Origin of the sequence: Emticicia sp. 21SJ11W-3 (genome assembly GCF_024138715.1) — a bacterium.
Taxonomy (GTDB): domain Bacteria; phylum Bacteroidota; class Bacteroidia; order Cytophagales; family Spirosomataceae; genus Emticicia; species Emticicia fluvialis.
Map to the genome: position 1 here is coordinate 3,113,476 of NZ_CP092074.1, position 57,671 is coordinate 3,171,146.

At 43.6% G+C, this 57,671-nt stretch carries 51 protein-coding genes; 17 read left to right on the plus strand and 34 right to left on the minus strand.

Translation table 11 applies throughout. From position 1 onward, the window contains the following. Window positions 1–397: 397 nt before the first annotated feature. Together MB380_RS13155 and MB380_RS13160 are read left to right on the plus strand one after the other, a co-directional pair. The gene (locus tag MB380_RS13155) at window positions 398–793 is read left to right on the plus strand and encodes a response regulator (protein ID WP_253523537.1); all 396 of its coding nucleotides are present in this window, start codon (window positions 398–400) and stop codon (window positions 791–793) included. A 154-nt stretch (window positions 794–947) separates the two neighbouring features. Next, a complete protein-coding gene (locus tag MB380_RS13160; RefSeq protein WP_253523539.1) occupies window positions 948–4,739 on the plus strand; it encodes a PAS domain S-box protein in 3,792 nt (1,263 codons plus the stop codon). A gap of 191 nt (window positions 4,740–4,930) precedes the next feature. Here the strand turns inward: MB380_RS13160 and MB380_RS13165 are convergent, their stop codons facing one another. From MB380_RS13165 to MB380_RS13190, 6 genes are all read right to left on the minus strand, one after another. Beyond that, a complete protein-coding gene (locus tag MB380_RS13165; RefSeq protein WP_253523541.1) occupies window positions 4,931–6,094 on the minus strand; it encodes a DUF1080 domain-containing protein in 1,164 nt (387 codons plus the stop codon). 256 nt (window positions 6,095–6,350) lie between these two features. Further along, window positions 6,351–8,399, minus strand: coding sequence for a cell envelope integrity protein TolA (locus MB380_RS13170; protein ID WP_253523543.1), 2,049 nt, complete (start codon window positions 8,397–8,399; stop codon window positions 6,351–6,353). A 331-nt stretch (window positions 8,400–8,730) separates the two neighbouring features. Further along, window positions 8,731–9,186 carry a hypothetical protein gene (locus tag MB380_RS13175; protein ID WP_253523552.1) on the minus strand — a complete coding sequence of 152 codons (456 nt, stop codon included), beginning with the start codon at window positions 9,184–9,186 and terminating at the stop codon, window positions 8,731–8,733. Window positions 9,187–9,193: 7 nt separating this feature from the next. Further along, window positions 9,194–10,051, minus strand: a complete 858-nt coding sequence (locus MB380_RS13180) for a hypothetical protein (protein WP_253523560.1) — start codon at window positions 10,049–10,051, stop codon at window positions 9,194–9,196. Window positions 10,052–10,271: 220 nt separating this feature from the next. Further along, entirely contained in the window at window positions 10,272–11,267 is a 996-nt protein-coding gene (locus tag MB380_RS13185; RefSeq protein ID WP_253523562.1) for a hypothetical protein, read from the minus strand. 148 nt (window positions 11,268–11,415) lie between these two features. Then, the gene (locus tag MB380_RS13190; protein WP_253523564.1) at window positions 11,416–12,192 is read right to left on the minus strand and encodes a LuxR C-terminal-related transcriptional regulator; all 777 of its coding nucleotides are present in this window, start codon (window positions 12,190–12,192) and stop codon (window positions 11,416–11,418) included. A gap of 315 nt (window positions 12,193–12,507) precedes the next feature. On the opposite strand from MB380_RS13190, the gene MB380_RS13195 reads away from it, so the two are divergent. Next, entirely contained in the window at window positions 12,508–12,663 is a 156-nt protein-coding gene (locus tag MB380_RS13195) for a hypothetical protein (RefSeq protein ID WP_253523569.1), read from the plus strand. A 35-nt stretch (window positions 12,664–12,698) separates the two neighbouring features. On the opposite strand, the gene MB380_RS13200 is transcribed toward MB380_RS13195, so the two are convergent. After that, a complete protein-coding gene (locus MB380_RS13200) occupies window positions 12,699–13,178 on the minus strand; it encodes an SRPBCC domain-containing protein (protein ID WP_253523571.1) in 480 nt (159 codons plus the stop codon). Between the two features lie 278 nt (window positions 13,179–13,456). Here MB380_RS13200 and MB380_RS13205 point away from each other — a divergent pair, with 278 nt between their 5' ends. Further along, window positions 13,457–14,245 carry an arylamine N-acetyltransferase gene (locus MB380_RS13205; protein ID WP_253523579.1) on the plus strand — a complete coding sequence of 263 codons (789 nt, stop codon included), beginning with the start codon at window positions 13,457–13,459 and terminating at the stop codon, window positions 14,243–14,245. 26 nt (window positions 14,246–14,271) lie between these two features. Here the strand turns inward: MB380_RS13205 and MB380_RS13210 are convergent, their stop codons facing one another. The 8 genes from MB380_RS13210 to MB380_RS13245 all read right to left on the minus strand — a co-directional run bounded on the left by MB380_RS13210 (window position 14,272) and on the right by MB380_RS13245 (window position 22,785). Continuing rightward, window positions 14,272–15,246: a RimK family alpha-L-glutamate ligase gene (locus MB380_RS13210; protein WP_253523581.1), complete on the minus strand. Its 975-nt coding sequence runs from the start codon at window positions 15,244–15,246 to the stop codon at window positions 14,272–14,274. A 2-nt stretch (window positions 15,247–15,248) separates the two neighbouring features. Further along, on the minus strand, window positions 15,249–15,950 hold the full coding sequence (locus MB380_RS13215) for a hypothetical protein (RefSeq protein ID WP_253523583.1): 702 nt from the start codon (window positions 15,948–15,950) through the stop codon (window positions 15,249–15,251). 101 nt (window positions 15,951–16,051) lie between these two features. Further along, window positions 16,052–17,113 carry a hypothetical protein gene (locus MB380_RS13220; protein WP_253523585.1) on the minus strand — a complete coding sequence of 354 codons (1,062 nt, stop codon included), beginning with the start codon at window positions 17,111–17,113 and terminating at the stop codon, window positions 16,052–16,054. 256 nt (window positions 17,114–17,369) lie between these two features. Further along, on the minus strand, window positions 17,370–18,458 hold the full coding sequence (locus tag MB380_RS13225) for a hypothetical protein (protein WP_253523587.1): 1,089 nt from the start codon (window positions 18,456–18,458) through the stop codon (window positions 17,370–17,372). A gap of 314 nt (window positions 18,459–18,772) precedes the next feature. Beyond that, on the minus strand, window positions 18,773–19,009 hold the full coding sequence (locus MB380_RS13230; protein WP_253523596.1) for a hypothetical protein: 237 nt from the start codon (window positions 19,007–19,009) through the stop codon (window positions 18,773–18,775). Continuing rightward, window positions 18,984–19,220, minus strand: a complete 237-nt coding sequence (locus MB380_RS13235) for a hypothetical protein (protein ID WP_253523598.1) — start codon at window positions 19,218–19,220, stop codon at window positions 18,984–18,986. The genes MB380_RS13230 and MB380_RS13235 overlap by 26 nt, the downstream gene beginning before the upstream one ends. A gap of 36 nt (window positions 19,221–19,256) precedes the next feature. Then, window positions 19,257–22,220 (minus strand): hypothetical protein, encoded by a 2,964-nt coding sequence (locus MB380_RS13240; protein ID WP_253523600.1) that lies wholly within the window; start codon window positions 22,218–22,220, stop codon window positions 19,257–19,259. 373 nt (window positions 22,221–22,593) lie between these two features. Further along, on the minus strand, window positions 22,594–22,785 hold the full coding sequence (locus MB380_RS13245; RefSeq protein ID WP_253523602.1) for a hypothetical protein: 192 nt from the start codon (window positions 22,783–22,785) through the stop codon (window positions 22,594–22,596). A 179-nt stretch (window positions 22,786–22,964) separates the two neighbouring features. On the opposite strand from MB380_RS13245, the gene MB380_RS13250 reads away from it, so the two are divergent. Then, the gene (locus tag MB380_RS13250; RefSeq protein ID WP_253523604.1) at window positions 22,965–23,825 is read left to right on the plus strand and encodes a spherulation-specific family 4 protein; all 861 of its coding nucleotides are present in this window, start codon (window positions 22,965–22,967) and stop codon (window positions 23,823–23,825) included. A 6-nt stretch (window positions 23,826–23,831) separates the two neighbouring features. On the opposite strand, the gene MB380_RS13255 is transcribed toward MB380_RS13250, so the two are convergent. The 3 genes from MB380_RS13255 to ggt form a co-directional block, all read right to left on the minus strand. Continuing rightward, entirely contained in the window at window positions 23,832–24,269 is a 438-nt protein-coding gene (locus MB380_RS13255) for a helix-turn-helix transcriptional regulator (RefSeq protein WP_253523613.1), read from the minus strand. 5 nt (window positions 24,270–24,274) lie between these two features. Beyond that, window positions 24,275–24,829, minus strand: a complete 555-nt coding sequence (locus MB380_RS13260; RefSeq protein WP_253523615.1) for a hypothetical protein — start codon at window positions 24,827–24,829, stop codon at window positions 24,275–24,277. Between the two features lie 120 nt (window positions 24,830–24,949). Further along, the gene (gene ggt / locus MB380_RS13265) at window positions 24,950–26,707 is read right to left on the minus strand and encodes a gamma-glutamyltransferase (RefSeq protein ID WP_253523624.1); all 1,758 of its coding nucleotides are present in this window, start codon (window positions 26,705–26,707) and stop codon (window positions 24,950–24,952) included. Between the two features lie 446 nt (window positions 26,708–27,153). Here ggt and MB380_RS13270 point away from each other — a divergent pair, with 446 nt between their 5' ends. Then, a complete protein-coding gene (locus MB380_RS13270; protein WP_101726565.1) occupies window positions 27,154–27,393 on the plus strand; it encodes a hypothetical protein in 240 nt (79 codons plus the stop codon). A gap of 182 nt (window positions 27,394–27,575) precedes the next feature. Here MB380_RS13270 and MB380_RS13275 read toward each other — a convergent pair whose 3' ends face one another. Beyond that, a complete protein-coding gene (locus tag MB380_RS13275; protein WP_253523633.1) occupies window positions 27,576–29,519 on the minus strand; it encodes an ATP-binding protein in 1,944 nt (647 codons plus the stop codon). Window positions 29,520–29,645: 126 nt separating this feature from the next. Here MB380_RS13275 and MB380_RS13280 point away from each other — a divergent pair, with 126 nt between their 5' ends. Next, window positions 29,646–29,975, plus strand: coding sequence for a hypothetical protein (locus MB380_RS13280; protein ID WP_253523634.1), 330 nt, complete (start codon window positions 29,646–29,648; stop codon window positions 29,973–29,975). Between the two features lie 405 nt (window positions 29,976–30,380). Here MB380_RS13280 and MB380_RS13285 read toward each other — a convergent pair whose 3' ends face one another. The 6 genes from MB380_RS13285 to MB380_RS13310 form a co-directional block, all read right to left on the minus strand. Beyond that, window positions 30,381–30,917, minus strand: a complete 537-nt coding sequence (locus tag MB380_RS13285) for a hypothetical protein (protein WP_253523636.1) — start codon at window positions 30,915–30,917, stop codon at window positions 30,381–30,383. Further along, window positions 30,898–31,659 (minus strand): ImmA/IrrE family metallo-endopeptidase, encoded by a 762-nt coding sequence (locus MB380_RS13290; protein ID WP_253523645.1) that lies wholly within the window; start codon window positions 31,657–31,659, stop codon window positions 30,898–30,900. Before MB380_RS13290 ends, MB380_RS13285 begins: the two co-directional genes overlap by 20 nt. Further along, on the minus strand, window positions 31,637–31,999 hold the full coding sequence (locus MB380_RS13295) for a helix-turn-helix domain-containing protein (RefSeq protein WP_253523647.1): 363 nt from the start codon (window positions 31,997–31,999) through the stop codon (window positions 31,637–31,639). Before MB380_RS13295 ends, MB380_RS13290 begins: the two co-directional genes overlap by 23 nt. An 87-nt stretch (window positions 32,000–32,086) precedes the next feature. Next, entirely contained in the window at window positions 32,087–32,455 is a 369-nt protein-coding gene (locus MB380_RS13300) for a VOC family protein (protein WP_253523649.1), read from the minus strand. A 3-nt stretch (window positions 32,456–32,458) separates the two neighbouring features. Continuing rightward, window positions 32,459–33,082, minus strand: a complete 624-nt coding sequence (locus MB380_RS13305; RefSeq protein WP_253523658.1) for a hypothetical protein — start codon at window positions 33,080–33,082, stop codon at window positions 32,459–32,461. Window positions 33,083–33,284: 202 nt separating this feature from the next. Further along, complete coding sequence (locus MB380_RS13310) at window positions 33,285–37,685, minus strand: tape measure protein (protein ID WP_253523660.1); 4,401 nt, start codon at window positions 37,683–37,685, stop codon at window positions 33,285–33,287. 452 nt (window positions 37,686–38,137) lie between these two features. Between MB380_RS13310 and MB380_RS13315 the strand changes: the two genes are divergently transcribed. The 3 genes from MB380_RS13315 to MB380_RS13325 all read left to right on the plus strand — a co-directional run bounded on the left by MB380_RS13315 (window position 38,138) and on the right by MB380_RS13325 (window position 40,456). Further along, window positions 38,138–38,485 (plus strand): hypothetical protein, encoded by a 348-nt coding sequence (locus MB380_RS13315; protein WP_253523662.1) that lies wholly within the window; start codon window positions 38,138–38,140, stop codon window positions 38,483–38,485. A gap of 369 nt (window positions 38,486–38,854) precedes the next feature. Then, on the plus strand, window positions 38,855–39,094 hold the full coding sequence (locus MB380_RS13320; RefSeq protein ID WP_253523664.1) for a hypothetical protein: 240 nt from the start codon (window positions 38,855–38,857) through the stop codon (window positions 39,092–39,094). A 309-nt stretch (window positions 39,095–39,403) separates the two neighbouring features. After that, window positions 39,404–40,456, plus strand: coding sequence for a PKD domain-containing protein (locus MB380_RS13325; RefSeq protein ID WP_253523673.1), 1,053 nt, complete (start codon window positions 39,404–39,406; stop codon window positions 40,454–40,456). A gap of 115 nt (window positions 40,457–40,571) precedes the next feature. Here the strand turns inward: MB380_RS13325 and MB380_RS13330 are convergent, their stop codons facing one another. Both MB380_RS13330 and MB380_RS13335 read right to left on the minus strand, forming a co-directional pair. After that, entirely contained in the window at window positions 40,572–41,240 is a 669-nt protein-coding gene (locus tag MB380_RS13330) for a hypothetical protein (RefSeq protein ID WP_253523686.1), read from the minus strand. A gap of 536 nt (window positions 41,241–41,776) precedes the next feature. Then, window positions 41,777–42,520: a hypothetical protein gene (locus MB380_RS13335; protein WP_253523689.1), complete on the minus strand. Its 744-nt coding sequence runs from the start codon at window positions 42,518–42,520 to the stop codon at window positions 41,777–41,779. Between the two features lie 666 nt (window positions 42,521–43,186). Between MB380_RS13335 and MB380_RS13340 the strand changes: the two genes are divergently transcribed. Further along, window positions 43,187–43,990, plus strand: a complete 804-nt coding sequence (locus tag MB380_RS13340; RefSeq protein WP_253523692.1) for a CPBP family intramembrane glutamic endopeptidase — start codon at window positions 43,187–43,189, stop codon at window positions 43,988–43,990. A gap of 63 nt (window positions 43,991–44,053) precedes the next feature. Here the strand turns inward: MB380_RS13340 and MB380_RS13345 are convergent, their stop codons facing one another. Then, window positions 44,054–44,233: a hypothetical protein gene (locus MB380_RS13345; RefSeq protein WP_253523708.1), complete on the minus strand. Its 180-nt coding sequence runs from the start codon at window positions 44,231–44,233 to the stop codon at window positions 44,054–44,056. An 87-nt stretch (window positions 44,234–44,320) separates the two neighbouring features. Then, on the minus strand, window positions 44,321–44,962 hold the full coding sequence (locus tag MB380_RS13350) for a porin family protein (protein WP_253523711.1): 642 nt from the start codon (window positions 44,960–44,962) through the stop codon (window positions 44,321–44,323). A gap of 317 nt (window positions 44,963–45,279) precedes the next feature. Here MB380_RS13350 and MB380_RS13355 point away from each other — a divergent pair, with 317 nt between their 5' ends. Continuing rightward, on the plus strand, window positions 45,280–46,203 hold the full coding sequence (locus tag MB380_RS13355) for a zeta toxin family protein (protein ID WP_253523726.1): 924 nt from the start codon (window positions 45,280–45,282) through the stop codon (window positions 46,201–46,203). A 32-nt stretch (window positions 46,204–46,235) separates the two neighbouring features. Then, window positions 46,236–46,433, plus strand: coding sequence for a hypothetical protein (locus MB380_RS13360; RefSeq protein ID WP_253523729.1), 198 nt, complete (start codon window positions 46,236–46,238; stop codon window positions 46,431–46,433). 199 nt (window positions 46,434–46,632) lie between these two features. Here the strand turns inward: MB380_RS13360 and MB380_RS13365 are convergent, their stop codons facing one another. Then, window positions 46,633–47,079, minus strand: coding sequence for a helix-turn-helix domain-containing protein (locus MB380_RS13365; protein ID WP_310587328.1), 447 nt, complete (start codon window positions 47,077–47,079; stop codon window positions 46,633–46,635). Window positions 47,080–47,111: 32 nt separating this feature from the next. Here MB380_RS13365 and MB380_RS13370 point away from each other — a divergent pair, with 32 nt between their 5' ends. Next, window positions 47,112–47,492, plus strand: a complete 381-nt coding sequence (locus tag MB380_RS13370; RefSeq protein ID WP_253523732.1) for a DoxX family protein — start codon at window positions 47,112–47,114, stop codon at window positions 47,490–47,492. Between the two features lie 144 nt (window positions 47,493–47,636). Here the strand turns inward: MB380_RS13370 and MB380_RS13375 are convergent, their stop codons facing one another. Both MB380_RS13375 and MB380_RS13380 read right to left on the minus strand, forming a co-directional pair. Beyond that, a complete protein-coding gene (locus MB380_RS13375) occupies window positions 47,637–49,271 on the minus strand; it encodes a sulfatase (RefSeq protein ID WP_253523734.1) in 1,635 nt (544 codons plus the stop codon). 10 nt (window positions 49,272–49,281) lie between these two features. Further along, window positions 49,282–50,142: a ThuA domain-containing protein gene (locus tag MB380_RS13380; RefSeq protein ID WP_253523749.1), complete on the minus strand. Its 861-nt coding sequence runs from the start codon at window positions 50,140–50,142 to the stop codon at window positions 49,282–49,284. A gap of 299 nt (window positions 50,143–50,441) precedes the next feature. Here MB380_RS13380 and MB380_RS13385 point away from each other — a divergent pair, with 299 nt between their 5' ends. Continuing rightward, window positions 50,442–51,470, plus strand: a complete 1,029-nt coding sequence (locus MB380_RS13385; protein ID WP_253523752.1) for an ATP/GTP-binding protein — start codon at window positions 50,442–50,444, stop codon at window positions 51,468–51,470. A gap of 3 nt (window positions 51,471–51,473) precedes the next feature. Next, on the plus strand, window positions 51,474–51,800 hold the full coding sequence (locus MB380_RS13390) for a hypothetical protein (protein ID WP_253523755.1): 327 nt from the start codon (window positions 51,474–51,476) through the stop codon (window positions 51,798–51,800). A gap of 66 nt (window positions 51,801–51,866) precedes the next feature. Here the strand turns inward: MB380_RS13390 and MB380_RS13395 are convergent, their stop codons facing one another. Continuing rightward, entirely contained in the window at window positions 51,867–53,477 is a 1,611-nt protein-coding gene (locus MB380_RS13395) for an IS1634 family transposase (protein WP_253523758.1), read from the minus strand. Window positions 53,478–54,321: 844 nt separating this feature from the next. Next, window positions 54,322–54,729, minus strand: coding sequence for a DUF4375 domain-containing protein (locus MB380_RS13400; protein WP_253523788.1), 408 nt, complete (start codon window positions 54,727–54,729; stop codon window positions 54,322–54,324). Window positions 54,730–56,497: 1,768 nt separating this feature from the next. Here MB380_RS13400 and MB380_RS13405 point away from each other — a divergent pair. Then, on the plus strand, window positions 56,498–57,568 hold the full coding sequence (locus MB380_RS13405) for a hypothetical protein (RefSeq protein ID WP_253523791.1): 1,071 nt from the start codon (window positions 56,498–56,500) through the stop codon (window positions 57,566–57,568). The last annotated feature ends 103 nt before the right edge of the window (window positions 57,569–57,671 follow it).

Consider the following 57,671-nt stretch of genomic DNA (forward strand, 5'->3'; position numbering starts at 1 on the left):
GCTGCCTTGGCCGGTTTTTGCGATTGATACAAAAGATGCTTCATTATCAAAGAAATCAATAATTCAACACCCGTTTGTTTTATTGAATAGCCAATAGACTGATACAATTATTCATTAAGCCATAAAACTTTTTATGAAATGCTGTGCCCATACGCGGGCGTAGCCATACATTAGCTGATATTCAGGCGGGAATAGCCTGAAATACGTCAGCTTGTAAACTTTTATACGTGGTTTGTAAAAAAAAGGCACAATCTTTGCTTTTGTTTATACTTTTGCAGCCTTTCTTTGACAGAGACCATGCAACAAAAGCTATTGATTGAAAATTTATAAGGGTAAAAGCCTGCCTCAGGCTGGCGCCCAGGTTGTTAGTAAATTTGCCAAACCTAATAATTAAAGAATGAAGATCAAAAGGCTGCTATGTGTAGATGATGATAAAATAACATTGACACTGATAAAGCTGGTAGTAGAGAAGACGTTTTTTGCACAGGAAATATCCACCCGCATGAACGGCAAAGAGGCGTTAGAGTTCTATCATGATTTGCTGCACCATAACACAGCAGATCAGGCACCCGAGCTGATTTTTCTGGACCTGAATATGCCCATTATGAATGGCTGGGATTTTCTGGACGAGTTTTCGAACCGCTATTACCACATTTTTCCGAATACAAGGGTTGTTATTCTGTCTTCATCAACCGATCAGGCAGAAAGAGACAGAGCACGTAAATACCCCATGATAATTGATTACGTAACCAAGCCACTAACTATGGCTTCATTATCTAATCTTAACCTCTGACCAGCCTTGCTGCCGGTTAGTTTATCCACCTCTTTAACCAGACCATTAGCTGTGCTAAAATCATCAAGACGGTACCAACTGTACCAATCTGTGACCTTTTTGCGGATACGATGAAGCATGCGGGTGCAATTCGTAGATTCAACAACTGATTTACATGAACAACAAAACTTCTACATCTGAAAGCAGCTTTCCGGGGAAAAACAACCCCTCTTCCGGAGAAATCCCGGTTAATACCATAGATAATCTGGATTATAGAAATCTGCTTGAAAATTATATCGATGAAAACTACCTCATTGTTGACAGACAGCTGAAAATAGTTAAATATAACAAGGGTTTCAAAGATTTGTGTTTTGATTTTATGGGTCTTGAAGTCAAAACCGGCGAAAATATCCTGAACTACGTATTAGAAGGCCGCACCGAAACCATCAGAAAATATTACAACCGCGTATTTAATGGCGAACAATTAGATGTAGAATTGAACCTGCCCTCGTTCAAAAACAAATTTATCAGCTTTAATACCCGTTACAAACCTATCTATAATGACCAGCATCAGATAATTGGTGCATACGTTACCTCTCTCAACCTCAGCCGTTTAAAAAAAGCCGAACTAGACAAACACCAGAACGAAGTAATCTATCAGCACATGATAGACAACTCGCCCGATGCCTTCTTTCTCTGTACCCTCGAAGGTAAAATTATGGATGCTAATCCGGCTGCTTCAGACATCTTCGGCTATACCTATGACGAACTTAAAAGTATGCACCGCAACGACCTGCTACTTGAGTTTGAAGAACATGCCTCTCAATTTAAAGACGCCGACATGCACGGTGGCAAACTGAAAGGCGTAACAATTGGTATAAGAAAAAACGGCGAGGAGTTTCCGCTTGAGTTCTCTTCTGTGGTTTATACAGACCTGTTCGGCCTCACCAAAACCAGTACTTTTGTAAGCGATATTTCGGCCCGTAAAAATGCCGAAAAACTATTGGAACAAAGTGAACGCCGTTTCAGAGCCCTGGTTGAAAACGCCGGAGAGATTGTGATGCTTACCACCGAAAACGGCAAGGTAATTTACGCAAGCCCAGCTTTAGAACGGGTAACCGGCTACACCCCCGATGACATCAATAATGACCCCGGGCTGGCAGCTGCCACCATTTACCCGGATGACGTACCCCAGGTAACAGATACCTTTAGATTTATTATACAAAACCCTGGTATTGCTAAACCGGTTCAGTATAGGCTTCTACATAAAAATGGGCATTATATTTGGCTGAAAGGCATGATGGCCAATATGCTGCACGATGCCAACGTGGGTGCCATTGTTGCCAATTACAGAGACATCAGCATCAGGAAACAAACAGAAGAAAAACTGGCACGAACCGAAGGCAGGTTTAAAGCGCTGGTTGAAACCGGCGAAGACATCATCATACTGGTGCAACCAGACGGCCTGATTACCTACGTAAGCCCGGCCTTTGAGAAACACACCGGTTTTGTGTCAGAAGAAGTAATAGGTCATTTCAATCAGGAGTTTATGCACCCTGAGCAGGCCGCCGAAAGCCCCGGCCTGATTGCCGGGCTGATAGCCAAACCGGGCAGCACCGCAAGCCGTACCAACCGCCTGAAATGTAAAGACGGCAGCTATATTTGGGTTGAAGGCTACGTTACCAACCTGCTGCACGACCAGAACGTGCAGGCGCTGGTAGCCAATTTTCAGGATATTACCACACGCCTGGAAGCCGAAGAACGCCTGAGCAATTCGGAAAGAGACCTGAAAACCATCTTTGAAAACACAACAGAGGCCTTTTTGCTGATGGATACCCAACGCATAGTAAAGGCCTTTAACCATAACGCCATCAGGGTGGCACAATTAAACGGCGACAAAGAATTAGTAATTGGGGTAGACCTGCTTGACCTGGCCATAAATACCCGCTGCGATCTGGCCAAAGCCGCCATTAGCCGCTCTCTGGAAGGCGAAACCATTAAATATGATCGATGCTTTGAACGCCCCAACGGCGATAACCTCTGGTTTGAATACTCGCTGAGCCCCGTTTATGCAAACGGTGTAATTGTAGGCAGTTGCATGACCGCCCGCGAAATTACCGACCGCAAAAAAGCTGAGGAAGAAATATCTAAACGCGAAGCGCTGTTCAGGTCGGTTTTTGAAAACAGCCATGACCTGCTGCTGCTCTTTGACGCCGAAGGCAAAATTGAATTTATGAGCCCGTCTTTTCAGAAAGCCTTTGGGTTTCTGAAAAAACATGACAACATTGAACTTATACGAGAATACCTGCACCCGGACGACCGCCAGACAGCCCAGGATACCCTGGACAAAGCCCTTGCCAACCCCGAGCAACCCATTGATGTAATCCTGCGCAAACAAGCGGCAGTCGGCGGCTATAGTATTATTGAAGGCACTTTTACCAATATGCTGCATAAACCCGAGGTAAATGTAGTAGTGGCCAATTTTAAAGACATTACCGAGCAGTACCGGTTTAAAGAACAACAGGCGCTTTTTGTGTCAATCGTTAATTCGTCAGAAGACTCTATCCTCAGTATGGACCTCAACAAAACCATACTGACCTGGAACCCCAGCGCCGAAAAAATGTTTGGTTTTACCGCCGAAGAGGCCATCGGGCAGGTTACCACCATTATTATACCAGACGACCGCCTGCATGAAGAAACCGAAATTCTCGACCGCATCAGAAACGGTTTCCCGGTAAAACACTACGAAACCCTCAGAAAAAATAAATCCGGCGAGCTGCTCGAAATTTCACTTACCGTTTCGCCCATTAAAGACATCAACGGCAATATTACCGGCGCCTCAAAAATAGCCCGCGACATCTCAGACAGAAAGAAGTCTGAAATTCTGATACGGAACAGCGAAAAACGGTTCAGAAGCCTGCTGCAAAACAGTAGCGACGGATTGAGCCTGCTTTCAGCCGATGGCATTATGTTAGAAATCAGCCCGGCCGGCAAGCGCATCACCGAGTTTGAAGAACACGAAATACTGGGCATCAACCTGGCCACCCTGATACACCCCGAAGATATCGAGGTGGTGTCGCAGGCTTTTTTGGGTATTCTTGAAGACCCCTCGCTTACCAAAAGGGCTGAATACCGCAGCCTCACCAAAAGAGGTGCTTTCAGATGGCTGGAGGCCAGCTTCCAGAATCTGCTCAACGAACCGGCCGTGGGTGCCGTTGTGGTTAACTACCGCGACATAACCGACCGCAAGAATCAGGAAATAGAGCGAGAGCAGCTCATTAAAACCCTGAACCAGAACAACAATGACCTCCGGAATTTCTCTTACATTACCTCGCATAACCTGAAAGCGCCCTTGTCTAATCTGATGGGTTTCCTTGACCTGCTTACAGATATACCCATCGAAGACCCCACCCTCAGCACTATTCTGGATGGTTTCAAGACCTCAACCATACAGCTGAACAATACCGTCAACGACCTGGTGAAAATACTGGTAATCCGCGACACCTCAGATATTGAGCAGAAGGAAATCAGCTTTGAGCGTATTTTCAGGCAGGTGGCCAGCCAACTGGCCCCACAGGTGGAAGAGGCCAACGCCCAAATAGAACTGAAGTTTCAAAATGCTCCGACGGTTATATTTAACGAGACTTACCTGGAGAGCATCTTCATGAACCTGCTCACCAATGCCATCAAGTACAGGTCTTATGACCGCACCCTGAAAATTGAGGTAGCCACCTGCAAAACCGACGACGGCATTGTGCTAACCTTTGCCGACAACGGCATTGGCTTTGACGTAGAACGGCACAAAGCCAAAATATTTGGTTTGTACCAGCGTTTTCATGACCGCCCCAATAGCAAAGGCCTGGGGCTGTACCTGATCAAGTCGCAGATGGAAAGCCTGCAGGGTACCATCAGCGTAGAAAGCGCCGAAGGCATTGGCACCACCTTCACACTCCGGTTTCATGCCTGATAAAATTCTGTGTGGCGCCAACTTCCAGTTCGCCGCATTATACAAAGAAAATGGTTTAATACCCCATCGTTAGATGAGGAATTAAACCATTTTTGGTGTGTGGTATATTAAGCCTTGCCACTAAGTACACGATGGCCACACTATGTTTCACAATTTTCGTTAAAGGTTCACCATCATCACACCATGCCTGATTACTTACTGAACTCCACTCCTTCCATGTTTTCCAGCCGGGCTATAATTCCCCAGCCGTAAAAATCGTTGGCCACCGCTATCAGCAGTTCGTTTTCTCCGGCTTTCAGGTTCAGGCTCGCACGTGCATTTTGTACCGATATCCTGCCTGCCGGGTATTTCCGCATTGATGGCTGCAAAAACAGGTTTTTATCTACATAAGCCAGCGACCCGTTCAGAAACACCCACACCTCATCGCTGAAACCCAGTTGCAGCATATTCTTTTGCGCCTCTGCCGTTTTAATGATAGCTTTCAACCATACCACCCTTCGGTTCTCACTATTGCCGTACTTCCGCGTAATATTAACCAAACCCTGTCTTTCGGCCAGAATCGCCTCTTTAAAAACCTCCGGCCCGGGTATATCCATATTCGTAACCTCTTGTTTGGCTGGCAGTTCAAGCGGGGTGGTCATAGCCCAGTTTCTGATGTACTGCGCGTCGTGGTCGGTCAGGTCGTGGCCTTCCATTGGTGGCAGGTTCTCGGTTATATCGGGCTTTACCTGCATGTTCCATACCGTCATGCCGCCATCAAGCGCGAGCATACCGGTGGTTGCATTGCCTTCCAGTTTGGGTATATAAAGCGTCGGGCGGTTCATGTCATTCACATACACCTTCATCTGCTTACCAGAAACCACCATTTTCAGGTGATTGGCCTTGCCTGCCTCAAACATGGCCGGTGCCTGATAATCAGGGTACATATCCCACATATTTACGCCCTTCAGTATGGGGCAATACTGCACGCCATCGTTGGCCGTGGGTGTTTTCGGCCTTGCCCTGATGTACAGAATCTCTACATCGTTGCTCTGCGCATCGCCATGAAAATAAACCGTCGGCGACGACCCCAGCGACATAGGTGCTTCGGGTTCGAAATCAAATTCAATGGTGCCGTTTGTAAAAACCGCCTCTTTCAGCAACACCGCCCCCTGGTTACCCTGCACGATGCGCATGGCCGGGGTACCGTTCTTTTCAATAAACGTTACTTTCCCTTCTTTAAACTGCCATTTATCGGCACTCATGCGGATGTGATAGTCTGGCACCGCAGGAGCCGCAGGCTGACTAACATTTTTTTTCTTTTGGGCAACTGCCATTGTACACAGGCCCAACAGCAACAAAACTAGTTTTTTCATAATTGATTTGTTCGGGTTTTAATTTCCACAAATAAAGAAAAACCCATTGTTTTGGCCTTGTTCAAGTACGTATCAAGTTGGTTCAAGTTCTGATTGCGGCCGGTATGCCGGTGCGACGCATCCTGTCTGATAGCGTTGTAAGCCACAATGTACACTAGCTGTTCACAATGTTTCACAATAACGGCACCACACCCCCAAAGCCAATAAATTGCGAGATTCTCGCAAAATCTCGCAATTTTTACTTATCTGTCTGCGCTTAATATAACCGGCCCTGCCTGATTAACTTTACACTGAAATAGCTGGTTTTTTCTGGTGTTACCGTACCCGGAAAATTCACCTGCCCGCCAATGAAATAATCCGGCGAGTAACTGATGTCAATAATAAAAGCGCTATAAATATTCATAAACAGGTTGAAACTCATTACCGGTTTTTTGTCTGCTGCAAAGAACGACGGCCGCTCAAAATACACCGCAGGCCTGATGATGGTCTCGGCATCGTCAAGCAATGAGTAAAAGGCTATGCCCCCGCCATATTTCAGCACATCGTACTTCAGGGTGCCTTTGCGAACATCGTCGGTGGCAGTAGTACCCCCGTTGGCGGCGTCGGCATCATACGTAAACGAGCCGTCTTTGTGCAGCCAGCCACCTTCGGCAAACAGCTTCCATTTGCTATCATGTTTCAGGCCCATCATTAGCGAACTCGTGCCGCCGTAGTCGCTGTAAGCGCCACTCTTCCCGGGCGACAAAGCCGGAAAAGCCAGATTAAACAGCGGATTAATATGCCATGATACGCCCTTGTTGTTAAACAGCGTGGCCTTCAGCCCTACATGAAAAGTAGGCATGGCAAACTTCTGTATATAAGTTTTGTTCATTACATACGCGCTGGTATTGTTGGTGTACATGGGCAGGTCTTCAATGCCCAGCCCCAGTTGCACTTTGGCCGCAAAAAACCGCTCAATATAGCGGTCTTTCATCGTAGCCATCAGGCCTGCCGTTCCGGCTGCCATACCTGCAAACTGCGCGTTTTCTTCTTTATCTACTTTCTGCTGCTTTTCTACCCGCACTTTGCGTTCGGCAGTTTTTTTGGCTTCAAAAGCCTGTGTATAGCGTTCGTTGGCTATGCGGGCCTGGTCGGGGTCTTGTGCCAGGCTTTTGGCCTGGTTATAATAAGTCATGGCGCTTTCATAGTTACCGCTTTTCAGGGCATTATCACCATTCTGAATAGCCGCACTGTAACGGGCATACCGTGCTTCTTTTTCTTTTCTGATGCGCTCCTGCTCGGCCTCATAGCGTTTTTTTTCTTCCTCCTGCTGCTTCCGTAATGCCTCCTGCTGTTGTAGCTGCCGCTTTTCTTCTGCTTCAGTTTCACGCATCTTGGCATTAATGTAGTTATTATGGGCATCGGCGGCTTTCATCTGCTCCTGCTGCTGTTTGGTTATAGCCGGGCTACTTTGGCTTGTGGCAGCCTGTTGGGTGTTTGCATTGGCATCACAAACCGACCGCCCGTTATTAATATACACCGCATTTTTTACCTGTATCGATTTAATCTTGTCGGCATCCATCTTATGGTTAAACTCTACCGTACCACCTGCCGCTATGTCGTGCGTGTTACCAAAATGCACTTTCCCGTTTTTATCAAGCAGGTTAAAGTCAAACCGAACAGGGCTGTTATAAGACGACCTCACCTGAAAATACAAATGCACCTGATAGTTCAGTGCATAGCCCTGGTCTTTCAGGGTGCGGTACTCCAGCCCGGTGGCACAACTGCTGAACCCCTTCCATTCCGACCACTGCGGCGATACCCTTGTGGTAGTAGTTGTGGAAGGAGCTTCAGGGGCATCATCATCGACAAAGTCAAACCCTTGAAATACTACTTGCGCCAGCTCAGGTTTCTGGCCGCGCTTCACCGTAATTATGTATCCGTTAGACGTACTTTCATCATTTGCCGGTACATCATAAGTCCTGGCCGCCGTTAAAGATTTAGCTGCTCCACCGTTACTCCACACAACACCAATCCAAGCATTTTTTGGGCTTCTGATGAGACTAAAACCATTTTTGGTTTCATTGCATGAGTGATCATAAAAACTGACATCTGTAATGCGGAAACGTATATGCCTGTTATTTGTGTTTACAGCTTTAAAAATGATCTGATAGCTGTCTAAATCCGAACAAGGAGTATTTGATCCACTAATAAGTGCGCATGTCCACGTTACAGTAACTCCTTTATTACTATAAACAGTACCCTGAGCCAATAGCTCAAAACAAAAGCCTAGCACGAAAAGGAATAAAAAGCCACTTTTTTTCATGTTTTTTGAAAAGGGATATAAGGTAAAGGTTCAGTTTATAATCGTTCATTGTCAATTTTCAGCAGATGTAACGGTAGGTGGCAAAAGTGGTTGCTCAGGTAGATTTCGCCGGGCTTTCTGCACAGCATAGCCGGGAACCTCATTTTAGAAACAGGCAAAAACAAAATAAAGCCTGTGTTGGGTGTGGAAAGAGCCTGTAAAAGGGGGTCATAGCAATGGGCCTGCCAATGGTTCAACCATATAAAACGGCCATAGGTAACCGTTTTATATGGTTGCATAACAAGTGGTTGGCCCGTTTATTGTTTCTGAAAACAGCGCTTCACGAAAGGTGTTATTTCAGAATAGTGTACGTACCGCTGCCAGATATAGTAGCAGCCGATGAAGCGGTTGCAAACTCGGTTACGTTAACCAGTAAAATAAATGAGTTGTCTCCGGTTTTGGTCAGCGTACCGTTAATGCTGGCAATCTGGTTTCCGTTTTCTTTCAGCACCAGCACATAGGTATTGCAACCCGGGTTAGTGGCCCATCCGTTGGCTATGTTAAATGTACCGGTTGCGGCAGTAGGCATATTGTAAATAACAATATTGGCTGTTGACATAATGGCCACATCATAACCACCCTTACAGGTTTTTGAGGCTATGCCCTGGCACGCGCCCGAATACTTGATGTTGTTAAAAACAAATTCGCCTTTGGTTTCGGGTTCCACCTCTTTTTTGGTGGTGCATCCGGCAAAAGCCAGGCACACAACCATTACTGTAAGAACCGACCTGAGTAAAGATGGTATCATAGCTATTTTATTTGTTGATACTGATTGATAAACCAGCTATAATGGCGGGGTCGCCTTTGCTGACTTGTATTTCGGCAAAACCACCCAAACGCTTGGCAAAGTTGTATTTACCACCGGCGCGTGCAAGCACCCCTAAATTACCACCCGAAACCTCAAACTCTTTGTAGTTAGACGTAGTTGAAGCATAAGCGTAATATAACGCCACGCCTACATAGGCCGCCGCCTTCCGTTTATCAATTTTCAGGGCCTCGTTCAGGTAATACGCTCCACCCAGAATACCCGTAAAAGCAGAAGTTTTCAATTCAATACCCGACTCCTTGATGCTGTTATAACCAATAGCCACCCCATAAGACAAGGCTATATTATTGGCCATAAACCAGTCGTTCAAAGCCTGAATGGTAGGAATAGTTGCCTTGCCGATTGAGTTCAGCGCAACACCTGTGTAAGATACCCTGTCGGCATAGTTGGTAGGGCTTTTGGGTTGGGTCTTGTCTCGTGGAGTGTACTCAAACGGTGAGCCCTCTGCCGGGGTGCCGCCTGTTAAATCAATTTCCTGCACATCTGCCGGGGCTTCTTTCCTTGTTTGGGTGGTTGCCCTGGCTTTGGTAGGTGTAGTAGCGGCTTCAGCAGTAATAAACTCTCTTTTGCCGTTCTGGTAGGTTATCATAAACACATCTTTTTTAGCAATATTGTAAATGGGGCCGGTCAGGTTGTCCCAGTCATTATATTTAATAAAATCAACGGTTATTTCAACCACTTTGGCTTTAATTTCAGACTTGTCGTTTTTAATGATAATGTCTTGTGCAAATAATAGCGAGGGCAAAAAGGCAAGCGCAAAAGCAAGTGTTAGTAGATTTCTTTTCATAAGGGATACGTTATCTGTTTTAAAGGGATTGGTTTTATGTTATAAAAAGTTTGTGGGCATTAGGTAAGGTGGCATGGCACAGGTGTGCAGCAAGCCACTTCGGGCAATATAATTATACTGGCAAACTTAATTATTTACTAACTGGCAATAAATACCTAGCATTAGGTATTTTATTGCCAGTTTTAAAGCCTTGGCAGCTGAGAAACAGGCCGCAGGCCGCTTATTTAACAAAGCTGAACGACAACCCGCCTAATACGTCGGGGTCGCCGTTGGTTATGTGGGCTTCGGCAAACAAACCCAGCCGCCGGGTAATATTGATTTTTACGCCACCCCGGCCAAAAACACTCATGCTTGATGCCGACGTGGGGCGGTCTGAGAGGTCAGACGTGGTGTAGTCGTAACTATATTTTACAGCCGCGCCTACGTAAACAGCCGCCCGCTTTTTGTTAATTCTAAACGCTTTGTTCAGGTAATAAGCCGCCCCAAGAATACCCTGAAAACCCCAGGTTTTAATCTGATAGCCCATGTCGTCAGCCGTATTGTAGTTAGCCCCTGCACCATAGGTAATGGCAATAGACGGCGACAAAAACCAGTCGTTGATAATCATTACCGTCGGGAAGGTCATCTGGTTGATGGCATTGGCTGATACCCCCAGATACAGGCTGTTGTCGGCAAATTTGGTAAACCCTCTTTGTTTGGTTACTTCAACAGGTGCAAAGGCATACTTTGAGGCCTCAGGGTTTGATGCCCCCGCCCGGCTGGTGTCTGGCTCGGCCATCACGTCATGCGGGGCGTTGTCGGCTTCCTGTACTTTGTCTGCAGTCTCTGCATCGGCCGATTTGATAATCATCACCTCGGTTTTTCCGCGCAGCCAGGGGCTTTCTGCCGCTTCGGTTTTTTCCTGCATTTCGGTTTTTTCGGGCCATCGGGCGGGGGTTTCGTCTTTTATGCTGCCCTTGGCCTTTACTTCATTTCTGGCATTAATAAACTCTCTTTTACCGTTCTGATACACAATCATAAAAACCTTGCTGCGGGCCAGGTTATAAATAGGGCCTGAGAGGTTGTCCCAGTCGCGATACTTCACGTAATCGTCGGTTATCTCAATCACTTTTGCTTTGGTTTCGGTTTTGTTTTTCTTAATGATGAGGTCCTGGGCGGTTAGCAGCAACGGCGCGCCTGCCATTGCTAACAGCAAAATAATAGTACTTTTCTTCATGGGGAACTTCGGAGTAGTTTTTCCTGATTGCGGGCGTCAGCAAACACCCGGCTTTTGATTTAATTAACTCAATGCAACAGTTTAAATTCAGCAAACATAAATAATTGCCCGAAGGCAAAAAACACCTGTACACAGGTATTCTGAAACGCTATATCCAACCCTGGTTAATTACCTTGGTAACCAGTTCAACAGGTGTTTTTACTCGGGCTTTGTTCAGTATATTCTTGCGGTGGGTGTTTACGGTATGTAAACTCAAAAACAACACCCCGGCTATTTCTTTACTGCTTTTACCCTCCACTATCATTTTCAGAATCTCCTGTTCGCGCTCTGAAAACGGATTATTGCCCCCCGGTATCAGGGCATCGCTCTGGATATTATAATAAGACGGCTCTCCGTCCATCCCAATGAGCGAAAAACACGGCACACCCTCGTTTTTGATATGCGTAATGTCCGACTGCACATCCAATGTCCGGTAGAAATTACTCGTGTCATAATCTATCTGTATGGCCTGATGCAGCACCCGTACGTAGCGGTTATCTTTGGCACGCAGCCTGATGTCATACTGCACTTTATAATTCTTGATTTTGTCGTAAGGCAGTGTCAGAAAAAACTCGGTTATACGCTTTTCAAACTTCAGGAAATACGGCATATCGTCCGGGTGAATGATACTCATATAAAACTCCAGGCTCATTTCGTCGGGCGTATAGCCCAGCACATCAATAATGCCCTCGCTCCACAATTCTACCTCAACCTTAAAAATATTGAACACAAAATAGTGGTAATTGCCCGGCTGAAAGATATTCAGCAATTGCTTATGAAAGGCCACCTGTACCCTTAAATCGTTGAAATCAGTTGAATCCTGGTCTACAACGGTGCTCCATATTTTTCTGGCCTCCAGATAGTAATTCTCGCGAGGTTTCTCCATTATTATTAAGAATGAAAAATTTTAATCTTCTAATGCCCCGCATACAGCAAACATCAAACAAGATATTATGCCGGGCATACAAAGTTTTTTCTGAAAGATCATCACATCTGAGCACACCAAAAGGGGCCATTTCAAATGCAAATCTCAGGTTGGCTATCATTAAATACTGTTGTTTGAAACAGCAGATGAGAGAATGGCAATTTCTTCTCTCAGTAGGTCAGACTCAAAGTTTTGATTTAATCTAAAGCAGTTATCCTTTACTTTTTGTAATTAGCCGTAATTATAAGCAGAAATAGCCACATTGAAAAGCAGCCGATGCGTTTTTTCTTCAAACTCATCATTTTTGGTGATAAAACCTGCAAAAAACAGCCCGGCAGACCCGCCCGGCAGCATTGGGCGGCAAGAGGTATAGCAAAAAACCAGAAACCCCGCGCAGGTGCATGGCAGCGGTTTCTGGTAGGTAGAAAATGAAACATAACCGGCAGGATGTGTAACACCCGGCAGGCTCAGGGTCTGGCAGTTTTTTCTTTAATGGCGCTCTCAAGCACATTCGGGTTGCCTTTGCCGGTGTTGATGTAAGGCACAAGGCTATGCAGCAGGTATTGCCGCCAGCCGCCGTAGCAATCGGTGTAGCACTCGCTTTGCGGTGTTAGCCCCTCATGCGTAAAGCTGATAACGGTATGGTCGCCCTCAGCCGAAAGGCTAAACACCACCTTTGTGCCTGTCCATTCATTTTTTTGTTCCAGAAAACTCAGGTGGCTGTCGGTAATCAGCCATACTATTTTTTGGCCCGGCAGCAGCTCTGCCAGTTTTTGTTTTGAATAATGCACGTCTGCAAACCGAACCTCGAACTCATCACCCAACTGAGACGAGCTTCCGCTGAAATCGTCAGACCACCACTGGCGCACCTCATTGATAGCCTGAAAGGTTTCCTGCGGTGGCTTGTTTACCACCAGCCTGAACGCCATGTTATTGTTTTCCATCATAGCCAATTTTGTTAGTATGCTACAAAGTTAATACCCTTTTAAGCCAAAACAGGGGTGCAAAACAGACATAAATAAGGGCTGAACAAGACAAATCTCGTCTGTTTCCCGGCGCATTACCTTAGCCTGCCGGCTTATACCCGGCAGGTCTTCATATCATTTTAATACAGCATCTGCCGCTGTATTTCCGTTATGGTCATATAATGGCACGCTTATTTTTGCTTTGCTTTTACAAAAAACAGGCAGATACCCCGTGCCGCTATGGCTGAAAAATCGCACACATGAACGTAAAATCTTATCTGAAACGCATCAACTTCCAGGCGGCCCCTGCGGCCAGCCTATCCGTGCTCAGGCAACTACACCGGGCGCACGTGTTTCATGTTCCTTTCGAGAACCTCGACGTGCAACTGGGCGTACCCATCCGCCTGCACCTTCCTGCTATCTACAACAAAGTAGTAACAGGCCTCCGCGGCGGCTACTGCTACGAGCTGAACGCCCTCTTTAACGAGTTGCTGCAAAAACTGGGCTTTGATACACAGCTTATATCGGCGCGCATCGTGAATAACAAGCAGCCCGGCCCGCCATTTGACCACATGGCCCTTGTAGCCAATCTGGGTACCCGGTGGCTGCTGGACGTAGGCTATGGCGATTTGTTTCTGGAACCGCTGGAGTTAAAACCAGACGTGGTGCAGACCGACGGCACCAGTTACTTTATGATTCGCCGGGCTGAGGAGGCAGACTTCAGCCTCTGGATGTCGGCCACGGGTGTTAGTTATGAAGAAAAATTCAGGTTCAGCCTGCAAGCGGCACGGCTGGAAGAATTTGAAGCGCAGAACTTCTGGAAACAGACCTCGCCCGACTCTCATTTTGTAAAAAACCTGATTTGCACCCTGCCCCTGCCCAAAGGCCGCAAAACGCTCTTCAACCATCGGTTTTTGCAGCGTGCCGGAAACGAACGCAAAATGGAAGCATTTGACAACACCGCAGACCTGCTTCAATGCCTGAAAACCGAGTTTGGTATTGAAACTTGTGGCGCGAACTTGCAGTTCGCAGCTTTGCAGGCGTTGTAAAACCTCTCTGCCATTGACCCGCGGGTTTAAGACATGGTTCTTCTTTCTGGCGGAATAAAGGTTTTGGTGGCGGCTGGTTCGCGGCGGAAAGGTGCGAGCTGGTCGGGAGTCTGGCTCAGGAAATCAAACAAAGCCATTGAAATGGCGTAATTCATCTTGGTATCAAAAAAATTGTAGCCGGGGGTGTTGTTAATTTCAAGCATCACCCATTCGCCGGTGGGTGTTACCTTAAAATCAATGCCTGCAAAGAGCAGTTCTTCTTCGCGGCAGTAATCAATACATTTTTTCAGTAAGTCTGGTGGAATGTCTACCCTTTGGTATTGATTGCCCGACGTACTGTAACGGTAGTCTACATTGGGCGACTCTATCTTAAGCCCCAGCGGCTGGCTGCCCAGCAGATGCAGGCGTACATCATACCCCCTGATGTGCCGCTGAAACAGCGACGGCACGTGGTTAAGCTGATACAATTCTGCATAGAGTTTTTCGTCCAGTTCTACAGCTCTGGTTCTGATAGATGACGTACCCTTCGAAATCCAGTCGCCGTTGGGTTGCATTACCTGCTTTGCCCGGGTGCCAGACCCGAAAATGTACGTTTCGGGCGTTGCGAAACCGTAGGCCTGTAGCTTGGTTACGTGGTGCAGCTTGGTGTAGTTTGAATTACCCGCGCAAGGCCGGTTAACCACCACCTTGTCGCAGAATTCAAGATAATTATGCATCAGAAAAATAAAATTAACCATCCTCAGCACATGAGCTTTGTCGGCAGGCGTCTGATACAAACACCGCGCATAAATAGCGTGGTAGTTGGCAAAATCAAATTGGCGGTCGTCTATTTTCACCAGCAGGTCATCGGCGTCATAAGACACCTGCACATCTGCGGCGGTTTCAACGTCTGACAGGTTCAGAAAATGATACTTATCAGCATCTGCCTGTTTTTGTTCGGCCAGCACTTTTACAAAATGCTCAATGGCTTTTTCGTTATGATACCCTATTATTAAAAACATAATCAGATTATTTCCTTTAATGCCCCGGCCAATATTCCGGAACTGACGTGCGCAAAACTTTCACTGATATTCAATACACACAGGTTGCTGTCTGTTACCACGCAGCTTACGGTCAGTATGTCCAGCCCGCGTTGCCACATGGCTTTCCGGGTTTTTAAAATAAGCTCTTCGGCATGGCTGATAACCGGGCTGAAAACATCATTGTCAGGATAAACCCTATACCCCGTACGTGTAAGCAGCAGGTGAATCTGATACAGCGTTTTATCTGGCAGGGCCTGCGGCAGATTAAAAAGCGACGGGTGCAACTGCCAGCCCAGGCTTCTGAACAGAAACACCAGAAAATACCTGTTAGTAATGCTCAGGCTCATGTTCAGCACCCCGGCATTAATCAGTTTATCGGGGTAGTTTTGCAGGGCAGATATCACCGAGGCATCCATCTCGCAATACTCAAACGTATGGGTTTTGTTGCTGGCTACGGCATTGCCGATTTCGGGTACCGAGGGTGTGTTGATAAAAAAAATCCTGTCGAACCGGCTGATGTTCCAGTTAAAAAAACGGATGTCTGTGGTACCCAGGCTGTTGAGTTCTACCAGGCTGATATGCTCATGCCGGTGCACATCACAATAGTTAAGCCCCAGTTGCTCAAAGGCCTGCTTCACCTCTATGCCATCGGTGGCATTGCGCCGTATTAACAATACATTCATCTTTATTACCTCGGTTTTAGGTGTCAATAGCCCTTGTGTTGGTATGGGTTGACGTTTAAATAACCGGCCGGTACCCAAGCTGAGTACCGACCGGAAATACATTAAATTTTAAAAATACCGTCTATGGCATTTTTTGTGGCATCGGCCGCATCTTTAGCCGCGTTATCTGCCGAGTTCTTGGCCGAATCAGTGGCGTCTTTGGCTGCATCAGCCGCATCTTTGGCAGCTTTTTCTGCTTCGTCAGCCGCATCTTTGGCGCCATCGGCAGCATCTTTGGCCGCATCTTCTGTGGCTTTTATTCCTTCGTCGGCGGCATCTTTACCCGTATCGGTTGTTGCCTTAAGGGCATCGTCTGCCGCATCTTTGGTGGCGTCGGCGGCATCTTTGGCTGCCTGTACGGCATCGTTATAAATATCAACGGTGGTGTCTGCCACATCTTTGGCTGCCTCTTCGGTGGCAATAATGGCGTCTGTCATCCAGTTGGTTGGGGGCTGGTCTGCCGTGGTACCCATAAAATTATAATCAATGGGCTGTGTGCTGCCATTCCATTTCTGCCCTATAAATATTAAATAGGGGTCTGCCACGCTGAAACTGATAATGGCGTTCTGGTCATTACCGCCGGTCTCAAACCACGAAACCTGAGAGGTTTGGGTAGTGGTGCCGTCTGAAAGCGTGCTGGTAAGTACCAGATACACATAATTGTTGATGTTTTTCGACTTATAGGTAATCGTTGGGCTGCTCACGGTAAGGGTGTCGTCTTGCTGATCCAGGCTTGTACCTACATAAGTATTGTATTTGGCGTTCCAGGCCGACACATCATTGCTTTGTGTGGCATACATACCCGTAAAATTATTGGCCGACGGCAGCGCGGCAGTACCTGCAGCATATTTGCCGGTGGCTATCAGGCTGGCGGGCTGAAAATAAAACTTAAGCGCAGCAGACGATGCGTTGCCATCAGCAGCCTGCCAGCTGGCATCAATTACCACTATTTCATCAGCTGATGTTTCGGTTAAAAACACCGGATTTTTGATGGTTTCGCCGTTCACCACAATGCTGAAACTAACAAAGTCAACCATCAGGTAAGGGCCGCTGTAGTAGACTTTGGTTTCTAAATTTTGTAAATAAGTAATAAAATTGGCTTTGATTGAGGTATTAATTGCCATGGCTTTAAATGTTTAATTGTTTATAATAATTGAATTGAATGTTGCGCTACCAAATAAAAATTACCACCAAAAGCATAGGGCTTAACGGGTAAATGAGCAGAAATACGCAAGCAGTTGACATAAGCAAAAGCGCTTTCCTGTGTATTAGCCCGGCAATGCGGCGGCCTTTAGCTGCCCTTATTACCATGGCTCAATAAAAAACGGGTTTAAAGAGGTTTCAGGCCGATGCGCTTAACGAGCATCGGCCTTTATCTAATTAAATCTTTGGTATTTTGGGTACTTTAGGTATGGGTGGCGGCGGCGGTATTGGAATACTGTCAGCCGCATTTTTAGCTGCATCGGCGGCATCTTTGGCGGCTTTTTCAGCTGCGTCAGCCGCATCCTTGGCAGCATCAGTAGATGCTTTTATGGCTGCATCGGCGGCATCTTTAGCCGCATCTGTCGATGCCTTTATGGCCGCATCGGTAGCATCCTTGGCAGCATCTGTGGCATCTTTGGCAGCATCTGTGGTGGCTTTAACGGCATCATCAGCCGCATTTTTGGCGGTATCGGTGGCCACTTTGGCTGCATTCCGGGCATCGTTGTAGGCGTCAACGGCAGTGTCTGTTACCTCTTTAGCGGCGTATTCAGCCTCAAGAATAAGATCACTCATCCAGTTTGAAGGGAGTTCCTGCGCAATAGAACCCGAAAAGTTGTATTCCAGCGGTTGTACATGGCCCGTCCAGGTCTGCCCGACAAATGAATTTCCGTATTCAGTGCTGACGTAATAAAGATACGCGTTCTGCTTGTTATCGCCCGACTGAAACCACCAGGTCTGGTAGGTAGTGGTAGTAACGCCTTCGTCGTCGGTAAAGACCTGCGACAAATAAACGTGATTAAGGATGGTCTTAGACTTGTATCCCATGCCCGGGCCTTCTATCACCAGCACATCATCTGCCTTGTAGTCGGCGCCAATAAAAGTACTATAGGTGCCGTCCCACAGGCCAGACGGCGTTTCAGGATTGGCAATTAAGCCCGAAATATTATCAACCTCCGGCAATGGCGCGGCTCCTACGGCGTATTTACCACCCACAACCGACAAGCCTTCCATAAAATAAAACTCCAGCGCAGCCGACGAACCATTGCCATCGGAAGCCTGCCAGCTTACAGAAATCCAGACTAAGTCGGCAGTATCATAAACACTGGTAAAAGTGGGTTTAATAATGGCCTCACCGTTGACATAAACCTGAGCATGGCCAAAGGAAACCATCACCAATGGCCCCGGATAATAGACCTCAGTATCGGTTACTGCAAGGTCCTGAATACTGGTTGGGAAAAATGAAGCAGCTTGAATAACAATTGCCATAACGGGTAATGTTTAGATTTTAATAATTGAACAGAAATAAGTTTTACAGCAGTGTTTGAACCACACCTCAGGAACTGTTCGGTTCCCGGTGTACATGTAAAAGCACAGCAAAGCAGTTGACAAGAGCAAAAATTGTTTTCATATTAGTTTTTTGGGTATTGTTGCACAGCTAATGGTTAACCTGCCCGCATAAGGCCACACAGGCCGGGTTATTACAGAATAAGGGCATCTGTCACCGTTTGTTTCTTTGCCGGGTATGCTACAATTGGGGCAACGTTTACCACCGGGGTGGCTGCCCCGATAGCTTTTCCGGCTTAGTAGCCGCCTGCATTTCTGAGTGAATCTTGCGCCTCTTTCATGGCCTTCTCTAAATATTCGTTTGCATCACTCATCGCTTTTTGGGCTTCATCCAAAGCGTTTTTACGGGGCTTTGCTGGTATTGGCAGTGGTATGCCTGCATCCTGATCGGCTGTTCTCATGGCATTTTCGGCTTCATCCATCGTATTTTTGCCAGGATCTCCTGCTTCATTCAGGGGGGTTGCCTGTAACATTGAGTGATGCCCTGATCGCATTTTCGGCTTCAGCCATTGCTTGTTTTATGGCATTATCTGCTTCACTTAAGGCATTTTTACTGGCGTTTATGGATGCCAGGTTCGCATTATTAGCTTCATCCATGGCGTTTTTGACTGCATTTTTGGCTTCTTTGGCAGCGTTGTTTATCGCCTCTCTGGCTGCATTGGCAGCATTGTCGGTTTCTTTCATATAAGTAAATATAGTTTTGTATTGAAAATCAGGTAACTACGGAATAATAGCATCCGCCGCCGACTTCAATGCCGAGTCGGTGGCATTTTTGGCGCTGTCGGTAGCGTTTTTGGCCGCATCTGCTGCATCTTTAGCTGCCTTCGCGGCTTCGTCGGCGGCATCTTTGGCCGCATCTGCTGCATCTTTGGCCGCATCTTCTGATGCCTTCAATGCACTGTCTGCCGCATCTTTGGCCGCATCAGCTGCGTCTTTGGCTGCCTTTTCTGCCTCGTCGGCCGCATCTTTGGCGGCATCTTCAGTCTCTTTTATTGCACTGTCTGCCGCATCTTTGGTGCTGTCGGTGGCTTGTTTCAGGGCATCATCGGCCGCATTTTTGGTGGCGTCGGCTGCATCTTTGGCAGTTTTTTCTACCCAGTTGCCTGCGGTGTCAATGGCGTAGCCCAGCTCTGCCATTATGGCGGCCACTTCTGCTTCGGTGGCATTAAATGCCTCAGTAAGCGCCTGCGCCACTACATCGGCACTGTAGCCAAGGGCCAGCAGTATTTCACCCACTACCTCCATGGTACTGCCATATACATTGACAAGGGCGTCGGCTATTTCGTCGGCCGTGTAGCCTGCGTATTGCAGGGCGGCGGCGGCGCTGTCTTCTGCGGCATTGTAGGCTGTTACCAGGGTCTGGGTTGTGAGGGTCGACGTAGCGTTGTAAACGTCTTTCATGCCTTTGGCTACGTCGTTCAGGGCATAGGTGGTGCCTTTCAGCAGGTCGCCAACGGCTTCCGCACTTACCCCATACACTACCTTAAAGCCTTCTATTACATATTCGGCAGTGTTGGTGGCCAGCACAATTACCCCCTGCGTTACGGCGTTTATCCAGGCGGCGGCATCGGCATACAGATTTTTGAAAAGCGTAGAAACATTATCGATAATCCATTGATTGGCCATATTGATGATGTCTTGCAGGCTTTGGGTGTTGATATCCAGCGACAGTTCAGGGATATGGTAATGGTACCCGGCGAAATCGAAACTGCCTGCATAAGTAAAACGTATGACATTGGCGCTGGTATCAATCGTGAGTTCGCTGCTAATGGTTGATACAAAATGAATGCTGCCCAGATTAAACACATCAACCGAATCGGGAATCTGAATCATAAAATCGGCGCCATAAGTAAACGAGCCTGAAAAATACTGGTAGCTTTTTAGCACACAAGCCATTCTTGTGGTGAGCACAGATTCAAAATCAAGCTCGAAACTGAATCCATTACTGGTAACCGACGCCTCAACCGATTGCCGGCTGTCCAGAAACGCAATGGCAATACTGGCTACAAAGTATGGCGATGCAAACGTGCTTACCTCCATAACCGGCCCGCCTGCTTTAATAATTACCTCGGTGCCGGCGTTTTCAATAGCTATTTCTTCGGCTGATGTTTCTGGCACCACATTGTTGCTGATGGGGTCTCCGGCCTCATTTACTTTTATGCTGATGGCCTGCCCGTTGCCTTTCAGGCTTAGTGGCCCAAGTTCATACGGCGACATGGTGATGATGCCGTTGATACCCGAAACAGGGTTGATGTCGAGGTCGCCATAGAAACCGAGCCCGAAGAAATCAAGATACCCGCTGAAACCAAACTCATATTTAGAAGTAGAGCCGTCTGGCAGTACCACCGGCTGGGTGGGGTTCTCCTGCCATACGAAAGACAGGTTTTTTACCGATACCGGAAAATCAATATTGAAATCGACGTCGGTAAAAATGGTTACCAGTTCGTTGAGGCTTATTTGTGATACATAAAAAGATATATAGAGCGGGTTCGGGATATCGCCGATTAACGCACAAACCACCGCAAAGCTGTTGTCTTCTACCAGTACGTTGTCTTCCGGCTTACCAATGGTAAACGACCCCTGCACGCCCAGCGAATACCCGATAATCGGCTGGAAAAACACACCCATGCCCACGCCGAATGAGGTAAAATGAACCCCCTGAATAATAGGCGGCGTAAGTAGCACAGAATTATCGCCTCTGATAACCACACCGATATTGGCCTGGTCTGCACCGATTACCATCGATAAATCGGCATAGAAAGTTGGGTTGCTCCAGAGCTTGAATGGAATGGTGGCCTGCGCCATAAAGCCAACCTCGCCACTTTGCGGCGACAACGAAAAAGTAATGGCCGGATTACTGAGTGTTATATCTGTATTGGCCGCAACGGGTATCCTGATGGCATCAAGGCTGAAAGTGAGGGCAACCGTTACCAGATCCGGCGTTAAGGTATAACTGAAACTGATATTGACATGCACCACCTTTACGCTGTTAAAAGGCGTAATGGTAAATATATTGGCGGCTATCTGGCTGCCGAAATATATATCTTCCATGTTTACATCACAGCTCAGGCTAACCAGGTTGCCGTTGCCATTCAGGGTGGTGCAGGTAAAACTACTGACGGGGAAATCGGGCAAGAGCGAGGGCCATTTAACACCCATATAGCCAATCAGGCTTTTCAGGCTGTAAGCGGTATCGGCCGGAGACGTACCTGAATCGGCCGATAAAGCCGCCAGCACCAGTATATACGACACATACGTGCAGGCCTGATAATTGGCGGTACCTTCATAAAAGGCATCTATCTGGTCGGGGGTGGCGTTGCCTCCTTCCGTAAGTTTTGCAAAGCTGACCGACAGCGCGTCGTTGGGGTTAGCGGCAATAAAGGCAAAGAAACTATAATTACTGGCTATTATATCTGCATCGGCCGTGGTAATGGTAAAACCCTGCTGGCTGCTGCCGCCTTCATATACCATTCGTTTTACGGGTTTGTTCTGGTTGTCGTAGCAGATATAAACCGAGGTGAGGTCTGCCTGTTGACTGATAGCCAGCGTGGCTGAAGGTTCAATATGCCCCACAAAGCTGAGCCTGGCAATGTAATTGGGCTGGCCTGCGCTGGTGTCGTCAGTCGACAAATAGATACTAACCCCGGAAGAGAGGTCGTTTTTAAAACTGATAGAGTTTATCATAGCAAAAGTTTAGCAAAAGGCTTTATAAAAAACCCATACAGGGTTTTTCAGCCAAAATCAATTTTTTAGTAAGGAAAGGCAAAACGCATCTCGCACCTAACAATAAATTGATTTTGTACAGATAAATGTAGAAATATTTCTATTTTGTTGGATAAGAAATTTATTAAACGGAAAATATAATTTCCGGGCGGATATATTTTTTTTCTATAAAAACAGTATTTATCGCCCCGTGGCAAGCAGAAATCGGCCCTGGCGCACCCTGTAAGCAGGTTTTAGGCAGTAAGGGAGTACCGGCTATGGCAGCCGGGAAGACACCATAAAAAAAACGAATTGAGCGAAGATAAATGTGTAGGATGCCCAAAGCAGGCGGGCATCAGGCCTTTTTCTTTTTCCAGTAAATAACCCCGGCCAGCAAAGCCAGCAGCACCACAATATTGCGGATGTCGGGCCATAATCTCTTGGTAGCAATCTCATACCCACTGCCAAACAAAGAAATAGTAAGCGTAAACTGCACCACCAAAGCCAGCACCAATACCCATTTAAGCAGGTTAAGAAAGATTTTCATTTTGAGGATAAAACTGAATGAAAGAACATACCATGTATCTGCAAAATTAAGCCTTTACATTGAGTAATTTGTTAGTTCTAAAATTCTTTATTGGAAACAAAAAAATAATAATCAATTTCCAGGATTTTACTTATTTTGGCAACGAAACAACTATCATTAAAAAAATTAACAATCAGACTGTGAAAAAAATACTACTCATCCTGTCTTTTGCGCTGGCAACCGTTACTACTTATGGACAATTTTATCTTCCCAATGGTAAAAAATTAAATACGAAGGGCAAAACAATTGCTGCGGTTCTCGATTCTCTGGGGGTTAGTGAAACAAATACTCACAGTCGTAGCAATGGCGAGGTCTACTTCAAAAGGCTTTCTAATAAGCCGGTTTTATTGCTTTTAGAGCCTACCACCAATCCTTTAAAAATAAAAGAAATCATCAATTCTTATGATTATACTGCTTACCTCAATTCTTACAGCTATTATTTTGATTTAACAGATATGATAAAGGAGCAAAAGCTCACCAAAAAGTATCTGATTGATGTGTTCGGTAATCCGGTAGAAGTCGGGACAAATAGTGATGGCAACATAGAATGGTTTTATAAGAACCAAAACTTAATTGTAGTTTTTGAAGAAGAATATGCAAAATCAGTGAAGGTAATGAACTACAATGCCATAGGAAAACATAATTTGATGATAATTAAGCATGATGTAACCGGAAGTGATTATGGCATTGGTTTTAATTTTGCTTTCATGAATCTGAGCGAAAAGGCTATTAAATACATTTATATTACGGCAACAGTATCAAATGCAGTCCATGATAAAATAGCTACAAAAACGGTTAGAGGTATAGGCCCCGTAGAAAAAGACGATACTGGATTTTATGAATTTGAAAACATTGTTTATTCGCGGGTTGCGAAATATCTGACCTTGGAAAGTGTGAAGGTGCAATACATGGATGGAACGATAAAAATTATACCTAAAAAAGAAGTTCAGTACATCAGAATGTGGGATTGGGAAGCTGAAGGAAACAGAACAGCAGATTGAGTATCACTATTCTTTTGACGGCGCTCCCTTAGCGCCCACTATGGTATCAGCATCCAAACCAGCAGTGTACCCAACCTCATCCTCGGCAACCCAAGCCACAGGCGCATCAATTGCGGCAACAGCAGGTGTGGCAACCGTTATCAAATGCACAGACAAGGCGTTTTCAAGCCTGCTGATGGTCTCTAGCGTCAGGTTTTCATTGCCTTTCACAATTTTGTTTACCTGCTGCGGGCTGATACCCAGCAACTCAGCCAGCTCTTTTTGCGTGGCCGGAGATTGACTTTCTTTACGATTCTTCCGCAGAACACTTAAAACCTGAATAGCTATTTTAGCCGAACGGTCAAGCCATGATTTATTCTCCTGATAGTAAAGGTGTTCATCCTGCCATGAGGTATCCACATTGGCAATTTTATCCAGTTTTTCAATCAGTATTTCATTTTCCATATTGCTTAAATTTCAAACTCAACAAAATCAAAATTAGATTCATCAATTAATCCGTTTTCCTTTAAAAACTGTCTGGTTGCCTCCAGCTTTTGAAGTTCAAGCAAAAGATGAGGCCGGGTATTCATGGTGGCTGTTAACTTAATGGCTCCCCCGGAAACCACATATACATCGGCACTAATGCGAATAGCGTAAATTCTGAGCCACCCTCTTTTTGATTTCTCCTTAGCCAGTGGTTTCAGTTGGTAGTCGGTGTTGCTTAAGGGCTTAAAAATTTGTTGAAGGTTCTCTGCACCGGCATCGCTACTGTTTAGAATTCTGTAAAACTGATCTCTCAATTTTATGGCTTCTCTTCGAGTCAATTCTATGGCTTGTTCCATGCTCATGTTCCCAAAAAAACCGCTCAATAAATCACTTTCATGCGTTTCAAAAAACTGCGCTAGAAATTCAATATCCTGAATCCACAAATTTAACAGCCGTTGAAACTCATTTGATTGGCCGTCATAAGCAACCGAATAGAGTTTTTTTGATTTATCAACAGCAAATATACTACCAATTTTCATAAAATCAACTTATAAGTTTATTTTTTAGTTCACAACCCCGGCAAGATATTCCGGCAAAATTAACACAAAGCACCCCCACCCACAGGCAGAAGTGCTTGGCAAAATCTTTAAACAGAAGTATTAATAACCTATACTGGTGTTATCGCCGCGGGGGTCTGAGCCGCCCTCCAGCCTGCCATCCGGGCGCAGCATGATGCAGTCCATACGCCCGAGAGAACCCACCATTGGCACCATTTTGTAGCCTTTGGCTTTCAGGTTGTTGAGGGTGGCCTCGCTAAAAGCGTTTTTCTCGTAAGTGGTGTTATCCGGCAACCATTGGTGATGGTATTTCAGGGCGTTTACGGCCTGTTGCATGGTCATGCCGTGTTCAATTACGTTGATGATGGTCTGAAAAACCGACGTGATAATCGTAGACCCGCCCGGCGTACCCACTACCATAAACAGCTTATTGTCTTTCTCAACAATGGTGGGTGTCATAGAAGACAGCATCCGTTTGCCCGGGGCTATTTCGTTGGCTTTGTTGCCAATCAGGCCAAACATATTGGGTACACCGGCTTTAATGCTGAAGTCGTCCATTTCGTTATTCATCAGAAAACCACCGCCCTGCACAACCACTTTACTGCCAAAACCGCCGTTGAGCGTAGTGGTGATAGACACCGCATTACCGTCTTTATCAACCACCGAGTAGTGCGTGGTTTCGCTGCTTTCGTAGCCCGGCACTGTGCCGCCGCTTACGGCCTTGCTGTCGGTGGCTTTGTCGAAAGAGAAATCAGCCATGCGGTTTTTCAGATAGGCTTTGTCGGTCAGTTGTTTCACCGGCACCTTTACAAAGTCGGGGTCGCCCAGCCATTTGGCGCGGTCGGCATATACCCGGCGTTCGGCTTCAATAATTACCTGCACGGTCGAGTCGCTGTTCCAGCCCCAGCGTTTAATGGGGTATGGCTCTACAAATTTCATCAGCTGCATCAGGGCCACGCCACCGCTTGACGTAGGCGGCATGGTAATTATCTTAAAGTCTTTGTATTTGTCAACAATGGCATCGCGCCATACCGAGTGGTAGTTTTTCAGGTCGTCGTGCGTAATAATGCCCTTGCCGCGTTCCATTTCTTTCACCAGCAGGTCGGCACATTCGCCTTCATAAAACCCGGCGCGTTTACGTGTCTGTATCAGACCCAGCATCCGGCCCAGGTCAGCCTGCACCAGGGTGTCACCCTTTTTCCAGTCTTGTTTGTCTGGTCTTATATAATACGGCGACCCTGCCGCGTTTACTTTCAGTACATCGCCCCGCACTCGGTTCAGCCCTACGGCTTCGCGTTCGGTTAGCACAATACCGCTTTTTGCCAGCGCAATAGCCGGAGCCACCACTTTATCCCAGGGTAGTTTGCCAAACCGCTCGTGCATGGTTACCATGCCATCAACCGAGCCCGGTACCCCACTGGCCAGATGCCCCAGAATACTCAGCCCGGCAATCGGATTCCCGTTCGCATCCAGATACATATCGCGGTGTGCTTTGGCAGGGGCTTTCTCGCGGAAATCGAGCGTAAAAGTGCCACCTTTTTTATCGCGGTACACCAGAAAACCGCCGCCGCCCAAATTGCCCGCCCACGGATACACCACCGCCAGCGCAAAGTGCGTAGCCACGGCCGCATCAATGGCATTGCCACCGGCTTTCAGGATATCTACCCCAACCTGCGAGGCAACCGGATGCGCCGAAGCTACCATGCCGTTGTCGGCCAGTACGCCTTTTTTGTCGTAGAAGGTCTTTACACCCGGCACATCAACCGCGTATTCGCTAAAACCCTTTATTTCTTGCGTTTGTTTGGGTTGATTTTTACAGGCAGCCAGCGCCAGCAGAAGAAAGAGCAGATTTTTTTTCATTCAGTTAGTATTTGGGTAATAGTTTGTTTGCAGAAAACAAATATAAGTTTTTGGGCGAAAAATAATCTTGCCCGGCCTGTTTTTTCTGCTTTTTGCCTGCCTGCTAAAAAGAAAACAGGCTTGCTGAAAAAAAAACCAGATACCCACGCAACCATTTAATCAGTTGTGGCGTAAGGTTATTGAAAACTATACCGACAATTGCTTCTAAAAAAAATCATATTATTAATAAAATTTCTACAAAATAATTTTGAATTGTTATTGAGAAGTTTTAATTTTAATTAGATATACCTATAGCCATGAAAAGCCTTCTGTCTTACTGACCGACTGCTTTAGTTTTGGCGGGATTCTTCCCGCCATTTCAATTTTATGAAACTGTGCTTCCGCGCAGCAGTTTCTGCCTGTACTATGCGAAGTTAACCTCATTAAACAAGTCCGTCTACACACTTATGGCAGCAGCATTTAACCTCCGTAACAAGGTGTCAGAGGCCCTTCAGCTCAGCAGGCTGATTGCGCAAAACACATTGGGGAACGATTTTTTTGTAATGATACGCATCAGGGTTGATGGAGAATCGACAATGGTATCGTTAAAGAAGTTCAAGAATTTTCTTGAAAAAGAACGCCTGCGGTATGTGTCGTCATTTTCAGCCAGAAAAGGCGTCATGAACATTTCGGTTTACAGCTATTAATTTTGTAGGATGCCGTTTGCAACCCATGCACTGCACAATTGCAGAGCCAGGGTTTATTTGATGGTGAAACATAGCGTTGCCCGGGCGTACCTGATGATAAATCAAACGCGGGGTACCCTATGTTTCACTATTCAGAACAACAATGTTTATTGCGGTTTGTCTTGTAGGTCATTCTACAAAAACTAGGCTTTTTTAAGCGTAAAATAGAAAGTGCTGCCTTTGCCTTCTTCGCTTTCCAGCCAGATTTTCCCGCCATTAGCCTGCACAAACTCTTTAATAAGCAATAGCCCCAGCCCGGTGCCTTTTTCGCCATCGGTGCCATAAGCTACATTGATATTGCTGCGCAAAAACTGCTGCTGCTGCTCGGCGCTTATACCCACACCATTATCATTTACCGAAAAAACTACGAAGTCTTCGTCGACGTCAGAGGCGGCGTTAACTTCAATACTACCCTCTTTGTGGCTGAACTTAATGGCATTCGATAACAGATTGCGGATGATGAAGTCGAACTGAGAGGCATCGGCATACACCTGCAGGCCGGCAGGCACATGGTTGCTCAGGTTTAAAGCCTTGGCCCTTGCCTGGTTCATAAGCACATTGATGTTTTTGCTTACAATGGCTTCAGGCTCAAACTTTATCATGCTTACGGCAGCCCCCTGCAACTGTATTTTACCCCAGTTCAGTAAAGACGTAAGCACCTCATAAGACGCATCGCATTGTTGTTTCATAATACCTACAATCTCTTTGCGTTCGGCGGGGTCCAGTTCATCCAGTTCCATAATGGTCAGCAGTTGAGTCATATTGCCGATTGGCCCGCGGAGGTCGTGCCCGATGATAGAAAACAAACGGTCTTTTACCAGATTAGACTCTGCCAGGCGCGCATTCATTGCCTTGGTTGCGCGTGCATTACGCCATACCATAAATGTTACACCCAGCAGGGCCAGCAATATCAGGCCACTGGCACCAAACCACAGCATCAGTTCATGCTCTTCTCTTTCAAGCCTTGCCGTGCTGGTTATCAGTAAATTTCTGGCATGCATACCAGACAACTCCTGCTCTTTATTTATGATAAACAGGCTGTCAAGCAAGGCGTGTTGTTGCTCAAGGGCATGCAGGGCTTCGTTATAACGTTTCTCCTGCCTGTATATCGCGGCCATTGCTTTATAAACCTCGGCCTGCAACCGCTGGTGCGACATCGTCCTGGCTATTCCAAGTGCATAGCTCAGGTGCCCAAGGCTCTTGTCTGCATCAGATTTCTTTACTATGTCGGCAATTTTTAGCAGTGCCATCACCTGTTCTTCTGGCATCGAAAACTCCTCAGCTTTATCAAGAGCGGTTTTATGATAGGCCAGGGCGCTGTCGTCGTTGCCTTGCTGGCTAAAGGCGTCACCGGTGCGGGTCAGGTACGTAATATGGTTGCTTACACCCTCCGGATGACTGCTCTGCTCTATTCCCTTTTTAAAATGTTCAATGGCATTGGCGTGGTCTCCTTCGTTCAGATGCACCCTGCCTATATGTTCCAGAATAGCCGGATTCACCTTGCCAACAGGCAGCTCTTTGTTCAGCGCCTCGGCCTGCTTGTAATAACCCAGGGCTTTGGCCGGGTTATTGTTCATTTCTTCAACAGAACCCAGCTTCAGGTAGCTATGAATCATATCTACGGTGTCTTTTGCACTGATGCTCAGGTCTAAGGCCTTGCGCAGATACGCCGCCGCTTTGGCCACATTGCCGCCTCTGCTTTCTGCAATGCCCAGTTCGGCGTAGGTGAGCGTCATGTTTTTGCGGTCTTTCAGCTTTGTAAAAATATCGAGCGCAAGCACCAGGTCCTGATGCGCCGTCGACAATTTGCTGTAAAGGATATTGATAACCCCCAATTGATAAAGGAACATACCCTGAGCCGGCTTGTTATGCAGGTGGGTGGCCAGTTTCAGACCCTTGATGGCATAATGCATGGCGGAGTCTGACCGCTTGTTTTCAAAATATCTGCTGATTGATAAATACAGCCGGATTCTGCCGGTGTCGGAACTGCTATTTTTAAGCTGACTTTGCAGGCTTGATAAATCGTTCTGGCCAATAACAACGGTAGTAACTAGGAAAAACAAAATAAAATAAAAAAATCTCAACATCAGGCGCGTTTTTCTGGTTAGGGTAGGTTCAAAATTAATAAAAATATGCTTGCGCTAACGGCCGGAGCAATTTTTTTGGGATTCACATGGCTATTTAGCGCTTAAAAAACAATTAAGCGGTGCTGTTTGACAATCAGGTTACTTGTCAATAAAACTCACTCAAATAACCTGCCAAATTATAGTTTTGAAGCAACAATCAATAAAAAAAAGCTGGAAGTGATACAGAAATTCCTTTCAACGCAAGGTAGCCTGGCCAGCGTTTTACAAGCACCTGCAAGGCAGAAATCACCCCGGCCTGATTACGGATTGAGTTTTGGCGGGCAAGGTAGACGCCTCAAATTCAAGCGCACCCATGCCCCATGCGCCAATAAAACACAGTGGCTCAACCGATTGAGCGAGTTCTCCTGCCTGCAGTTGCACGCCAGCCAGATGTTAATCAGTTCATTACCGTATTGATCAGGCAGCGAATCTGCCAGTAAACATGGCAAGCCTCTAAAGGTATTGGCTTGGTGTAAATCAGGAATGATATTTCATTCATTGAAGGCAAATAACGCACTTAATGCAGGAAATTTTGAATATAACATTTAACATGAAAAAAACTTGATTCTATTTGTAAACAGCAGAAACTAACCAATTTGTACAATTCTTGTTAAATGAAGACAGAGTTTTATAAGAAAAAAACTAAAAGAAAAGCGGTAATTAGGCTCAAAAAGGTACTAGATTAAAAAACTATTTTTTATTAAAACTATTAATTACTGAAATACAAAGTAGTTTTTTAAAATCTAATTAAAAGGAGGAAACTTAATTAAAAAACCAATCAATTAGATAAAATTTAACTTTAGCTTTACTCACATTTGGTCCTTACTCCAGATTAATCTTCCTACATACATAATCTTCAATAGTTTTTACAGGCAGTTTTTGACCAGCAGCATGCGTTCTGGACAGAAAAGTATTACACTCTACATTTGTCATTTTTCCTGTCTTAAATGCTTCGCATAAAAAATCCATTGTAGTTAGATACTTAAGTTTGTGCATATCACAATACCTTTTAATATCTTTAAGATTACTACTTGCCAAAATATTGTCCGAATATCTAACAACAGCCATGCAAGCACTCTCACCATCGCCCCTAAACTCAAGTTTCTTTAGTCGAAAATACTCTTTTTTTATTATTTCATTATCTTCAGGAAAAGGAAAGAGTTCAAACAATTTAAAATTAATAAGATTATCAATCTCAGTTTTTCTTTTGGGCATTATAGACAATTCATTATAAACTTTATCCAATATCTTTATTGGATACGGAAATATATGAGGTAATATAGTTACATATCCCCCAACAATGAAATGCGATACTACGTCAGCATCAATTAAAATAATTTTAATGGTTGATTTCATCATCTTGAAATTCAACACTTTCAATTGGAAGTCCTAACGCTGTCATTATACTATAATAATGATTTTCAGATATCTTTCCTTGCTCATATAGATTATGGGCAAGTTCACCATAATTACCTACAACAGATTCTGCTGCACTTTTTTCATAGAGATATGGAGAATATCCATATGCAACTGCAGTAGATTTAATAGATTTTTCAAATTTTTCAGCTTGAATCCCAACCAAAAAGCCTAATTCTTTTAGTCTAACAAGCAAAGCACTTCTGGAACAATTAAACATCTGTTCAATCCTTAAAATCGTACCTATTGATATGCTTTCACGTATTATTTCTTCATCAGGAATATTAGCGCGGATTGCATCTTCCGGTAACAAAAAATAAGAAGCAAAAACATCAGCATTATACTCTTCCCTATCTTTTTTATTAAAAGAGCCTACTTCACATATCCTACTTTGAAAATTGGTTTGAATATATAGATGGTATAATTCATGACAAATAGTGAAATTCTGGTGACCTAACGACTTATCCGAATTAATCATAATAAACCGATGGGTTTCGCCTTCCTGCTCAATTTTTATTGCCATTCCAGAAAAATTCTCACTCATCGGCCTAAACAATGTAAGCACTTGAAGTTTCAACAATAGTGCTTTTAGCTGAATAGGTTCAGTCTGTCCATAACCCAATTTAGTCCTGAAACTTACGGCTTCTTTTTCTAGAATAATTTTATTCGATACCAATCGTTTCATCTTTCATTGCAGTTTTCATGTGAAGATAATTACGAACGATTTCACGGAAATTAGCAATTTGCTTAACATCTTCATCCGTTAAATAGGAAGCTCTAAATGCAAAAGCGATATTGGCCTGCTGATTAGCACTATCTTCCTCATATAAATCATACCCATCTATGCCAAACAATGCTGAAACTTTTGAAATAACTTCAGTCGGAATGCTTCTTTTGCCTGTTTCGTAGTAGCTAATAACTGCATGAGAAACACTTAGATACTCCGCAAGCTTTTCTTGACTTAGACCAAATTGCTCTCTAAATCGACGGATATTATCGCCAATAATGCTATTTAGTGTTGTCATATGTTTCAATGTTTTGTTACAAAATTACAAAAAACATCTATTTTCTACAAGTTTTTTAACAGTTGAATTATAATTATAGATAAAACATCAATCCTCCCTCACCTCCTCACCAAACTGCAAAAGGTAGCCGTTGTTGTCATAAACGGCAAATTCACGCATGCCGTAGCTGAAAGTCTCAGGCGCATAGCAGACCTGGGCTTTGGCCTTCAGTTTTTCCCAAAGTGCATCTACCTGCGTTGTATGAAAATAAAAACTACCCGTAAACACAGGCTTACTGAATGCCCTATGCGCAAAGGGCAAAGATAACATCAAAGATACCTCATCTTTACTGACTGACGCCCACCCTGATGCAGCCTCGTAGTTGTCAATGCCGAAACCCAGCACCTCTGTATAAAACTGTAGGGTTTCTTCCATTTCTTCGGTGTATAGCACCGGCCTCAGCAATTGTAGTGTCATCTGTCAGTTCCTGGCTTTCTTAGGTGGTTCAAAATCTTCCGGTGTGGCCACGTATTCAAGCCCCAGCACCCAGATTATCAAAAAAACATAGCTTATCTTTTGTGCTATGGGCAACGCTACCAGCCATATACTGGCATAATAAAGAAAAGCATTCAGATAAAGGAAAAACAGGCAGATAAAAGCATTGAGCTTTAGCAGCCGCAGGCGCGACCTGAGCACAAAAACAAACAAATAAAACATGGCCAGCATACCAAACACACAGGCAATGCTAACGGCGATGTCATGATAACGCGTAATGGCCCCGAAAGCAAAAACAAAAGAAGCCACACCACCATAACGGATAATGAATGAGGCCCCCCGGTGAGGTATTTTGGCTGCTACCCTGTAAAAAAACGCCCCAAACCCCACACACATACAAAACATACCGGCAAAGGCCCACCGCTGACCCGGATTGGCCACGCCATTGATACCGGTATCGCCAAAAAGGCTGCACAGGTAATTGTCAGCAAAACTATAACCAACAGAGGTTGCACTAGCCTGCGAGCCGCCCGGATAAAGCGATACGGCTATGCCCAGAAAGACCAGAGCCAACGCCAGAAAAATAGTAACCAAGTGTTTCTGAACCATGTATGAGGTTTTTTGGGATGAATATCGACATTTTTAAGACAAACTTATTGATAATGCCACACATTTTATAAAAACAGATATAAACCAAACCAAAAACCGTGAACCAAAGTGTATTTTGTGTACCCGGCGGCCAAAACCTTGCCGCCGGATATAAGAAAACACCAGGCCACACGGTTAAAAATGAACGCTGCAACTGATGCGGTTAATACCCCCCACCCGCGCGGATATCGCCGTTATTATTGCTGATTTTCTTTTCGATGGTCTCCAGGCGTTCCAGGTGTTTCAGGAATCGGCTATTGGTGGCAATCTCGGTCAGTGCCAGCAGTTGGTTACGGTTTACGTCCAGATTAGTGGCCTGTGTCATCCGGATGGCGTTCATCTGCCCCGCCAACACTCCGGCGGTCTCTTCCGAAACAGATTTGATAGATCCTGACAAAGAGTTGGGGTTGGTACCTTTGCCGAAGGCATCGGTAAAGCCCATTTCTTCAAACATCTGGTTAGCCGCTTCAAGGCCCTTCACATATTCTTCTGGTTTACCTTCAATGTTCTTGTTAAACCTGGTCAGGTCGTCAATGATAGACTGGTCGCCCAAAGCTCCGTATGAATCCATCATTTCTTTTTCAAGTTGATTGAAATTCTCTTTAAATAAGGCACTGAAAAGCAATTTGGCTGTCATATCGGCAATAACATTACCAACTGTTTTGCTGAAAGCATTGGCCGCATCTTCGCCCGATTTAAATGCGTTTACCAGGCTATCACGGATAGAATCTCCCAGTTTACCGGTCAGTTCCAGAATACCCTCTCTCATTTGCTGTGCCGACTGCTCCATGGCATCGCCATAATCCAGCGCCGTTTGTACCAGCTGTTTGGTGTTGTCGTCCAACTGCCCATTGGCAATCAGCGCCTTGGCCATATCTGCATTAATGGTCTTCCAACCGTCGGCACCGGTTTTCACCAGTTCAGGATACTGTTCAAGCAGCCCGCCGTAAATGTCCTTTTTCTTTTTTGAGAATAAACTGGCCACACCGCCGACAATTGCCCCAACACCAGCACCGATTGCCGTACCAAGCGGACCAAAGATTGAACCCACAATGGCACCTGCCGAAGCCCCCTGCCCGATTAGCTTACCCGCCGACTGACCGTCTATTACGTCTTTCTGGCCTTTTTTGGCTTTACCCTCATTTAGTTTTCCAATAGCCGCCTGAAACTTCATCTGTGCATCCTGATACTGCTTTGCCCCGGCTTTTATCTTTGACTCTATGTCGTCCATGAACATATTGCCCTCTTTCTTGTAGCCTTGGCCAATGTTTTTGTTCAGGGCAAGTGCATACTGGTTCTCATAGGCTACGCGCTCCTGAGCAAACTTTCTTTCCTGCTCGGCGCGTTTCCTGTTCGACTCCATGATGGTACTTATCATGCTGATTACATTCTGCACAGCCGAGGCAAAATCCTGCAAGCCGGGCTTAAAACCTTCCGGTGAAAATGCTTTCTGGATAGTCTTCTGAACATTCGTGATTTCGCCCGACAAACCCGTCAGTAGCCCTCCTATCTCGCCAGTAGCTCCTCCGGCATCCTTCAAGGCATTCCCCAGCGCACCCACACTATCAGCAATAGCCTTCCAGTTTTTCTGGCTTTCTTCCACATGCTTCTTTTCAGCCTCTTTTACGGCTTTTAGCTGGGCATCATACTCGGCCGATTTCTCTGCACCTTTATCTTTCAGAATCTTAAGTTTTTCACGCTCGGCATTCAGCACAATTTGGGTCTCTTCGTTGCTTGTGTCTTTAATCTTCTTGGTTAAAGCCTCAAACTCCTTCGATTTCACCACAGTTTTGGCCTTATTATCAGCCAGTTCTTTCTCTTCATTGGTTTTTAACAATTCAGATTGTTGCAGATATGCCTCACTCTGCTTGTCGGTATACTGGCTTTCCAGCTCCACGCGGCGGTCAAAATATTTCTTTTTTATCTTCAGTTGCTCTTCTTCCGAGCCAATCAGAGAAGACATGAAACCAACCAGCTCTTCATGTCTGCGTTTTTGGGCCTCGTTAATCTGCTCATCAAGCTCTTTCAGCTTGGCTGCCTTCTCCTTATCATCAGTTACTGTACTACCGACAACATCTTTTTCATTATTCAACCTTGAAATCTTCTCGGTCTCACTTTGCGCATCCTGAAGCATTTTAGTAACCTGCGCCTTAAAAGCATCCAGAGCAGCGGGGTCTAACTCAATTTTTGCTTTTAGAATAATAAGTTTATCTTTTTCATCAGCAGTGGCAGTTTTACTTTTTATTTTGGCTTCAAGCACGGCAATTTCTTGTTTCAGGTAGTTCTTAAACCCCTCACCTGCATCTTTCAGGTCTTTAAACTGCTCGTCAGCAGCCTCCTTGCCATACTCTTTCTGCCATTTGGCATAGAGTTCATATTGGATTTTTTTGTTATCCAACTCACTCTGATAAGCCTTTACAGACTCGCTCTGAAGTTTTTTCAGATGCTGCTTATCCTCATCAGTACCCTTATTGTTTTTTATCTTTGCCTCTAAGTCGGCAATCTGTTTGTCGAGAAAATCCTTATAACTATTACCCGTCTTCAGTAATTCTTCAAACTCCAGGTCAGCTGACGCTTTGCCCAACTCGTTTATCTGTTTGTAATAATCCTGATACTGCTTTTTCTTTTCTTCAAGCGTTTGTTCGAAGGTTTTTGGAGTAACTAACTTGCTTACTTCTTCAGCTTTTTTATCAGCACTAATTTTTTTCTCTTTAAGAGCAGCAATTTTAGGCTCATCATTTTTATTAAATGGATTCAGTTTTTTGAGAAGGTCGTCTGCTTTTTTACTGACATCTTTCCAATATTCTAAGGAGCCAAAAGGAGCGGCCGCACGTCCTGAACCTTCACCGGTTATAGCAGCACGCTTTTTTTGAAGCGCAGCAATCTGTTTCTCAAAATTTATTGCTTCCCTTCGGGTTGTACTATTTTGTTGTCTTTTATTTCGTAATCGTTGAATTTCCTCGTCATAATATTGAATACTGTCTCTAGCGACTTTTTTAACAGTCTCTCCCTCTTGTTGTTTTAAAGCAATTTTCTTTTTTAATTGCTCTTGAAGTTCTATTTCATCTTTAACTATTTGTTCATTTAATTGCTTTTGGTCTTGACGATTTAGTTCCGATCCATCGGGCCCTGGTAAAATAAGATAATTAAAAAGCTTTTCTCCCCACCCAATATCATTCTTATTATTTTCAGCATCCGATTTTCGCTGTACACTATCATCATATTGTTTAATAAGTGCATTAATCTCAATCTGTCTTCTTCTTGCTGCTATATAGTTCTCAATTATTTTTGTTCCTTCAGCAGTGGCGATATTTTCTTGATTGAGCGCGCTTAATTGGTCAGGAGATATATCAATCAGTTCCTGCAATTTTCTGTTGCGCTCGTCTCTACTTATATTTTCATTATTTATTTGAGAGGTAAGCAATTCAATTTGCCCAATTTCAGACGCAATTTCCTTCCTGCCGTTTTCCATTGCTTCTGTATATCTTTCTTGCGCTTTTTCAGTTTCACTCAATTCATCTCCATAACCAATAAAAAGAGCAATCAAGGTTGCTAAAGTAGTAGCTGCCAGAACGTAAGGATTGGCCTTTGTAGTTAAATTATAAAAGGCCTGAGCATCTCCTGCACTTCGTATAGACGCAGCAAGGCTTAACCACGCCATAGCATTTATTCGAAGTGAGTTTAAGGCTGTTCCAGCTTGAAATGCACTAGTTATAATCAAAGCAGCCTTATATTGTCCATAAATAGCAATAAGGAAGCCTAGTATCTTCGAAACAGACTGGTAATTTTCTACAAGTGCAGTAACTCCCTTTACTGCAACATTTAATATACCGCTTTGCTGCTGTGCTAAACCATTAAACATGCCATCTAAAGCAGCCTTTAAACCAGTTATTAAACCAGCAAGAGACTCCGATTCTGTTTGCAAAACTCCATAAAATACACCTCCTGTATTTGTCATTCTTTCAAATGCATGCTGTACATCTGCAAACCCAATTTTACCTGCATCAGCAAATGCATTTATTTCGCCGACATCTACTTGTAATATTCTGGCCAGTTCCTCATAAACTGGAATATTTTTACTAGCCAAATAAGATAATTCACCAGCCGTTACTGTACTATTTTCTCTTAATTTTCCATACATTTCAGATAGCTCATTAATTGGCGTGGCCGTGCCCAACGCCACATTACCCAGCATCTGTAAATCAGCCATTGCAGTTTTGGCATTTGCGCCAAAGGAGATTAACTTTTGTGCCCCATCAGCAATATCTTTTAAATCAAATGGTGATTGAGCAGCCATAGATAAAACATCTGCCATAAGTAAATTTGCCTCTGCGTTACTCTTTAAAGTATTTGCAAATTCACCTTCCATCTGCCTCATTTCTCCTCTAACTTTCACAATAGCTGAAGCAACAGAGTCTATTGCTTCTATGGCATCATTAGCCTCAGTTATCTTAGAAAAAATAGAGCTCCCACTATTCAAACCTTTGATATTATCCTCAATATCTTTCAACGTTCTATTAAACTGGGCGGCATCAATTGACGCCGTAAATTGTAGATTTGCCATCTTGCAGAAATTGTTGTGTTGGATTTTTTATATCAACAAATATAACCATTTCATACTTATAATGTAAGCACATCGGCGAAAAATATTTCCGGCACAAAACCTTGTTTTTTTAAATACCTGTTGCACGTCTTTCATGCCGTTCGGCTTCATTTTTTTTTAAATCAAAAACCAGAAAATCTAAAGCCCTGCCACCCATTATTATATAACTATATTAAAAAGTTTAGTTTCGTTTTGTTTAGTTTATTTAATGGTAGCAGCTTAGGTGATAGCTTAGGGTGCGGCTTAGGGTATGGCTTAGGTGTCAATGGCCGACACCAACACACGTGCTGCCTGGCACTTGGTGTCAGCTTAGGTATCAAACGCTGACACCTATACGTAAACAAGGTATCAGATTCTGACACCCTGCTGGCACAGAGTTTTCATGTTAAAGACTGAACTAAAATATACACACAATGGAAAACCAGAACAGACAACCTCTTGCGGCAACAGACCAGGGAAACGGCCAGCCGAACAATGCCAGCCAGGGCCTAAGCAGCAACCAGCAGGCAGGCAGCACCGGCACTACGCCTCAGCCCGACCAGGCCAATACCTACCGCGGGCAAGGCGGGCAGGAGTACGACGTAGATGCAGACGATGCCTTAAACCATAAGCCGGCCGATGCGCCGGAAATTGAAACGGTAACGCCCGAAACGGAGTCGGCCGAAGAAGAAGCCAAAGACAAGGATATGGAATCAAACCGCGATACCGACCAGCACGTCAGTCCGGGCGACAAAGCGCCCAACAAAGAATTTAACCGTTAACAGTGGCATATATTACCAATAATGGGGAGTGTCTAAAAAGTATTTTTAGGCACTCCCCTTTTTTTGTGCAGATAAAAAAAACATACGCAATAGCCGGCCGGGTTTGTAACTTTTTGCAGGCAACAAAGTAAGCCTTAACGAAACCGATGCCACACAAGGTATTAGTTTGTTTAAATTTAAAGACACACTTAATACTATTTTCACACAACTTTTTTTACGTATATAGACACCGTTACGTCAGAAAAAAATTTTGCAGCCGTTAAACTTTATTGGCGGGCGGTTGTCTAACAAAATATTAAATTTTAATGCAGAAAAAATCTAAACAATTTCTATATTTGTCGCACTAACCTATTATTTGGTAGATAAATTATGAAAATAGCTATACAAAGAGATGCACTGCGGCAGACTGTCGAAGAAGCATTACTTAAAAGCAACATCCACTCAGAAGAAATCATTGATAACCAAGACCTCAGCAGTATTGCGGTCTTAATCAATACTGAAGTTCAACCGTCACAGTTGAGCAACTTCGTAAAGCTAATCCAGGAGCAGGAGCTCAAATGCAACACCAACACCTTCCCCGATGTTACTTATATTTCGGTGTTTATTTGATTTGGCAGATTCTTTTATAATCAGGTTATCCATTAATTATTCTTAGTTTCGCGGTTCAAGCGGCAGCCAACATTGCTGATGCCTCAACGCATCCCTCCTTACACTCCTGCCAAAGCCTCCCCCTCGCGCAGCCCAAAAGCAAAAGCCAGCAAACGCCGGGGCGTTAATTTGCTTCACCAACAGGCATGTTTACTTCGGCACCTGCCCCTATTGCACCTTATAATAAATAATCGTCCAAATAGTTGATTTTCTGGCCGCTAATGCGTAATATTATACTTTGATGTGATTAAACCGCTCGCCCGTAAAGCCATGAAAAACGCCATAATTATACTCTTGCTTGCCTTGGCAACTAGTTGCAAACCTGCAAAAGAGGCAGTGCCAGAACCCGAATTGGCAATGTCTCTTGAAATCACCCGTCTGGGAGCAGAGGTTTATGTAAAGAATACACTCAAAAACGCTGCCAGCTATGACCTTGATTATGGAGACGGTACAAAAATAATTAACGAAACCGTTCCAGGCCTTGAGGCCCTAGGCCCGAAGAACCGGGTCTCTTACCAATACAAAAAAGACGGTGCCTATACCATAACCCTTACGGCCTATAACCAAAAGGGGCAATCTAAAACACAAAGCCAGGTAATAACCGTTGATTACTACCAGAAAAACACATCTGTAACCGATTTCGCGTTGGTGGCGGCTCAAAACGGCACTATAAAAATGACGAGCCTGTCAAGCAATTATACATCGCTTGAGGCACAGGTGTCGGCAGGAGGCATGGGCTTTAGTACCAAAACTCCGAACCCTATCTTTGAACTCGACCTCAACGGCCAGTATCAATTCAGTATGATGGCCTATAATCAAATCTCCTCCGCCAAAGACACCCTCATTAGCATTCAGAACATTCAGGAAAGAGAAAAAGGGTATTTTAAAGGAAACTGGCTTGGCACTGAAATAGAAACTTACGAAACTTTTGATAATCAGGCCAGAACCGAATATATGGACATTGGCGGCGGATACAAATTTATGAACAATCATTTTGCGATTATCAGAGGCAAACAGGGAATAACTATCAGCAACAGGAAAATAAATACCGACAGCCTGAAAACCAATCAGATGAAATACGAGCAAATCAGGTCCAGATTTAAGGCAGGAATACAAAACAGCGAAAACTGGATACTCAGCACGATTGGTAATCCGGTTTCAAAGTCCATTGAAATTCTCGAAATCCGCGAGGTACAACAAAAAAAGATTATCCCTGAAATGGACTCCCGCGCGTTCTGGATTACCTACCGTATCAAAGCAGATTTTGGTGAGTACCTCGGTAAAATTGATGGTACGCTAAAAATGAGGTATCTGATTTATTGATTTTTCATCTACCCGTTTCAAAAACCCTTTATTTTTTACACATCCAAGGGCATACCTTACACCCGGCAAAGCCTCCCATACGCGCAGCCCAAAAGACTGTGGTTGCCGACCCTTTCTATAAATTGTAACTAAAATTCAACACAAAATATCCAAAAGTGGCAATTTGTGGTTCTTTGAGAACTTCCTTCGAAATCTGGCTTCCATTAAAAGTAATGGTTTCAACTTTCTTTGAATAAAGCAACCTTAGCTGACTTTCGAGCGATATGGAAAAACGATGATTCAGATAATACTTGGCACCCATGAAAGGAGACAACGTCACTGCATTCTTAACGGTTTTAGTACGAAGTGTACCTGTTACATCAATGCCGTTTTCATCCTTCTTTTTTGCCTTGTTGTCATGAAAATTGTTTATTTCTGCCCTCCAGCTCATGTCAGCCCCATAGAAAAACACAAATCGCCCTTTGATTTTCTGCCATTCATAACCAAGAACGACAGTGGGGCGAAAATAGCTTCTTACCGGATTTAAATATAAGTTGGCGTTACCACCATAAAAAGATTCGTTTTCTCTAAGATAGTAAGGGGTGGCCATGAAGCGTACTGCTCCGGGCTTATTACCCTTATTGATGGTATTCAGCTTGATAAGATAAGGGTAAGCCCAATTGTCGGGAGATTGAAGTTTAAACAAAGGAATCAGATTGATATTTATTTCCCATTTATGCCTTTTTACAGGCTGGTCAATCGCATTACTTAGCCTGCCGGGCTGTGTGTCTGTTACTTGTGCCATAGCATTTACACCCAATAAACAGCAGGCAAATAAACTGACAAAAAATTTAAAATTGTTTTTCATGGACATTAAAAGGTGATTTAGTTAAATTTTCAAAAGAGATATTCATGCCATCTGTTGCCAAAACATAAAGAGAAGGTTAAGTTTTTTGCTATACTCTGTACCAACAAACAAAAACAAAATTTGCACATACACAACCAATAGTTATTTATCGGCACTTTCAATTAAAAACATACCCCTCAAAACATATAACGCGCACCGTTCCACCAGTAATCATGGTAGAAATCCCGGTAAAATGTATAACATTTAATCAGTTTAAACCTCAGAACTTTGTATCACCGGGCATTCTTAGTTGTATGCCCCGCTGCAAAGCCAATTACTAAGTATGCATAAAAAACTAACTAACTATATTTTACCACGGAGTGGCTCGGAGTTTAGCACAGCGTTTCACGAAGTTGAGAGAAGAATCCCCCCTTACACCCCCTGCCAAAGCCTACCCCACGCCTAGCCCAAAAGACTGTGGATGCCGACCCTTTCTATAAATTGTAACTAAAATTCAACACAAAATATCCAAAAGTGGCAATTTCTGGTGCTTTGAGAACTTCCTTCGAAATCTGGCTTCCATTAAAAGTAATGGTTTCAACTTTCTTTGAATAAAGAAACCTTAGCTGACTTTCGAGCGATATGGAAAAACGATGATTCAGATAATATTTGGCACCCATGAAAGGAGACAACGTCACTGCATTCTTAATGGTTTTATCACGAAGTGTACCTGTTACATCAATGCCGTTTTCATCCTTCCTTTTTGCCTTGTTGTCATGAAAATTGCTTATTTCTGCCCTCCAGCTCATGTCAGCCCCATAGAAAAACACAAATCGCCCTTTGATTTTCTGCCATTCATAACCAAGGACAACAGCGGGGCGAAAATAGCTTCCTACCGGATTTACAAATAAGTTGGCGCTATCACCATAAAAAGATTGGTTTTTTCCAAGATAGTAAGGGGTGGCCATGAAGCGTACTGCACCGGGCTTATTAGCCTTATTGGTGGTATTCAGCTTGATAAGATAAAAGTAAGCCCAATCGTCAGCCCATTGTAGTTTAAACAAAGGAATCAGATTGATATTTATTTCCCACTTATGCCTTTGTACGGGCTGTTCAATTAATTTACTGATTGTAGAAAGAGGTTTTTTCGGCTGATTATCAGCTACTTGCGCCCTGGCATTTACACCCAATAAACAGCAGGCAAATAAACTGACAAATAATTTAAAGTTGTTTTTCATGGCCATTAAAAGGTGATTTAGTTAAATTTTCAAAAGAGATATTCATGCCATCTGTTGCCAAAACATAAAGAGAAGGTTAAGTTTTTTGCTATACTCTGTACCAACAATCAAAAACAAAATTTGCACATACACAACAAATAGTTATTTAACGGCACTTTCAATTAAAAACATACTCCTCAAAACATATAACGCGCACCGTTCCACCAGTAATCATGGTAGAAATCCCGGTAAAATGTATAACATTTAATCAGTTTAAACCTCAGAACTTTGTATCACCTGGCATTCTTAGTTGTATGCCCCGCTGCAAAGCCAATTACTAAGTATGCATAAAAAACTAACTAACCATATTTTACCACGGAGTGGCTCGGAGTTTAGCACAGCGTTTCACGGAGTTGAGAGAAGAATCCCCCCTTACACACCCTGCCAAAGCCTACACCTCGCGCAGCCCAAAAGACTGTGGATGCTGGCGTGTTAATCGGTTTCAAGGCCAGGCACCGCATACAGTATTTACGTACCCGGAGATGGTTTGCGGCGAATGCACCCCCTATTCACCGCATAAAATGCGGCGAATAATTTTTAATCCCAAAAAGCAAAAAAACTTTCGGGTAGCTCTTGCTTTATTTCTCTTTTAATAGGCATATTGCACAGCAAATCTCAATCCCCACCATGAAACCCCTTCTTGCTTATTTTACTTTGGCTTACCTTATCAGCTGGTTGATATGGTTTCCGCTTTACAGCCACGTTTGGGGCATTACAGGCTTGCCCGTTCTGCCGTATCATCATGCCTTGGGTGGCCTGGGGCCTTTGACAGCCTCTTTCATTACCACTGCCATTTTCGGCAAGCCCAACGGCACAAAACTACTGCTGGCGCAGATGCTTCAAACCAAACCTGTGGTGTATATGCTTATTGCGCTGTTCAGCCCTTTTGTGCTGGCGGTGGCAGCGGCAGTTATTAATTATTGGGCAGCGGGTACGCCGCTTCAACTTGCCGGATTATTGGTAGCCAAAGAGTACCCCGAATTGGGTTTTGCCGGATTCTTCTTCTACAACCTGCTGTTTTTTGGCTTTGGCGAAGAGGTAGGCTGGCGAGGCTTTGCCCTGCCGCGCCTGCAGAGCCGCTTCAATGCCCTTTCGGCAAGCCTGATACTCACCGTTCTGTGGGCGGCCTGGCACCTGCCGCTGTTTTTTTACAGGCCGGGTTATACCGGCATGGATGCCGCCGGTATCTTCGGCTGGGTGTTCAGCCTCCTTACGGGCAGTATCCTGCTCAGCTGGTTATACAACAGCTCAAAGGGCAGCCTGCTGGCCTGCGCTATTTTTCATGCCACGGTCGACATCGCTTTTCTGGCCGACTTTGCCGATAAAAACATCATCAATTATATGGGTATGCTCATTACCGTCTGGGGTGTAGCTACTATCGTTATTTTTAAACCCGCCCACCTTTCGCGCACCGAACGCCTGCGGGACTAACAAAAAAAGAGACGCCCGTTTCCAAACCGAAAACGGGCGTCTGTTTTTACTATTATTTTTTAGCTATGGCCGGTCTGCCTTCCAATCGCTGTTGTCTTCAGTTTTAACCTCAATCAGGTTGTTTTTTTTAAGGCTAACCTCTTTCCCGGTGAGCCATTTGCGAATCGCCGCCAGGTCTGAGCCATCAAAAAAACCGACTATCAGCATGGCTACAATCAAAAGTATTTCTAATTCGTAATACATAACTCTGGTGTTTGCTGTTTGTACTAATAATCCCTGTTAAGACGTAATTTCCGGCTATCAGGATGCAACTGCACCCCAACATTTTATTTACCAGAATCTGAAACCAATGGTAGCCTGCACCCAGGCATTTTTATAGCGTGGATTGGTTGACGTACCGTCGCCGTTGTTATTCTGCACATCCCAGCCCGCACGGGTGCCAATCACAAACTTATCGAAGTTGAAATCAATGCCACCTACGGCGCTCAGGGTGTTTTTGCGGATGTTGTCGTTCGTAAACTCCTGCTCCTGTGCCGATGTACCCAGGAAATTCTTGAAAACATCGTTCTGGCGCATCAGGTACGAATACTGCGGCCCCAACTGAACAGTAATAAAACTGCTGGGTTTAATAGACACCAGCAACGGGATATCAACCGAATGCGTAGTGCGTGTCAGCTCATAATTGCTTCCCACAAACCGACCGCTCTGACGGAACCCCTTCTGCGAATACAACACTTCGGGTTGCAGACCCAGGTACTTACCCAACGGAATAGCCAGAAAAGCCCCACCTGCGAAACCAAACTTGCCGTCGGCCGTGTAATCATCGTTATTTGAATCATAGATGTTCGAGAAGTTGGTACCTGCTTTTAAACCGAAAACAAGGTTCTCACGGGCATCGGTACTGCCACTCTGGCCAAAGCTTTTAATGGTAAAAAGGCTCACTACTGCTGCAATTGCTACTAATTTCTTCATGACTGTAAATTTGGATTTTTGTTGTAAAAGTTGTACTGAGTGATTTGTTAATTGTCGTCAATTGACAGATATCATAAAATTTCCGTGCCTGATTTATAACGCACCAGACAAAGCAATATTGGGGAATTATTTCTACAAAATTGTGTAGAGAGGGGGAGAGGATTTTTATTAACACACACCAATATTTATTTATAGATTGATTTTATTAATGAGATTCTCTCCTTAATAAAACAAATATTCAACCCTAAACCAAAATAAATATTATCTTTGCCAAATAACTCGACCTCAACAATTGCTGTTTACCAAAGAAAAAAGCGATGAAATATGCACGACCTCTTCGAGATGTCCCTTCTGTTAAAAATTTCCTAGAAAGCCTTAATTTCCCAATTCAGAAATATCCAAAAATCGTAAGTAGCATCATCAATACTGAGAAAATGCTTCATACATACGATAATAATGATTCTACCTTAATTAGTAAATCGTTCAGGCTTTCTCATGTTACAGAAAAAGAACGATGGGAGCTTCGAACACGGATTGTAGAAGAATTGACAACGCAACGGCGCCTTCATGATGACGATGACATTTGTCTTGGGAAAGGTGGGAGTCTTCCAACATCAGAAATTAAGAATGAAAGACAGGCTTTTTTGGTCATTGGGCTTCCTGCTTCTGGAAAATCTTCTGTTTCAACTATAATAGCAGAAAAATATGGAGCGGTTATTCTGGATTCTGATTACGCGAAGCGAAAACTACCTGAGTATGAAGAATTCGGTGCATCTATTGTTCATGAGGAATCAAATGCACTAATTCTTGGAAGTTCGATTATGATAGGTAAACCCAAAGATTTTAGGACGTTGTTAGAATTGGCATCCTATGAGGGTTCAAATATTGTTATTCCAAAAATTGGGCATTCAAGAGATTCAATAAAACAATTAGTAGAAGTCTTAATAAATACTTATAAATATAATGTGCATCTTACACTAATAAGTTTAGACAGGAGCATTGCCGTTACGAGAGCAATCCATAGGTTTTACTATACCAAAAGATACGTTCCTTTAAGCATGATTTTTGATGATTATAGTAATGAGCCTACAAACACGTACCATAAACTTAAAAGTGAGAACAATCAACTATTTAAAAGTTTTGGAATCATAAATACCAATGTTGCACCTGGCAAAAACGGAATATGCATGGAATGCATTGGTGAAAATCCGGCAGATTTGTTTGAAAAAAACCAATTGTAATATTAACTTTGCTATATAAAATTCTAGAAATTATGACAAAAGTCAAAAAATCAGCTAGTACTGGTGGTTTATCAAATTCAGCACCTCCTGTCACTCAATCATCGGCCGAATCCGGAAAAAAGTATGGTGCATTTGCAGAGGAAATTAGAGATATCAGTAGTTTTGTAAATTATGCCCCTTCCCCTACTCCGGTTAAAGGCAAAGGGATTGGCATAAAAGTGAAAGGGTAAAATATACTTTTAATTTCCCTCCAGAGTCTCCCAACTGTGCGTCCCTATGCGCACAAGCCTAAAGCAAAGAAAGGGGTTTCTAACATATAAACCATTAATACAAATCTTTATTATAAAAACCCTCAGCACCAGCTCCCCCTCGCATGGCTAAAGGCTCAGGCTATCGGGAGATGCTGGTGGAACAGGAAAACGTTACGCGCTAATTCAGCGGAACGCCGCCCGCTAATTCCCCTCCCATCATCTTCCTTCTATGCAGCATCCCCCAGAGGTGCAGTTGTTCAACCAGGTTGTTAAGTGACAGGCCATGTTCGGTTATAGAATACTGCACCGTCGGCGGAAAGGTGTCAAACACCTCGCGCTTGATCAAAGCGTTGGTCTCCAAGCTTTTTAGCTCTTTTGATAACGTTTTGTCGGTAATGCCGCCCACCTCTTTGGCTATTTGCTTAAAGCGTTTCGGGCCATCGTACAACGAAAACAGAATCAGTAATTTCCATTTACCTTCCAGCGCTTCCAGGGCATCTTTAATAGAAAGCATATTAATGGGGCAGTGTTCTCCGTTCAGCATCGGTTTATATTTTACGTTACTATCCAACCGGATAGCGCTATCTAACAGGATAGTACTATCAATCAGATAGTAAAAGTACATAAACTTGCACCATAAACGAAAATAATGATTGCATGAACAACCAAAACACATCAAAAATACGCAACATTACCGCCTGGCTGTGCCAGATTCTTCTGTCGGCGGGCTTTCTTTGGGCAGCATATATGAAGCTTTTCCAACCCATCGACCAACTGGCCCGAATGTGGCCATGGACAGGCGACAACCCCACGCTAACCAGGGTGGCAGGCTTGGTAGATTTACTGGGCGGCCTCGGCATTATTCTGCCAACGGCGCTCCGCATTAAACCCGTGTTAACCCTTTATGCCGCTTATGGCACCATCCTGCTAATGCTGGCGGCCAGTGCGTTTCACATCAGCCGTGGTGAGGCATCGCAGATAGGCTTCAACATTTTCTTTGCTGCATTGGCTGTTTTTGTAGCGTGGGCAAGGCGATAAACAACCTTTAGCAATGCGCGGCGTTGCAGTAGCTGTTTTAATGATGAAGTGGTATTTTGACAAAAAACCCGGGCAAACTGCCTGCTGACAGCCTGCCCGGGTTTAGGTGGCCTTTGCGCCATACTATAAACTTAACGGCAGATGCTACCTAAATATCACCTTCCTGGCCTCCAGTTCTTTATATTTTTCAATATACATTTTATCCAACTGTTCAGAGTCTTTGTATTTTATGCGCAGGGCAGCCAGTTTTTTATGAAGCTGTGCCCTGATTTCCGCGTAAGCCGGGTCGTTGTACACATTCCTTAGTTCGTTTTTGTCTTTTCGGCGGTCGTACAGCTCCCATTCGTCAATGTCATGGTAAAAATGCACCAGTTTAAATGCTTCGGTTACAATGGCGTAATGGCGTTTTACCATGTGGATGCTCGGGTACTCGTAGTAATGATAATAGGCTGCATCGCGGAATTGCTTGCCCTGCCCTTTGAAGATGGGCAGCATGCTTTCGCCCTGCATATCGGCCGGAGGCCTGATACCTGCAGCCTCCAGAAATGTCTGCGCGAAGTCGAGATTCTGCACCATCTGCGCGTTTCTACTGCCTGCTTTAATAACAGCAGGCCATTTGATGAGCAACGGAGTCTTGAACGATTCGTCATAAACAAAGCGTTTGTCGAACCAACCGTGTTCGCCCAGATAAAAGCCCTGGTCTGACGTATAAACCACAATGGTGTTTTCGTCCAGGCCGTTGGCTTTCAGAAAGTCCAGCACCTTACCCACGCCTTCGTCTACCGCCGCAATACAACCCAGGTAGTCTTGCATATAGCGTTGGTATCGCCATTTCAGCTGGTCTTTTTCGGTCATGTTTGGGTAACGGCTTACAAAATCATCATTTACTTTATCATAAGTCTCGTTCCACGACTGTACCTGCGAGGCATCCATCCGCGCCAGATTAGATTTATACAGCATTTTATCTGTGCCGTGGTTTTCTTTTAGCCCCAGTTTATCCATGTTTTCGGGCTTTATCTTCGAGTCGCCGCCCCAGGTCATGTGGTGCATCAGGGTCATTTCCTGCTCTTTGGCAGCGCGGCCGCGACCCTCATAATTATCAAAAAGCGTGGCAGGCTCCGGGAAAGTCTTCTTCGTAAACTGGCGGTAATGCCGCTCGGCAGGCAGCCACTCGCGGTGGGGGGCTTTGTGCAGATACGCCAGAAAAAACGGCTTGTCTTCGTCGCGCTCGTTTTTCAGCCAGTTCAGGGTCATGTCGGTAATAATGTCGGTTACATAGCCTTTCACCTTTGTTTTGCCCTCTTTTTTGGTAATAAAATCAGGATTATAATAATGCCCCTGGTCTGGCAGAATCTTAAATTCATCAAAGCCTTTCGGGTTATTGCCAAAGTGCAGCTTGCCAAACATGGCTGTCTGATACCCATTGGCCTGCAAAATCTGCGGGAAAGTCACATTGGTGGTATCAAACGGAAAATAGTTGTCTATTTTACCATTTATATGGCTGTGCTTACCCGTAAGAATAACCGCCCGCGATGGCGCACAGATAGAATTAGTAACACAGGCATTGCTGAAAAGCATACCTTCTCTGGCAATGCGGTCGATGTTGGGCGTGCTGGTGAGGCGCGTATCATAAGCCGAAATGGCCTGATAGGCGTGGTCGTCAGACATAATAAAAACAATATTGGGCCGCTTGTTTTTTCTGGGCGGGTGCGTTTTGAAAGCTACCAGCAGGGCTGCCCCTACAGTAAACAATAAGATAGGAAAGAGAAGTTTTTTCATGGGGTTATTTTTATGGCTTCACCTGCGCCCAACGAATGGCGTTTTCGATGAGTTTCAGGAAGTGCTCGTTTTTCCAGGCGGCATCGCTGTGGCCCATAGAGGTATAAAAGGTTTTACCCTGGCCGGTTTGTTTGCTCCAGGCCACGGGGTGGTCTTTGCCCATGCCAAAGTTTTTATTGGTTACAAACAGAATATTGCCGCTGGGGTTAATGCTTTGGCCATTGATGCTCAGCTCAACCTGAAAGCCTTTGCTGCGCGGATTACCGAAGAACACATACCATTCGTCAGAGTGGAGCCAGCTTGGGGGGATACCCGCCGTCAGCAGGCTATCTGCCTGCGCATCAAGCAGCACTGACGTTTCCTGAAACTGCGGATTGATAGGATGATGAGAAAATTTAAAACCCAGCAGGTTCTGCTCGTACCAGTCCCAGCGATGCGAGTCGTCGCCCGCGCCATGAATCCCAATCAGTGTGCCGCCGTTTTCAACGTATTTTTCAAGGGCGCGTTTCTGGTCGTCGTTGATAACCTCACCAGTTGAGTTATTAAAAATGACCGCACTAAATTTGGCCAGTTGTGCTTCATTGAACACGCCGCCCTCTTCGGTTTCATACAAAAACCAGTTGTTTTTAGCCGCCAGACCTGCCATAACGGGTTTTGATGCCTCGATGGACTCGCCGTGACGGAAGCCGGTCGTTTTAGAGAACAAAAGAATGGCAGGTTTGCCGGTCGGGAAGTTGATGGCAGGGGCTTCGGTCTCATACGAAACCGGAAAGCCATATTTTACCTTGTAGATAAAAACGCCCAGCAATCCGCCAAGCACCACCACAATACCCAGCACCGACCATAGAACGATTTTAAAAATCTTTTTCATGTTAAGGGTTGAATGAGTGTGTGAAGATAACACTTTGTGGCAAATTTTGAAAAGGAATAACTTTAGTTTGCCCAGGAGTTTTGATTTCTGAGTAATTAAGATTTTTACAATAGCATTTGTATTGAGTATCGATGACACCCGGAGTTCTATTTTAAAAATCAATCATTTAGTTAATAATCCCACATTTGATTAATGTTTTATCAAAACTTTATAGATTTGTATAATCAAAATTTCATATTATTCGGTAATAATGATTTTTTCAGCTTAAACTTTAAATAGTTTACTTTAATCAAGGAGCTATGTTCATAAAAGATATTGAAATAAAAAATTTCAGAGGGCTAACTAACCTGAAAATTTCTGACCTGGGGCAGATAAATGTGTTTACAGGCGAAAACAACTCTGGTAAAACGAGTGTCTTAGAGGCAATATTTGCATTAATGGGATGGAGAATTGATGCTTTATACCGTCTGAATAGCTATCGAAGCCAACGGGCTGAAGTGGGTATTACTTATTTTTTCAATAAGTCGGTTAAAGATACGCCAATAGAGATTTTTGCTTCGTTTAATGAAAGCGGATATCAAAGAAAATTTAAAGCAGAATTATTGAATTTTAATAGAGGATTAGACAGCAAGACAGGGTTTTCAACTTCGATTTACGAGATTAATGAAACATCGAAAAAAAGTGAATCAATAGAATCATTAGAAGATATTGAAGGTCCTGCTGAGGCAAAAGTAATTGAATTTAAAGGACAACCCCCTTTTCAGAATTTTAATTATAGTTTTCCTTCATTCAGAATATTTGAACATGAAAACTTAAAAAGAACTCTTTCCTCAATTATAACTGCAAAAGAAGATCGCAAAATCACCAGGCTAATAAAACCTTTCGATGAAAAAATTCAAGGCATTAACGTAGTAGGCAATGGTATATTTTTAGATATTGAGGGCTTATCATCTCTATTGCCAATTGAAGTGAGCGGAGACGGTTTAAGAAGAACTTTAAGTTTGATTCTGGCAATTTATGGAGTTGGTAAGGGTGGGTTTGTAATGATTGATGAGTTCGAGAACGGATTGCATTATAAAAGCATGCCCAAAGTTTGGAAAGCCATCATCAATTCGGCAAAAGAAATGAATGTGCAATTGTTTATAACTACTCACAGCGAAGAGTTATTAAAGGTTTTGTCTGAAGTAATTGAGGATGAATTACCCGAAGATAAATCAAAAATAAGGTATTACAATATCAAGCGGTATGAAAACAATGAATCTACGGCTTATAAGTATGACTTTACTAAATTTGATTTTCTGATTTCAAATGACAATGAAATCCGTTGACTTATGCATCGATTATACATAGAAACTACAAACCCTTCAGGTAAAAAGAAAACAAACGAATATAGGTTTTTTGAGCATTTGTTGAATATTCTGGGAAAACAAGCAGATATTGTAGGTATTCATGGCAAAACAAGATTGGCTGAGTTCGAGAATAGTTTTATTGACACTAAAAAAAGAGGATTTAAAAACCTGATAATTATTGATGCCGACGGTAATCATAATACACCAGGTTGGAGTTTTCAGCGTGAGTGTAGCAAAATCCAAAATACGCTCGACACCTTTTGTGTAGGTTGTGAATTTTTTCTTGAGTTTGACACGATTTTGGGATAAGTGACTGATAATAAGGCACATGAATATCCAATCGGCTCTCTACAAACCGTTATTTGGAGTGCGAGTTCAGATTTTAAATTTTGCTTGCGTTTGTATGGGTAATATTGGTTTTAAGCCCAGTTTTTGGAGGATAGTTTTTTCGTTTTCTGTTGGCATAGACCTTAGATAAGATTTGGCTCCGTTATTTTCTATCAGGCTTACTTGCATTTTGTCAAGGGTATCCCTCAACCCTTTTTCAGTGATTACATTTTTATCGCGGTTAATTTTTTGTAAGACAAAGTTTTGTATGGCGAAGGCTATGTAACACAGGCATATATGTCCTTCGATTCGCTGGTCTGTCCAGTGAAACATGGGCCTGGTTTCCAGATGGGATTTGAAGGTTCTGAAGCTATGTTCTATTTTGAATAGTTGTTTGTATTGGTCCAGAACTTCGGCTACCGGCATGCTTTGATTATTGGTGCTTATAGCTAAAAACCCATCATACTTTTCGGAGACCTTTATTTTTTCTTCATTCAGGCTATATTTCTGGTTTTCATCTGATTTTAAGAAGAATCTGGTGGCTTTATTGTTGATTTTCGAAGGGTTCTTCAAGAGGTGCTGTGCGTGCTGTAGTTTATCTTCCCGGTCTTGCTTGTCTTTGGCCGCTCTTTTTGCCGAGTAGGTAGTAATAAAGGTCTTGCCTTCCTGTTTTAATGTGGTGTAGCGAATCAAAACATCTTGTCCGGTAGCATCTTTGTATATCCACTGCTGATGGTAATTCTTTAAGTCGAGTAGGGTTTGCTGCGTTTTTTGGGGCAGACTCTTCAAACGTTCTCCAATGATAAATTCGTAGCCTTTGCTATTTGTTATTTCCAGGTTTTTCTTTGAAAGCATCCCCCTATCGGCTACTACAATTACTTTGTCAATCTGGTATCGCTTTTTAAGGTCGCCCAGTGCTTCCCTAAAAGTATCCCCTTCATAGGTGTTGCCTTTGAAAACCCTATAACCGATAGGGTTTTTCAGGTGGTCTATGAGCATACAAAAAAGAACTTGTGTTTTACCTATTTTGCCATCCTTACCAAAACCCATTTGTCTGAGTTGTCCTTCTTTCTCAACTTCGCTGGCAAAGTAGAAGGTCGTTACATCATAAAATACCACATCCAGGCTTTGATTGAAAAGATTCCGACCCGTTTGAAAAATCTGCTGCTGGATTAACTCAGTATACTGAGCCAACTTATCCAGAGCCCGATACAAGTGCTGTAATGACAATTCGGGAAGGTTTATGTACTCATCACGATGCTGAAAGTTGCTGCGTTTGCTGCAAGGGCTTTGCAGTCGTTCCAAAAGCATCAGAAATACACTGTCAAAAAGACTGAACTGAAGCTTGCTCTTTTGCTGAAGACGATCCAAAAGAAGCCTTAACCCATACTGCTCCAGGGCATAACCAAATACTTTTTGATAACCATAATTGTATCGACCTAATTCGATTAGGTCCCCTTCCAAAATAGTCTTCAACTCTCCTCCACCTAATTCGTAAAATCTGATGCCAATGTTACGAAGTTCTTCAGGCTTATAATCTTCAACCTTACCAAGAGAATACAAAACCCTCGAACTAGGCTTCCCTGACCCATTTCGGAAACTCTCCAAAATGCGCAAATAAGTGCCTGATTGCTTTCTCTCTACTTTCAAATATGCCATAATGCAAAATTACAACCATATAGCTTTGAATGTCAATAGACAAAAACACAATCGGCTCTCTACACTTTTTCCGAAAAATAGCCAAAATAGCCCCCAGTTAGCCATCCAAGAGCTTTTTCCAAAAACAACTGTCAAACTTAAGAGGATTTAAAAACCTGATTATTATTGATGCTGACGGTAATCATAATACACCAGGTTGGAGTTTTCAAAGTGAGTGTAGCAAAATCCAAAATACGCTCGACACCTTTTGTGTAGGTTGTGAATTTTTTTTATTACCTAATCATCAGTTGGAAGGTGACTTTGAAGTACTGCTTGAAAATATCATAAACCCTGCACATCAAAGGTTAATTGATTGTCATCAGGTTTTTGAAGATTGTGTAAAGCAGTACGGGGGGTATATTACCCCAAATCAGAAGGCCAGAATTTATTCTTATGTCAGTTCTTTTCCAATGACAAAAAGCCAGGAAGAGGATTTTAAGAATAAAGGCGACTGTTTTTTTACTGATGACAATTTATGGAATTTCAATTCAGTATCTCTTCAACCATTAAAAGAATTTCTGGTAAAGCATCTTTAATAAAAATTAGAATCTCTGTGTCATTTCCTGAATTTACTTTACAGTTATTATTGTTGTAAATTTTCTTTTTTGCTTCTTTTTTCTTTTGGAATTCATGTGGATAAGTGGATAACTAGGCTGCCTGATGGACCTTGTCAGGCACCTTTAAATCCAATGCCCAGTGAGGTCGTTGCTCATTGTACAAGTTTACTGTAACTCGTCCTAAAAAGCAGTATAATTTGGTGAGTAATAATTTTATAAGCCTGATGTAATTATAAATTATCTGAGTATTACAAACCTGATTTGTTGATAAAATTTAATAGGGCGTCTTCTAAATCGCTATAATTCAACCAAAACTCATCATTAATAGACTCCATCATTTTCGACTGATCTGTTGTCCACTCCTGAATCACCTTATTTCGTTCATTAATATCTCGTGAAGGTTTTCCGCCTGGGAAAAGCATATTCATTCGCTGTACCAATCCAGCAATATCATTGAATCCAAGATAAATCAAATCTTCGATTATGTCTTCAATATGTTCGGCACCATAGTTTGTGTATTGGTCGAAAATACCATCTACAGTAATCGGTTCCAAATTGAACCAAATTCGCTCTTCCCTTGATAACGATTCATAATTCTTAAAACCATTATCCACTAAATTCTCCCATGTACTTTGTAGTTCTTCTCTTGTTTTCATGATTACGTTCCGTTTTATTATGCCATCAAAGTACGAAGCACAGCAGCTTAAAAAAAACGCAGTAAAAATACTAAAATTAACCCGTAGTGCATTTTGAATCGGAGAATATAAGCTGCCAATAAATATTCTAAAGGGTTTGATTGAAACATTCAGTTCAACATCTTCAAGTTTTTTGATGCAGAAATGAATCTGCACTTGCTTTGGATTGCTTTTAGATTGATTCTGCGCTTTTTGAAAGATTGGGTATCCCGTAGGGATGATATATCGGTAGAAAATATGGCAGATACACGTCTAAAGTCCCATCGGGACGATATATTAACTACTCAACAATAAATATATTATCCCTGACGGGATACACAGCTATAAGCCCAATCTACGTCTACTGATATACCATCCCTACGGGATTCCGTTTGAATGAAAGGTTAACTGATTAAATTCAACAATCTTTGATTAGTGCTAATTGGAGGTCTATTCTTCTTAAATACACTACGAGTGAGTAATAATTTTATAAGCCTGATGTAATTATAAATTATCTGAGTGATTCAGCGTTTTTTGAGAAATTGGGTATCCCGTAGGGATGATATATCGGTAGAAAATATGGCTGATACACGTCTAAAGTCCCATCGGGACGATATATTAACTACTCAATAATAAATATATTATCCCTGACGGGATACCCAGCTATAAGCCAAATCTACGTCTACTGATATACCATCCCTACGGGATTCCGTTTGAATGAAAGGTTAACTGATTAAATTCAACAATCTTTGATTAGTGCTAATTTGAGGTCTATTAGTGTATGCTTATTAAATGCACTACGAGTGAGTAATAATTTTATAAGCCTGATGTAATTATAAATTATCTGATTGATTCTGCGTTTTTTGAAAGATTGGGTATCCCGTAGGGATGATATATCGGTAGAAAATATGGCAGATACACGTATAAAGTCCCATCGGGACGATATATTAAGTACTCAACAATAAATATATTATCCCTGACGGGATACGCAGCTATAAGCCCAATCTACGTCTAATGATATACCATCCCTACGGGATTCCGTTTGAATGGAAGGTTAACTGATTAAATTCAACAATCTTTGATTAGTGCTAATTTGAGGTCTATTCTTCTTAAATACACTACGAGTTACTATTAAACTCTAATGAACAACAAATGTACAAATGATATATTGATTTCCTCAATTCTCAGTACTCCCACTCCCTCAACCATGCAAGCCCCGCCAACGCCGCGAATAAGAAACACAATGAGCAGAGGCTAATTGCCAATATTCCGCCGGTGCGTTTGGTGTTCTATGTACGCGTTTTCAAGCTGGCAAAGCCAATGGGGCGAAATCGGGAGGTTCATATCTATACACCTTTTTAACTATTCTTCGCCTGGCGCAAACCATTCAATAAGTAATATTTGCTACCACTTGATAATAAAAGTTATAAAATATAAATTTGTGTCCGAAATCACAGACAGGTATCTACTTGTCAGGATTCAATTAATTGGCTGCTTCTACTGCCCTTGTGCCCTAGTGCAAATTATGCTTTGTCCGAACAACACAACCGCCTGCAGCAAATCATGAGCACTACTGTTTTGGTAGTATTCAAAAAAAAGCCATGTTTAAAATAATACTTGTGATGAAAAACCCCTAAGGGCAATTAATATAAGTACCCCTACCATTCTAAAATACTTTAAGAATGGCCTCAGTTGTATTGAGTATTATCGTCTTTATATATTTTTCTTAACTAATTTAAACTAATAAAAAATGAAAACTAAAAACTCCCTACAATTTGTAAGCCTGAGTCTATCTTTGTTACTGGCAACAGGGTTATACAACTGCACACCTCAAAAATCAGAACCTGAAATACCGAAATTTGACGAGGAGTACAAAAACGTTAAATTGCCTGAAATAACCATTGTGAAGCCTGCTGAGGTGGTGTTAGTGCCTGGTAAGGTAGAAGAACCAAAGGCAGTAACTTCATTATCTGCCGAACTCACTGCCGGCACCGTTACTCCGGCTATTACCGCAGCTGCAACCGACATGGAGAAAATTGTTTCGGCCGATAAAGCTGCTGAAATTAACGCCGCCTTTACTGACGACGTTATCAATAAACTGGCCAAAGGCGAGCCAATACCTGCCAGTTTAAAGGCTTCCATAGATGCAATTGCGGCTAATCCGGCATTTGCAGCCTATTTGCCTTCATTAACCTTACCCACTGTAAACGGAAAACCGGTAACCGGAATAGTGAAAGAGCTACCATTTAAAAATAATCAGCCGCTGTTCACCGTTCCCGATTACGCCATTGCGGCCATCAACAGCCCATGTACAGACTCTGCTCAGGCAGCTTTTAACCGTGCCAAAGCTGTGATAGACAACGCCAGAATTCAACAGCGAGCCAATGTAACCAACAGTTACAATCAGAACGTAGCTTCAATAAACAATACCGAGTGTTTTTCAACATTCCAGACTACGATTGTTAGTTCCATTGCCACGTCCTTAAATGTGTTTAATACCCGATTGGTTTTAATAAACTCAATAACAACTCCAACATCGCGCATAAAAAGCCCTGCGAATACCCTGGCGAACCCGGAAGCACAATTGGTTAAAACACTATTTATAGTAAACTTTACTACTCAGATAAATTCTTTTAATATGCTATCGGTTGTGTCAAGCACTGCCTGTGATACCGAAAAAACAGAAAAATTAAGGGCTGCCGAAATTGCAAGAGACACTAACTTTGTAACCATAGAAAACAATTATAAAACAGCCCTGGCAAATTTACAAGCTACGCTAACCAAAAGTTTCCAGACCTGCCACGATCAGGGCCAGGGTTGATTGACACACACAGGTTTCTGAGTTAACGTTTCTATTATACTGCCTGATAAAGGTTCTATACCAAATAGTATTTAACAAAAACCCCAATCTTTCTGTGCGGTTT

Bases quoted from the DNA above. Each gene is read 5' to 3' on its own strand.
- MB380_RS13180 (WP_253523560.1), bottom strand. From the start codon at position 10,051: ATGAAAAGAAATCTACTAACACTTGCTTTTGCGCTTGCCTTTTTGCCC.
- ggt (WP_253523624.1), bottom strand. From the start codon at position 26,707: ATGAAAAAAAATCTGCTCTTTCTTCTGCTGGCGCTGGCTGCCTGTAAA.
- MB380_RS13230 (WP_253523596.1), bottom strand. From the start codon at position 19,009: ATGTTACAGGCAACCCCCCTGAATGAAGCAGGAGATCCTGGCAAAAAT.
- MB380_RS13350 (WP_253523711.1), bottom strand. From the start codon at position 44,962: ATGAAGAAATTAGTAGCAATTGCAGCAGTAGTGAGCCTTTTTACCATT.
- MB380_RS13160 (WP_253523539.1), top strand. From the start codon at position 948: ATGAACAACAAAACTTCTACATCTGAAAGCAGCTTTCCGGGGAAAAAC.
- MB380_RS13165 (WP_253523541.1), bottom strand. From the start codon at position 6,094: ATGAAAAAACTAGTTTTGTTGCTGTTGGGCCTGTGTACAATGGCAGTT.
- MB380_RS13270 (WP_101726565.1), top strand. From the start codon at position 27,154: ATGGCAGCAGCATTTAACCTCCGTAACAAGGTGTCAGAGGCCCTTCAG.
- MB380_RS13375 (WP_253523734.1), bottom strand. From the start codon at position 49,271: ATGAAAAAACTTCTCTTTCCTATCTTATTGTTTACTGTAGGGGCAGCC.
- MB380_RS13390 (WP_253523755.1), top strand. From the start codon at position 51,474: ATGCATCGATTATACATAGAAACTACAAACCCTTCAGGTAAAAAGAAA.
- MB380_RS13320 (WP_253523664.1), top strand. From the start codon at position 38,855: ATGAAAATAGCTATACAAAGAGATGCACTGCGGCAGACTGTCGAAGAA.
- MB380_RS13405 (WP_253523791.1), top strand. From the start codon at position 56,498: ATGAAAACTAAAAACTCCCTACAATTTGTAAGCCTGAGTCTATCTTTG.
- MB380_RS13260 (WP_253523615.1), bottom strand. From the start codon at position 24,829: ATGAAAATTGGTAGTATATTTGCTGTTGATAAATCAAAAAAACTCTAT.
- MB380_RS13335 (WP_253523689.1), bottom strand. From the start codon at position 42,520: ATGAAAAACAACTTTAAATTATTTGTCAGTTTATTTGCCTGCTGTTTA.
- MB380_RS13355 (WP_253523726.1), top strand. From the start codon at position 45,280: ATGAAATATGCACGACCTCTTCGAGATGTCCCTTCTGTTAAAAATTTC.
- MB380_RS13365 (WP_310587328.1), bottom strand. From the start codon at position 47,079: ATGTACTTTTACTATCTGATTGATAGTACTATCCTGTTAGATAGCGCT.
- MB380_RS13340 (WP_253523692.1), top strand. From the start codon at position 43,187: ATGAAACCCCTTCTTGCTTATTTTACTTTGGCTTACCTTATCAGCTGG.
- MB380_RS13310 (WP_253523660.1), bottom strand. From the start codon at position 37,685: ATGGCAAATCTACAATTTACGGCGTCAATTGATGCCGCCCAGTTTAAT.
- MB380_RS13370 (WP_253523732.1), top strand. From the start codon at position 47,112: ATGAACAACCAAAACACATCAAAAATACGCAACATTACCGCCTGGCTG.
- MB380_RS13225 (WP_253523587.1), bottom strand. From the start codon at position 18,458: ATGGCAATTGTTATTCAAGCTGCTTCATTTTTCCCAACCAGTATTCAG.
- MB380_RS13205 (WP_253523579.1), top strand. From the start codon at position 13,457: ATGAACGTAAAATCTTATCTGAAACGCATCAACTTCCAGGCGGCCCCT.
- MB380_RS13195 (WP_253523569.1), top strand. From the start codon at position 12,508: ATGCGTTTTTTCTTCAAACTCATCATTTTTGGTGATAAAACCTGCAAA.
- MB380_RS13325 (WP_253523673.1), top strand. From the start codon at position 39,404: ATGAAAAACGCCATAATTATACTCTTGCTTGCCTTGGCAACTAGTTGC.
- MB380_RS13200 (WP_253523571.1), bottom strand. From the start codon at position 13,178: ATGATGGAAAACAATAACATGGCGTTCAGGCTGGTGGTAAACAAGCCA.
- MB380_RS13235 (WP_253523598.1), bottom strand. From the start codon at position 19,220: ATGAAAGAAACCGACAATGCTGCCAATGCAGCCAGAGAGGCGATAAAC.
- MB380_RS13240 (WP_253523600.1), bottom strand. From the start codon at position 22,220: ATGATAAACTCTATCAGTTTTAAAAACGACCTCTCTTCCGGGGTTAGT.
- MB380_RS13330 (WP_253523686.1), bottom strand. From the start codon at position 41,240: ATGGCACAAGTAACAGACACACAGCCCGGCAGGCTAAGTAATGCGATT.
- MB380_RS13360 (WP_253523729.1), top strand. From the start codon at position 46,236: ATGACAAAAGTCAAAAAATCAGCTAGTACTGGTGGTTTATCAAATTCA.
- MB380_RS13275 (WP_253523633.1), bottom strand. From the start codon at position 29,519: ATGTTGAGATTTTTTTATTTTATTTTGTTTTTCCTAGTTACTACCGTT.
- MB380_RS13185 (WP_253523562.1), bottom strand. From the start codon at position 11,267: ATGAAGAAAAGTACTATTATTTTGCTGTTAGCAATGGCAGGCGCGCCG.
- MB380_RS13190 (WP_253523564.1), bottom strand. From the start codon at position 12,192: ATGGAGAAACCTCGCGAGAATTACTATCTGGAGGCCAGAAAAATATGG.
- MB380_RS13170 (WP_253523543.1), bottom strand. From the start codon at position 8,399: ATGAAAAAAAGTGGCTTTTTATTCCTTTTCGTGCTAGGCTTTTGTTTT.
- MB380_RS13345 (WP_253523708.1), bottom strand. From the start codon at position 44,233: ATGTATTACGAATTAGAAATACTTTTGATTGTAGCCATGCTGATAGTC.
- MB380_RS13305 (WP_253523658.1), bottom strand. From the start codon at position 33,082: ATGGTTCAGAAACACTTGGTTACTATTTTTCTGGCGTTGGCTCTGGTC.
- MB380_RS13245 (WP_253523602.1), bottom strand. From the start codon at position 22,785: ATGAAAATCTTTCTTAACCTGCTTAAATGGGTATTGGTGCTGGCTTTG.
- MB380_RS13315 (WP_253523662.1), top strand. From the start codon at position 38,138: ATGGAAAACCAGAACAGACAACCTCTTGCGGCAACAGACCAGGGAAAC.
- MB380_RS13255 (WP_253523613.1), bottom strand. From the start codon at position 24,269: ATGGAAAATGAAATACTGATTGAAAAACTGGATAAAATTGCCAATGTG.
- MB380_RS13285 (WP_253523636.1), bottom strand. From the start codon at position 30,917: ATGATGAAATCAACCATTAAAATTATTTTAATTGATGCTGACGTAGTA.
- MB380_RS13400 (WP_253523788.1), bottom strand. From the start codon at position 54,729: ATGAAAACAAGAGAAGAACTACAAAGTACATGGGAGAATTTAGTGGAT.
- MB380_RS13175 (WP_253523552.1), bottom strand. From the start codon at position 9,186: ATGATACCATCTTTACTCAGGTCGGTTCTTACAGTAATGGTTGTGTGC.
- MB380_RS13295 (WP_253523647.1), bottom strand. From the start codon at position 31,999: ATGACAACACTAAATAGCATTATTGGCGATAATATCCGTCGATTTAGA.
- MB380_RS13220 (WP_253523585.1), bottom strand. From the start codon at position 17,113: ATGGCAATTAATACCTCAATCAAAGCCAATTTTATTACTTATTTACAA.
- MB380_RS13300 (WP_253523649.1), bottom strand. From the start codon at position 32,455: ATGACACTACAATTGCTGAGGCCGGTGCTATACACCGAAGAAATGGAA.
- MB380_RS13380 (WP_253523749.1), bottom strand. From the start codon at position 50,142: ATGAAAAAGATTTTTAAAATCGTTCTATGGTCGGTGCTGGGTATTGTG.
- MB380_RS13395 (WP_253523758.1), bottom strand. From the start codon at position 53,477: ATGGCATATTTGAAAGTAGAGAGAAAGCAATCAGGCACTTATTTGCGC.
- MB380_RS13385 (WP_253523752.1), top strand. From the start codon at position 50,442: ATGTTCATAAAAGATATTGAAATAAAAAATTTCAGAGGGCTAACTAAC.
- MB380_RS13215 (WP_253523583.1), bottom strand. From the start codon at position 15,950: ATGAATGTATTGTTAATACGGCGCAATGCCACCGATGGCATAGAGGTG.
- MB380_RS13290 (WP_253523645.1), bottom strand. From the start codon at position 31,659: ATGAAACGATTGGTATCGAATAAAATTATTCTAGAAAAAGAAGCCGTA.
- MB380_RS13210 (WP_253523581.1), bottom strand. From the start codon at position 15,246: ATGTTTTTAATAATAGGGTATCATAACGAAAAAGCCATTGAGCATTTT.
- MB380_RS13155 (WP_253523537.1), top strand. From the start codon at position 398: ATGAAGATCAAAAGGCTGCTATGTGTAGATGATGATAAAATAACATTG.